43 protein-coding genes, 2 tRNA genes and 3 pseudogenes are annotated in these 47,143 nt (G+C 70.3%); 27 read left to right on the top strand and 21 right to left on the bottom strand.

Annotated features, from left to right (window positions below):
* The 3 genes from DI005_RS21790 to DI005_RS21780 form a co-directional block, all read left to right on the top strand.
* On the top strand, positions 1–433 hold a 433-nt coding region (locus DI005_RS21790; protein ID WP_113643346.1), incomplete at its 5' end, for a DUF3631 domain-containing protein.
* A 92-nt stretch (positions 434–525) separates the two neighbouring features.
* Complete coding sequence (locus DI005_RS21785; protein ID WP_112276453.1) at positions 526–717, top strand: AlpA family transcriptional regulator; 192 nt, start codon at positions 526–528, stop codon at positions 715–717.
* Positions 714–2,123 (top strand): tyrosine-type recombinase/integrase, encoded by a 1,410-nt coding sequence (locus tag DI005_RS21780; protein ID WP_113643345.1) that lies wholly within the window; start codon positions 714–716, stop codon positions 2,121–2,123. Before DI005_RS21785 ends, DI005_RS21780 begins: the two co-directional genes overlap by 4 nt.
* A 138-nt stretch (positions 2,124–2,261) precedes the next feature.
* Here the strand turns inward: DI005_RS21780 and DI005_RS21775 are convergent.
* A tRNA-Arg gene (locus DI005_RS21775) sits at positions 2,262–2,334 on the bottom strand.
* A 138-nt stretch (positions 2,335–2,472) separates the two neighbouring features.
* On the opposite strand from DI005_RS21775, the gene DI005_RS21770 reads away from it, so the two are divergent.
* The 6 genes from DI005_RS21770 to DI005_RS21745 all read left to right on the top strand — a co-directional run bounded on the left by DI005_RS21770 (position 2,473) and on the right by DI005_RS21745 (position 8,637).
* Positions 2,473–3,123, top strand: a complete 651-nt coding sequence (locus DI005_RS21770) for a response regulator transcription factor (RefSeq protein ID WP_110343351.1) — start codon at positions 2,473–2,475, stop codon at positions 3,121–3,123.
* Between the two features lie 45 nt (positions 3,124–3,168).
* Complete coding sequence (locus tag DI005_RS21765; RefSeq protein WP_112276457.1) at positions 3,169–3,861, top strand: response regulator transcription factor; 693 nt, start codon at positions 3,169–3,171, stop codon at positions 3,859–3,861.
* A 14-nt stretch (positions 3,862–3,875) separates the two neighbouring features.
* Entirely contained in the window at positions 3,876–5,291 is a 1,416-nt protein-coding gene (locus DI005_RS21760; RefSeq protein WP_113643344.1) for a HAMP domain-containing sensor histidine kinase, read from the top strand.
* A 72-nt stretch (positions 5,292–5,363) separates the two neighbouring features.
* Positions 5,364–6,161, top strand: coding sequence for a DeoR/GlpR family DNA-binding transcription regulator (locus DI005_RS21755; protein WP_113643343.1), 798 nt, complete (start codon positions 5,364–5,366; stop codon positions 6,159–6,161).
* Positions 6,158–7,243, top strand: coding sequence for a galactose-1-phosphate uridylyltransferase (gene galT / locus DI005_RS21750; protein ID WP_113643342.1), 1,086 nt, complete (start codon positions 6,158–6,160; stop codon positions 7,241–7,243). Before DI005_RS21755 ends, galT begins: the two co-directional genes overlap by 4 nt.
* Before the next feature lie 68 nt (positions 7,244–7,311).
* Positions 7,312–8,637: a S1C family serine protease gene (locus DI005_RS21745; protein WP_113643341.1), complete on the top strand. Its 1,326-nt coding sequence runs from the start codon at positions 7,312–7,314 to the stop codon at positions 8,635–8,637.
* A 110-nt stretch (positions 8,638–8,747) separates the two neighbouring features.
* Here DI005_RS21745 and DI005_RS21740 read toward each other — a convergent pair whose 3' ends face one another.
* From DI005_RS21740 to DI005_RS21730, 3 genes are read right to left on the bottom strand one after another with little or no spacing between them, the layout of a single operon-like run.
* A complete protein-coding gene (locus DI005_RS21740) occupies positions 8,748–9,365 on the bottom strand; it encodes a methyltransferase domain-containing protein (RefSeq protein WP_113643340.1) in 618 nt (205 codons plus the stop codon).
* A complete protein-coding gene (locus DI005_RS21735) occupies positions 9,362–10,030 on the bottom strand; it encodes a DUF2064 domain-containing protein (protein WP_113643339.1) in 669 nt (222 codons plus the stop codon). The genes DI005_RS21740 and DI005_RS21735 overlap by 4 nt, the downstream gene beginning before the upstream one ends.
* Positions 10,027–10,689: a glycosyltransferase family 2 protein gene (locus DI005_RS21730; protein ID WP_113643348.1), complete on the bottom strand. Its 663-nt coding sequence runs from the start codon at positions 10,687–10,689 to the stop codon at positions 10,027–10,029. The genes DI005_RS21735 and DI005_RS21730 overlap by 4 nt, the downstream gene beginning before the upstream one ends.
* A 142-nt stretch (positions 10,690–10,831) precedes the next feature.
* Between DI005_RS21730 and DI005_RS21725 the strand changes: the two genes are divergently transcribed.
* From DI005_RS21725 to DI005_RS21715, 3 genes are read left to right on the top strand one after another with little or no spacing between them, the layout of a single operon-like run.
* Positions 10,832–12,181, top strand: coding sequence for a hypothetical protein (locus tag DI005_RS21725; RefSeq protein ID WP_233520251.1), 1,350 nt, complete (start codon positions 10,832–10,834; stop codon positions 12,179–12,181).
* A 6-nt stretch (positions 12,182–12,187) separates the two neighbouring features.
* A complete protein-coding gene (locus tag DI005_RS21720) occupies positions 12,188–12,892 on the top strand; it encodes a response regulator transcription factor (RefSeq protein ID WP_113643338.1) in 705 nt (234 codons plus the stop codon).
* Positions 12,889–13,938, top strand: a complete 1,050-nt coding sequence (locus tag DI005_RS21715) for a sensor histidine kinase KdpD (protein ID WP_113643337.1) — start codon at positions 12,889–12,891, stop codon at positions 13,936–13,938. The genes DI005_RS21720 and DI005_RS21715 overlap by 4 nt, the downstream gene beginning before the upstream one ends.
* Here DI005_RS21715 and DI005_RS21710 read toward each other — a convergent pair.
* Complete coding sequence (locus tag DI005_RS21710; RefSeq protein ID WP_199543088.1) at positions 13,918–15,114, bottom strand: NAD-dependent epimerase/dehydratase family protein; 1,197 nt, start codon at positions 15,112–15,114, stop codon at positions 13,918–13,920. The genes DI005_RS21715 and DI005_RS21710 overlap by 21 nt on opposite strands.
* 150 nt (positions 15,115–15,264) lie before the next feature.
* Between DI005_RS21710 and DI005_RS21705 the strand changes: the two genes are divergently transcribed.
* On the top strand, positions 15,265–15,765 hold the full coding sequence (locus tag DI005_RS21705; RefSeq protein WP_199543086.1) for a molybdenum cofactor biosynthesis protein B: 501 nt from the start codon (positions 15,265–15,267) through the stop codon (positions 15,763–15,765).
* 12 nt (positions 15,766–15,777) lie between these two features.
* Positions 15,778–15,960 (top strand): hypothetical protein, encoded by a 183-nt coding sequence (locus DI005_RS21700; protein WP_112276475.1) that lies wholly within the window; start codon positions 15,778–15,780, stop codon positions 15,958–15,960.
* A 22-nt stretch (positions 15,961–15,982) separates the two neighbouring features.
* On the opposite strand, the gene mscL is transcribed toward DI005_RS21700, so the two are convergent.
* The 4 genes from mscL to DI005_RS21680 all read right to left on the bottom strand — a co-directional run bounded on the left by mscL (position 15,983) and on the right by DI005_RS21680 (position 18,245).
* Positions 15,983–16,384, bottom strand: a complete 402-nt coding sequence (gene mscL / locus DI005_RS21695; protein WP_112276477.1) for a large-conductance mechanosensitive channel protein MscL — start codon at positions 16,382–16,384, stop codon at positions 15,983–15,985.
* Positions 16,385–16,414: 30 nt separating this feature from the next.
* Positions 16,415–17,068, bottom strand: coding sequence for an SAF domain-containing protein (locus DI005_RS21690; protein ID WP_113643335.1), 654 nt, complete (start codon positions 17,066–17,068; stop codon positions 16,415–16,417).
* Between the two features lie 137 nt (positions 17,069–17,205).
* Positions 17,206–17,553 (bottom strand): FmdB family zinc ribbon protein, encoded by a 348-nt coding sequence (locus DI005_RS21685; protein WP_113643334.1) that lies wholly within the window; start codon positions 17,551–17,553, stop codon positions 17,206–17,208.
* 89 nt (positions 17,554–17,642) lie between these two features.
* On the bottom strand, positions 17,643–18,245 hold the full coding sequence (locus DI005_RS21680) for a 5-formyltetrahydrofolate cyclo-ligase (protein ID WP_199543090.1): 603 nt from the start codon (positions 18,243–18,245) through the stop codon (positions 17,643–17,645).
* A gap of 111 nt (positions 18,246–18,356) precedes the next feature.
* Here DI005_RS21680 and DI005_RS21675 point away from each other — a divergent pair, with 111 nt between their 5' ends.
* The 5 genes from DI005_RS21675 (at position 18,357) to DI005_RS21655 (ending at position 22,353) form a co-directional block, all read left to right on the top strand.
* Complete coding sequence (locus DI005_RS21675; RefSeq protein WP_113643332.1) at positions 18,357–19,262, top strand: UTP--glucose-1-phosphate uridylyltransferase; 906 nt, start codon at positions 18,357–18,359, stop codon at positions 19,260–19,262.
* On the top strand, positions 19,259–20,530 hold the full coding sequence (gene glp, locus DI005_RS21670; RefSeq protein ID WP_112276486.1) for a gephyrin-like molybdotransferase Glp: 1,272 nt from the start codon (positions 19,259–19,261) through the stop codon (positions 20,528–20,530). Before DI005_RS21675 ends, glp begins: the two co-directional genes overlap by 4 nt.
* A gap of 9 nt (positions 20,531–20,539) precedes the next feature.
* Positions 20,540–21,220 (top strand): GNAT family N-acetyltransferase, encoded by a 681-nt coding sequence (locus tag DI005_RS21665; protein ID WP_112276487.1) that lies wholly within the window; start codon positions 20,540–20,542, stop codon positions 21,218–21,220.
* 186 nt (positions 21,221–21,406) lie between these two features.
* Positions 21,407–22,225: a gephyrin-like molybdotransferase receptor GlpR gene (gene glpR / locus DI005_RS21660; RefSeq protein ID WP_113643331.1), complete on the top strand. Its 819-nt coding sequence runs from the start codon at positions 21,407–21,409 to the stop codon at positions 22,223–22,225.
* A 55-nt stretch (positions 22,226–22,280) separates the two neighbouring features.
* A tRNA-Ala gene (locus DI005_RS21655) sits at positions 22,281–22,353 on the top strand.
* 688 nt (positions 22,354–23,041) lie between these two features.
* Here DI005_RS21655 and DI005_RS39140 read toward each other — a convergent pair.
* From DI005_RS39140 to DI005_RS21615, 11 genes and pseudogenes are all read right to left on the bottom strand, one after another.
* Positions 23,042–24,133 (bottom strand): annotated as a pseudogene (locus DI005_RS39140) (recombinase family protein); the annotation flags it as partial.
* Positions 24,130–24,390 (bottom strand): hypothetical protein, encoded by a 261-nt coding sequence (locus DI005_RS37995; protein ID WP_147263895.1) that lies wholly within the window; start codon positions 24,388–24,390, stop codon positions 24,130–24,132. The gene DI005_RS37995 and the pseudogene DI005_RS39140, both read right to left, overlap by 4 nt.
* Positions 24,391–25,039: 649 nt before the next feature.
* Positions 25,040–25,780, bottom strand: a complete 741-nt coding sequence (locus tag DI005_RS21645) for a recombinase family protein (RefSeq protein ID WP_113643330.1) — start codon at positions 25,778–25,780, stop codon at positions 25,040–25,042.
* 25 nt (positions 25,781–25,805) lie between these two features.
* Positions 25,806–26,546: a hypothetical protein gene (locus tag DI005_RS21640; RefSeq protein ID WP_233520250.1), complete on the bottom strand. Its 741-nt coding sequence runs from the start codon at positions 26,544–26,546 to the stop codon at positions 25,806–25,808.
* A 152-nt stretch (positions 26,547–26,698) separates the two neighbouring features.
* Positions 26,699–27,247 (bottom strand): VUT family protein, encoded by a 549-nt coding sequence (locus tag DI005_RS21635; protein ID WP_113643328.1) that lies wholly within the window; start codon positions 27,245–27,247, stop codon positions 26,699–26,701.
* Entirely contained in the window at positions 27,244–28,164 is a 921-nt protein-coding gene (locus DI005_RS21630; protein WP_113643327.1) for a hypothetical protein, read from the bottom strand. The genes DI005_RS21635 and DI005_RS21630 overlap by 4 nt, the downstream gene beginning before the upstream one ends.
* Complete coding sequence (locus tag DI005_RS39135; protein ID WP_233520253.1) at positions 28,161–28,493, bottom strand: hypothetical protein; 333 nt, start codon at positions 28,491–28,493, stop codon at positions 28,161–28,163. Before DI005_RS39135 ends, DI005_RS21630 begins: the two co-directional genes overlap by 4 nt.
* 35 nt (positions 28,494–28,528) lie before the next feature.
* The gene (locus tag DI005_RS39130; RefSeq protein WP_210971102.1) at positions 28,529–28,894 is read right to left on the bottom strand and encodes a hypothetical protein; all 366 of its coding nucleotides are present in this window, start codon (positions 28,892–28,894) and stop codon (positions 28,529–28,531) included.
* 166 nt (positions 28,895–29,060) lie between these two features.
* Positions 29,061–29,627, bottom strand: a pseudogene (locus tag DI005_RS39125) (DNA cytosine methyltransferase); the annotation flags it as partial.
* Positions 29,624–30,820: a TRM11 family methyltransferase gene (locus DI005_RS21620; RefSeq protein ID WP_113643325.1), complete on the bottom strand. Its 1,197-nt coding sequence runs from the start codon at positions 30,818–30,820 to the stop codon at positions 29,624–29,626. The gene DI005_RS21620 and the pseudogene DI005_RS39125, both read right to left, overlap by 4 nt.
* Positions 30,817–31,893 carry a hypothetical protein gene (locus DI005_RS21615; RefSeq protein WP_113643324.1) on the bottom strand — a complete coding sequence of 359 codons (1,077 nt, stop codon included), beginning with the start codon at positions 31,891–31,893 and terminating at the stop codon, positions 30,817–30,819. Before DI005_RS21615 ends, DI005_RS21620 begins: the two co-directional genes overlap by 4 nt.
* Before the next feature lie 550 nt (positions 31,894–32,443).
* Here DI005_RS21615 and DI005_RS21610 point away from each other — a divergent pair.
* The 6 genes and pseudogenes from DI005_RS21610 (at position 32,444) to DI005_RS21585 (ending at position 42,219) form a co-directional block, all read left to right on the top strand.
* A complete protein-coding gene (locus tag DI005_RS21610; protein WP_113643323.1) occupies positions 32,444–33,499 on the top strand; it encodes a hypothetical protein in 1,056 nt (351 codons plus the stop codon).
* Between the two features lie 155 nt (positions 33,500–33,654).
* Positions 33,655–34,020: a pilin gene (locus DI005_RS21605; RefSeq protein WP_113643322.1), complete on the top strand. Its 366-nt coding sequence runs from the start codon at positions 33,655–33,657 to the stop codon at positions 34,018–34,020.
* Between the two features lie 3 nt (positions 34,021–34,023).
* Complete coding sequence (locus DI005_RS21600; RefSeq protein ID WP_233520249.1) at positions 34,024–36,279, top strand: hypothetical protein; 2,256 nt, start codon at positions 34,024–34,026, stop codon at positions 36,277–36,279.
* A 32-nt stretch (positions 36,280–36,311) separates the two neighbouring features.
* Positions 36,312–37,547, top strand: coding sequence for a PrgI family protein (locus DI005_RS21595; protein WP_369973606.1), 1,236 nt, complete (start codon positions 36,312–36,314; stop codon positions 37,545–37,547).
* Positions 37,547–39,514: a VirB4 family type IV secretion system protein gene (locus DI005_RS21590; protein WP_113643319.1), complete on the top strand. Its 1,968-nt coding sequence runs from the start codon at positions 37,547–37,549 to the stop codon at positions 39,512–39,514. The genes DI005_RS21595 and DI005_RS21590 overlap by 1 nt, the downstream gene beginning before the upstream one ends.
* 55 nt (positions 39,515–39,569) lie before the next feature.
* Positions 39,570–42,219 (top strand): annotated as a pseudogene (locus tag DI005_RS21585) (helicase HerA domain-containing protein).
* A 118-nt stretch (positions 42,220–42,337) separates the two neighbouring features.
* Here DI005_RS21585 and DI005_RS21580 read toward each other — a convergent pair.
* Positions 42,338–44,587, bottom strand: a complete 2,250-nt coding sequence (locus DI005_RS21580; protein WP_113643318.1) for an XRE family transcriptional regulator — start codon at positions 44,585–44,587, stop codon at positions 42,338–42,340.
* A 93-nt stretch (positions 44,588–44,680) separates the two neighbouring features.
* Here DI005_RS21580 and istA point away from each other — a divergent pair, with 93 nt between their 5' ends.
* Together istA and istB are read left to right on the top strand one after the other, a co-directional pair.
* On the top strand, positions 44,681–46,243 hold the full coding sequence (istA, locus tag DI005_RS21575) for an IS21 family transposase (RefSeq protein ID WP_113642933.1): 1,563 nt from the start codon (positions 44,681–44,683) through the stop codon (positions 46,241–46,243).
* Complete coding sequence (gene istB / locus DI005_RS21570; RefSeq protein ID WP_113642932.1) at positions 46,240–47,031, top strand: IS21-like element helper ATPase IstB; 792 nt, start codon at positions 46,240–46,242, stop codon at positions 47,029–47,031. Before istA ends, istB begins: the two co-directional genes overlap by 4 nt.
* Positions 47,032–47,143: the final 112 nt, after the last annotated feature.

Raw genomic sequence — 47,143 nt, 5'->3', positions numbered from 1 at the left:
CCGCACCGCCTTCGGCACTGACCTTGCCCTGCCCACCGCCGAACTGCTGCACCGGCTACGCGGCATCCCGGAATCACCCTGGGGCGAGTACGGCGCCAACGGCCTCACCGCCATGAAGATGAGCGCGCTGCTGCGCGAGTACGGCATCCGCTCCGGCAACATCCGCTTCCCCGACGGCCAACGCAAAGGCTACGAACGGGCCGACTTCACCGACTCCTGGGCGCGCTACTGCCCCGAACTCGGCCCCCTTCCGGAGGGGGAGCCGTCCCAGCCGTCCCAGCCTCATCACCCCAGGTCAGCCCGGGACGGCTCAAAACCCTGGGACGGCTCAAGCCGTCCCACCAGAAAAGCCGTCCCAGGCCTGACCAGCGACGGGACGCCTGGGACGGCTGGGACGCCCCACCCCCTCCGACTCGTCCACAACGACGCCTGAACGCCCCGCACCGACCCCGAACTAAGCGAGGAGAGCGCCATGCACAGGACCACCACAGCCATCCACACGATCAACAGCAAGGGACACACCGCATGGCCACGCCACGCCAACACCTCACCATCGCCGATGTCTGCAGCGACCTCGGCATCTCACGACGAACCTTCCACGAATGGCGAGCAAAGGGGCGAGCCCCACGCTGCCTGAAATTGCCCAACGGCGACATTCGAATCCGGCGCGCCGAGTACGACCGGTGGCTTGAAGGCTGCGAGGAGGCTGCGGCTTGAGTTACGGCGAAACCACTTTCGACGTTCGAATCTGGAGCATTGACGTCTACAAGGGGAAGCGCAAGACGACGTACTGGGTCCGCTGGAAGGTCGCAAAACTTCCGCCGTTCAAAGAGCCGTTCTCGCATCGAGGGCTTGCGGAGAGCTTCCGCTCGGATCTGCAATCGGCTGCCGGTCGAGGCGAGGCATTCCGGCTTGCGGACGGCCTTCCGGTTTCAATGGTGCGGCAGTCCAAGTCGGTGTCGTGGTACGAGGCGGTCTGCCAGTACGTCGACATGAAGTGGCCGAAGGCGGCCGCCACTTATCGGCAGACGATCGCGGAATCACTAACCCCTGCCACCTTGGTGATGCTCAACGACGAATCCGGAAGCCCCGGGGAAAAGCTGATCAGGTCGGCCCTCAACAACTGGGTCTTCAACAGCAGACGACGTGAGTCGGGCGGGAAGCCAGTCGGCATTGACGATGCCATTCGGTGGATCAAGAGAAACTCTGCGCCCCTTTCTCGCGTGCTAGACCCGGAGGTTTCTCGCAGGCTGCATGATTCAGTCGTGTCAAGAATCGACGGCAAGCCGCTCGCGCGCAGTGTGGCTCGGCAGCGTCGGATGATACTGAACAACTTTCTCAACTATTGCGTCGAGAGAGGGTGGCTCCTGGCTAACCCAGTAAAGGAGATCAAATGGTCCGCGCCTAAGCCGTCTCGCGCGATCGATCGCCGACGTGTGGCGAATCCGATCCAGGTAAGGACGTTGCTTCGTGAGGTGCGGGCGACGAAACGAAGTGGTGCCCGCCTGTACGCATGTTATGCGGCGATGTATTTCGCGGGGTTGCGTCCAGAGGAGGCGGTGAACTTGAACGTGGAGAACCTGACGTTGCCAGAGCCCAAGTGGGACAGCCGAAAGGAAGAGTGGGTGTATGACTGGGGCGAGATCTACGTAGAGGAAGCGACACCGCATGCCGGGAGTGCCTGGACCGACAGCGGGAAGCCACGGGACAGGCGCGGTCTCAAGCATCGCGAACGCGGTGAGGGACGCCCGGTGCCGTGTCCGCCAGAGCTGACGGCGATCCTGCGCGAACACCTAGACCAGTTCGGGACAGGCCCGCGTGGAGAGCTGTTTGTCGGTGACGGTGGGGGAGAGGTCCCGGCGGTCACCTGGCATCGCGTGTGGCGCGCTGCGCGCCAAGCGACGTTCACGGAGTCGGTCGCGTCGGGTCCGCTCGTTGCTCGTCCTTACGACTTGAGGCACGCGGCAGTCTCGACGTGGCTCAACGCTGGCATCGACCCGACGGAGGTCGCGGAATGGGCCGGGCACTCGGTGGACGTGCTGTTGCAGGTCTACGCGAAGTGTCTGGACGGGCAGGACCGCGTTTCCAAGGCGAAGGTCCAACGTGCGCTCGGGCACCGGTAGAACCGGGGAACTTCGGCACGTCCTCGGCACAACGGGCCGCTAACCACCGCTCCGAGGCGCACTCAACCGCACACTGCAAAACCGCCCCTTGGCCGCGAAAGCGCTGGTCAAGGGGCGGTTTTCAGAGGTCTTTGGGTGCGCCCCCGGCAGGATTCGAACCTGCGACACCCGCTTTAGGAGAGCGGTGCTCTATCCCCTGAGCTACGGAGGCTGGTCGTGCCCGGGCCTTAGCTTAGCCGTACCGGCCGCGCGTGGGTGAGGCGGACCTTGACTACGCGCGAGTTGCTCACTGTAATACCCAGACTACCAGTGGGTAACCAGCCCCTTGGATGCGGCGCGGAGGCATCGGTTGATCAAGGTCATGTTCGCCGACGACGAGGAACTGGTCCGGTCGGGGTTGCGGGCGATGATGTCCGTCGCGCCGGACATCGAGGTCGTCGGGGAGGCCGTTGACGGCAGATCGGCCGTGGAGACCGCCCGGCGCTACCAGCCCGACGTCGCCCTCCTCGACATCAAGATGCGCGCCCCCGACGACGGTATCCGGGCGTTGCGGGCGATCCAGGCGTTGCCGGCGCCGCCGCGGGTGGCGATGCTCACCACCTTCGACGTCGACTCCTACGTCAGCCTCGCCCTGAGCTTCGGCGCCAACGGGTTCCTGCTGAAGGACATCGAGCCCGCCGTGCTGGTGCGGGCCGTGCGCGACCTGGCCCGCGGCGGGGCCGTGCTCGACCCCAGCGTCGCCGCCCGCATGGTCAACGCCCACCGCGACGAGCAGCGTGCCGCCGCTCCCGCTCGCAAGCTGCTGGCCTCGCTCTCCGAGCGCGAGCGCGAGGTGGTTGGGCTCATCGGCCAGGGACTGTCCAACGCCGAGATCGGCGGGTCGCTGCACCTCTCCGAGGCCACCGTGAAGGGCTACGTCTCGGCCGTGCTCTCCAAGATCGGCGCGGCCAACCGCGTCCAGGCCGCCCTGCTGGCCTACCGGGGTGGCCTGGTCGAGTGACGCCGCGTTAAGGACAGTCTCAGCTCAAGCGGTAAGACTGTTCCCATGCGCATTCTCGTTGTCGACGACGATCGGGCCGTTCGCGAGTCCCTGCGGCGGTCCCTGGAGTTCAACGGCTACCAGGTCGACGTCGCCAGCGACGGAGCGCAGGCGCTGGAGAAGGTGACCGGTGACCGGCCGGACGCCATGGTGCTCGACGTCATGATGCCCCGGCTCGACGGCCTCGAGGTCGCCCGCAGGCTGCGCAGCACCGGCGACGACCTGCCGATTCTGGTGCTCACGGCGCGGGACACCGTTTCCGATCGCGTCTCCGGGCTCGACGCGGGTGCCGACGACTACCTGCCCAAGCCCTTCGCGCTGGAGGAACTGCTCGCCAGGCTGCGCGCACTCCTGCGTCGCGCCAGTGCGGAGTCGCAGAACTCGCAGCATTCCGAGGTGCTGTCGTTCTCCGACCTCACCCTGGACCCCGGCACCCGCGAGGTGCGCAGGGGCGAGCGGCCGATCAGCCTGACCCGCACCGAGTTCGCCCTGCTCGAGTTGTTCATGTCCTATCCGAAGCACGTGCTCACGCGCAGCCGCATCCTGGAGGAGGTGTGGGGCTACGACTTCCCCACCTCGGGCAACGCCCTGGAGGTCTACGTCGGCTATCTGCGGCGCAAGACCGAGGCCGAGGGTGAGCCCCGGCTGATCCACACGGTGCGTGGCGTCGGCTACGTGCTGCGAGAGACCCCACCGTGACACAGGCACCACCCATGTCCGCCGTTCCCGGTGTCGAACCACCTCAGTCGCACCCGCCGAAGAAAGCCGAAAGTCCGCGCCGATTCTCGCTGCGTACGCGGGTCATGCTGCTCGCGGCCAGCTGCGTCGGCGGCGCGGTCGCCCTCGTCTCGCTCGTCGCCTACCTCACCGTGCGCGGCAACCTCTACCAGCAGTTCGACGACAGCCTCATCGAGCGGGCCAACGCCGCGGTGACCAGCGTCCCCGTCCAGGCCCAGTTCCGGGAGGTGCCCGCCGCGCTGCTGGTGAGCAGCGACATCGACATCGGCCTGCTCCAGGCCGGCGCTGGCCTCACCTGGCCTGAGCGTGGCGAGCCGCCGCCCGTCGGTGACGCCGAGCGCGCCGTGGCGGTCGGCACCGCAGAGTCGTCGCTGCGCACCGACACCGCGACCGACATGCGCGTGGTCGCCCTGCCCTCGGGGCCAGGGCAGGCGCTCGTCCTCGCGCAATCGCTTGCGCCCACGAAGCGAACGCTTGCGGAGCTGTCGCTCGTGCTCTTCCTGTTCGGCGGGGCGGGAATCGTCGTCGCCGCCGCGGCCGGTACCGCGGTCGCCCGCGCCGGCCTGCGTCCGGTCGAGCGGCTCACCTCCGCGACCGAGCGCGTCGCCCGCACGATGGACCTCCGGCCGATCCCGGTGACCGGCGACGACGAGCTGTCGCGGCTGACCCACAGCTTCAACACCATGCTCGCGGCCGTCGCCGACTCGCAGGAGCGGCAACGCCAGCTCGTCGCCGACGCCGGGCATGAGCTACGGACGCCGTTGACGTCGTTGCGCACCAACCTGGAGCTGCTCCTCGCCACGAGCCGGGAAGGCGCACGGCCGCTGGCCGAGCGCGACAGAGTGGAGATGGAGGCCGACATCCGTGGCCAGCTCGACGAGCTGACGCAGCTGATCGGTGACCTCGTGGAGCTGGCCCGCGAGAGCGAGCCGAGGATCGAGAACGAGCGCGTCGACCTCGCCGAGGTGGTCGAGCGTGCCCTCGACCGTGCGCGGCGCCGGGCGGGCGAGACCGAGTTCGACGTGATGCTCGAACCGTGGGTGCTCGCGGGTGACCCGGCCGTGCTGGAACGGGCGGTGCTGAACCTGCTCGACAACGCGGTCAAGTTCTCGCCCGAGGGCTCCACGGTGCAGGTCCGGCTCCGCGCGCTCGGCGACGGCACCGCCGTGATCGAGGTCTCCGACGCGGGCCCCGGCATCGCGGACGAGGACCTGCCGAAGGTGTTCGAACGCTTCTACCGCTCCTCCGAGGCCCGCACGCTGCCCGGCTCCGGGCTCGGGCTGGCGATCGTCAAACAGGCGACCGAACGGCACGGCGGTGCCGTCTATGCCGGCCGCAGCGAGGCAGGTGGAGCGCTGATGACGATCCGCCTGCCGGGCGTCCCGGGCTGACTTCTGTTTGATCGTGTAGAATTTTGTGAGAAATTCTGTGTAGTTCGGCTGCGGTTGCGGGATGGAGTCAACGTGCTGGCGCGGCAGCGGCAAGCGATCATCCTGGAGGAGGCGCGCCGGACCGGTGCGGTCCGGGTGAGCGATCTCGTCGAGCGGCTCGGCGTCTCCGACATGACCGTACGCCGCGACCTCGACGTCCTCGCCAGCCGAGGGCTGGTGGAGAAGGTCTACGGCGGCGCCACGTCCGTGGCGAGTCACAGCACCGACGAGCCCGGTTTCGAGGCGAAGTCGGTCCGCCAGCTCGAGCACAAGCAGGCCATCGCCGCCATCGCCGCCAGGCTCGTCCGCCCCGGCACCGCGATCGGTATCTCGGCGGGCACCACCACGTGGACCTTCGCCCGCGCGCTCGACACCATCCCAGGCCTCACGATCGTCACCAACTCCATCCGCGTCGCCGACGTCCTGCGCGACTCGAGCCAGCCCGACCGGACCGTGGTGCTCACCGGGGGCGTCCGCACGCCCTCCGACGCGCTCGTCGGCCCGATCGCCGCGCAGAGCCTGCGCAGCCTGCACCTCGACCTGGTCTTCCTTGGGGTGCATGGCATGGCCGACGGGCCCGGGTTCACCACCCCGAACCTCACCGAGAGCGAGACCGACCGCGCGCTCGTGGAGGCCGGGCGCAGGCTGGTGGTGCTCGCCGACCACACCAAGTGGGGCACGGTCGGCATCTCGACCATCGCCGAGCTGGCAGAGGCCAGCGTTGTGGTGAGCGACGACGAGCTGCCCGACGATGCGCGGCGAATCCTGTCCGAACACGTGGGAGAGCTCATGATCGCCCCGGCGACACGCCACTCCGGAGCAGGCGAGTGAACAAGACCGTTCGTCACCTCGCCGACGGCCGCGAGATCATCTACTTCGACGAGCACGAGCTCGCACAGCCCCGCGAGGCCGTGGACACCCGCGACCTGCCCGCCGTCTCGGCCGCGTCGGAGATCCGCTGCGACCCGCTGACCGGCGAGTGGGTCGCGATGGCTGCCCACAGGCAGACCCGTACCTACAAGCCGCCTGCCGACCTGTGCCCGCTGTGCCCGACGCGCCCCGGCAAGCCGAGCGAGGTGCCCGAGGCCGACTACGACGTCGTGGTGTTCGAGAACCGGTTCCCTTCGTTCGCCAAGAACGTGTCGGGCGAGGCCACCACGGTGGACGGCGCAGGGCTGGTCCCGCTCGCGCCCGGCCGGGGGCGCTGCGAGGTCGTCTGCTTCACCAGCGACCACGAGCGGTCGTTCGGCGAGCTGAGCGCCGAGCGGGTCCGCACGGTCGTCGACGTGTGGGCCGACCGCACGGCTGCACTGTCCGAACTGGACGGTGTTGAGCAGGTCTTTCCCTTCGAGAACAGGGGCGAGGAGATCGGCGTCACCCTGCACCATCCGCACGGCCAGATCTACGCCTACCCGTTCGTCACCCCGAGGACCGAGCGGATGCTCGCCACCGCCGCCGCCTACCGCGCCGAGCACGGCAGGCACGTCATGGGCGACGTGCTCGCCAATGAGCACAAGGCGGGCACGCGCGTCGTCGCCGAGGGCCGGTTCTGGACCGCCTTCGTGCCGCCCGCGGCGCGTTGGCCGGTGCAGGTGCAGGTGGTGCCACACCGCCAGGTCGCCGACCTCACCGAGCTCGACGCCGCCGAGCGCGACGACTTCGCGCGGGTGTACCTACAGGTGCTGCGCCGGTGCGACGGCCTTTACGACCGACCGCTGCCCTACGTCGCGGGCTGGTACCAGTCGCCCCGCCACCGCGACCGCGAGCTTTCCTGGCTGCACCTCGAGCTGTTCTCGGTGCTGCGGTCCAGGGACAAGCTGAAGTACCTCGCCGGCTCGGAGTCGGGCATGGCCGTGTGGGTGAACGACTCCACCCCGGAGCAGATCGCGGAGCGGCTGCGCGCCGCGGGCTGAGCCGCTTCCACGTGCTCCCCACAGGTTCAGTTCAGCAAGCTCTCAGGAGCTTGGCCCATCATGGGTGCATGACCGAGAACGACCCCACAGCTGCGGACAAGTCCGGCGCATCGGCACCAGGAGGCCCGGAGCACGGTGGTTGGCCGGGACCGGACGAGCCGAACCCGTGGTCGGCGCAGGGCCAGGTGCCCCAGGGGCAGCCCACCCAGCCCGGTCATCAGTACCCGGCCGCTCAGCACACTGTGCCCGGCCCGTCCTACCCGGCGGCCACGTTCGCGGCGCACACCCAGCCCACGAGCGGACCGGGGCAGCAGCGTAAGGGCACGGCGAGACTCGTTGCCGGAGTCGCGGTGCTCGCGCTGCTGGTCGGAGGTGGCGCGGGTGTCGCGGGCGGGTATCTCGCCGCGGACAACAGCCCGGCAGCCGGCAGCTCGGTCAACGCGCTCGACCAGACCCCACCCGCCCAGCAGACGGGCAACGCCCCGGCGGGCACCGTCGAGGCGGCAGCGCAGAAACTCATGCCGAGCGTCGTGCAGCTCCAGGTGGAAGGTCAGCGGGCCGCCAACGAGGGTTCCGGTTTCATCATCAGCGACGACGGCTACATCCTCACCAACAACCATGTGGTCGAGGGCGCCGCGAACGGTGGCACCGTCACGGTGGTCTTCCAGAACGGCGACCGCGCCGAGGCGTCGATCGTCGGGCGCGACCCGACAACCGACATCGCGGTGGTGCGCGCCGAGGGCGTCAGCAACCTCCCGGTCGTGGAGCTCGGCCGCTCCGACGACCTCCGGGTCGGTCAGCAGGTGGTGGCCATCGGCTCGCCGTTCGAGCTCGCCGGAACGGTCACGGCGGGCATCGTCAGCTCGCTGCACCGACCCGTCTCCGCCGGTGGCTCGGGCGACCAGGCGACCGTGATGGACGCGATCCAGACCGACGCCGCGATCAACCCCGGCAACTCTGGCGGCCCGCTGGCCAACATGTCCGGGCAGGTCGTGGGCATCAACTCGGTGATCTACAGCCCGCAGTCCACATCCGGCGGCGAGGGCGGCAACGTCGGCATCGGCTTCGCGATCCCGATCGACCAGGCGCGGCGCACGGCCGACGACATCATCGAGAACGGCCACGCCACCCAGACCTACATCGGCGCGACCGTCGGCGACGCCCCCAACGGCGGCGCGGCCATCGGCGAGGTGATGCCCGGCAGCCCCGCCGAGAAGGCAGGCCTCAAGGCAGGCGACGTGGTCACCAAGTTCGACGACCGAGTGATCGAGGACGCCAACGCACTCGTCGCCGCCGTCCGGACCAGGGCACCGGGGGAGCAGGTCACCCTCACGCTCCAGGACAACAAGACGCTCGAGGTGACCCTCGGCGGCCAGCCGGTCGAAGGCAACTGAACCACCGACGCTCGGCCGCGGTGGCGGCCGAGACCAGCTCCGGCCTCGGTCGCCGGAATCCATAGCCCACGCGCAACCGGGACCCCCTTGCCCGGTTGCGCGTGGTTGCGTCAGGGGGCCGTCAGCTCGGTGAACCAGCGGCGCTCGTGCTTCCCGCTCCAGCGCAGCCGCAGGCCCGCCTCCGCCGCGGACGTGCCGATGGCGTCCATCCCCAGCCAGGCCCAGCCGAACCAGCCGCCCGCCTCGGCGGGGCCGCCCACACGAACTCGTTCCCTGCACAGGCCGTGACCGGGTGGCTCCACCTCGACGACCGCGCTGCCGCCCGGGCCCAGCAGCCGGGCGACTCGCCGCAGCAGGCGCACCGGGTCGCCGCCGATGCCGATGTTGCCGTCGGCCAGCAGCACGTGCCGCCACCGGCCTTCGCCGGGCACCCTGGCGAACACGTCCCTGCGCAGCGCGATCGCTCCCCGGCGCAGGGCGAGCCGCACAGCGACCGGCGAGCTGTCTATTCCCAGCGTGGCGACGCCCCGCGCACCGAGCGCGGCGGCGAGCCTGCCGGGGCCGCATCCCACGTCGAGGGTGGGACCCGCGCAGCGCGAGAGCAGCAGGCCGTCCCCGGTCTCCGGAGGGCGCCGCCAGCGTTCGACGGGCAGCGCGATCCGTTCGCCGCTCGCCAGCTCCAGCCAGCAGCTGCCGCCGAGCAGGCCGCGGTCGAACTCGCCGCTCATCGCGAGTGGACGGTGCGTAGCACCGCCGCGAATCGCCCCTCCGGGGCCATCGCGGCCACCAGGCCAGCGTCGGACATCCTGTCCACATCGGACAGGCGGGTGGCGGTTCCCGTGCGCAGCCCGGCGGACTCGAGTGCCCTCCGCGTGAGCGCGCCGGTGTCCGGACGCGACATCGGCACGGCTCCGAGCGCCCGCGCCCGTTCGGGATCGCGCAGCGCCAGCGCCCACCAGCCGCCGTCCTCGGCGGGACCCAGCACGGCCTCGTCGCGGCGCAGAAGGTCCGCGGTCGAGCGCAACAGCCCTGGCGTCACCTGCGGGGTGTCCATCCCGACCTGCAGCACGGGGAGGCGGTCCGTCGCGACGGCTGTGTCGGTGTGCGCGTGCACGAGGCGCTCCGCGAAGTCCTCGCCGCGCTGGGGGATCACCGTGCAGCGCCGCAACGCCACCCGCAACTCGGTGCTCCGCGCGGCGGCTGGCAGGTCGCCGGTCAGTGCGACGACCGGGACGGTGCCCGGCGTTGCCAGCACGGCGTCGAGTGTGTCGAGCAGTGCCGCGGCGGCCAGCTCGGCGGCCTGCGCCGGGGTCGCGGGCGGGCACAGCCGCGTTTTCGCCAGCCCAGGAACGGGCGCCTTCGCGACCACGAGCACGGCGCAGTCCACGTTCATGTTCGCCACACCTTCGCCATGTCCCGCGCCGCTCGCAGGGTGCCCCGCAGCGAACCCGAGACCTTGGACACCGTGCCACCGGCCCTCGGGCCGTACGGCACGTCGAACTCCCGGACCCGCCAGCCCGCGCGGGCGGCCCTGACCAGCAGTTCCAGCGGGTAGCCGAAGCCGCGGTCCTCGACACGGAGCGCCAGCAGCGCGCGCCGGCGCGCCACCCGCATCGGGGCGATGTCGTGCACGCCGAGGCCCTTGGCGCGCAGCGCCGCGGCCAGCAGCACGTTGCCCGCGCGGGCGTGCCACGGCCACACGCCAGGGGACTCGGGCCTGCGCCGGCCGGCCGCGAGTTCCGCCTCGTCGGCGAGGACCGGCTCCACGAGCTGTGGCAGCAGGCGCGCGTCGAGCGAGCCGTCCGCGTCGAGGAAGCACACGATGTCCGTCCTCGCCGCCAGCAGGCCGGTGTGGACGGCGGCGCCGTAGCCGGGGCGCGGCTCGGCGACCACCGTTGCGCCGAGGCCGGCGGCGACCTCGGCTGAGCGGTCGGTGGAGCCGTTGTCGACCACGATCGCGTGGTAGCCGGGCGGAAGGCCGGCGAGCACGCCGGGCAGGGCGGGTGCCTCGTTCAGGCACGGGAGTACGACGTCGACGCTGTCAGACCTCACGCCGGCCACGGTAGGTCCACCTTGGACAGTAGGGAACCGCTGTGGTGCTTACGAAATCCTGACGTCAATGAAGTTCTTACCGAGTTCTGACGATCACCTTCGATGCGGTGCCGAGGGCCGGGCCTGGGTCTATCGTGCGGCTGTGGTCGAGTCCCCCACGGTGAGCTCGCCTGCCCGCAGGACCCTCGGCATCCGAGGTGACCTGCTCGCCGCCGGGCTCGCCGCACTGCTCGTGGGCGCCGCGGTGGCCGTCGGCGCGTACCTCAACCGGCCCGGCTCCGGCGTGGTCATCTGGGCGGAGGCCGCGCCGCTCTACGGGAGCTGGCTGCCCCACTACGGCAAGGGCACGGTGCTCGCCGTTCTGGTCGCGGTGTGCGTGCTCGCGTGGGGCCCCGCGCTGGCCGGTCGGCTGCCCTGGCGACGCCTCCTCCCGCTCGGTTATGTGGCCTCGCTCGCCTGGATCGTCGCGCTCGCGCTGGTGGACGGGTGGACGCGGGGCTTCGCCCGGCGGCTCGCGACACCGCACGAGTACCTCCACGAGGTTGCCGGGATCACCGACATCCCGGCGATGCTCGCCGGGTTCTCCGACCGGATACTGGCCGGGCAGCCGGACAACTGGACGACGCACGTGGCGGGCCACCCGCCCGGCGCGACGCTGATGTTCGTGTGGCTCGACCGGCTCGGTCTCTCCGGCCCGGTGTGGGCAGCGATCGTTTGCGTGCTCGTCGGCGCGCTGGTGGCGGTGGCGGTGCCCGTCACCATCGCCGCGCTCGGCAGGCCGGAAGCCGCGCGGGCATCGCTGCCGTTCGTGGTGCTCTTCCCCGGCGCCGTCTGGCTCGGCGTGTCCGCCGACGGCCTCTTCGCCGGGGTCACCGCCACCGGCATCGCGCTGCTGGCGCTGGCAACGCGCTGGTTCCGCGAGCGCCGGACCTCCGCGCCCTGGGCGGCGCTCGGCGCGGGGATGCTCCTGGGTTTCGGCATCTTCCTGTCCTACGGACTGCTGCTGCTCGGCCTGGTCGCGCTCGCAGTGGTGCTGTGCGGGCGCAGCGGCAAGGCCCTACTGGCCGTGGCGGCAGGTGCGGCGGGCGTCGCGGCGGTGTTCGCGGTCGCCGGGTTCTGGTGGCTCGACGGCTACCACCTCGTGGTGGAGCGCTACTACCAGGGCATTGCCTCGCGCAGGCCGTACGAGTACTGGGTGTGGGCCAACATCGCGTGTCTGGTGCTGGCGACCGGCCCGGCAGTGGTCGCGGGCGTGCGGAGGCTCCGGGGCTGGGAGCCTGTGGTGGTACTGACCGGGGCGGCGCTGCTCGCGGTGACCGCCGCGGACCTGTCGGGTCTTTCCAAGGCCGAGGTGGAGCGGATCTGGTTACCGTTCGCCGTATGGTTGCTGCCTGCGACGGCGCTGCTGCCGCAGGAGACGCGCCGGTGGTGGCTCGCCGGACAGGCCGCGCTGGCGCTCGCGGTGAACCACCTGGTGCTGACGGTCTGGTGAGGCGTGATGGGTGAGCAGGACGGGCTGGTGCTCGTGGTCGACGACGACGAGAACGTCCGCGACGTCGTGCGCCGCTATCTGGAGATCGCGGGGTTCCGCGTGGAGCTGGCCGGTGACGGCGAGCGGGCGCTGGAGCTGTTCGCCTGGCATCGGCCGGATCTGGTCGTGCTCGACGTGATGATGCCAGGGACCAGCGGGCTGGAGGTGTGCAGGCGCCTGCGGGAGAGCAGCGAGGTGCCGGTGGTGATGCTCACCGCCCTCGGCGAGGAGGAGAACCGGATCGCCGGTCTCCAGCTCGGCGCCGACGACTACGTCACCAAGCCGTTCAGCCCCAGGGAGCTGGCGTTGCGGGTTGCGTCAGTGCTGCGCAGAGCGCGGATGACGGCGCCGAGCTCGCCCGCGCCGGATCTCGTCGACGGGGATCTGCGGCTGGTGCCCGCGGCCCGGCAGGCGACGCTTGACGGCCTGGAGCTGTCGCTGACGGCCCGCGAGTTCGACCTCCTGGCGTTCTTCCTGCACCACCCCGGCGAGGCGTTCTCTCGCACCGACCTGCTGGAGAAGGTGTGGGGCTGGGACTTCGGGGACCAGTCCACGGTGACCGTCCACGTGCGGCGGCTGCGGGAGAAGATCGAGCGTGACCCGGCGAACCCGAGCCGCGTGGTGACGGTCTGGGGCGTCGGCTACCGGTACCAGGCGGAGCGAGCATCATGATCGATTCCGGCGAATCCTTCGCCGACATGCTCCTGCACGCCTGGCACATCCTGCCGGTGGCGCTGTTGTTCGCCCTGCCGGTCGCCGCGCTGGGCGGGCTGGTGCTCTACTGGCTCCGGCGGGGGTCGCTGGCGAGCACGATGACCGTGCTCGTGCTCGTTCCCCTCGCGGCGACGCTGACCGGCGTGCTCGGGGTCAGCGGGTTCATGTTCAGCACCGCGCTGACCACGATGCTGCTCGTGTGCGTGCTGGTGGCGGTGGTGACAGTGCCGGCGGCCATCGTGCTGGGCCGGGTGATCGCGCGGCGCAGCGTGTGGGAGCGGGAGGCCCGCGAGCGGGAACGCACGGCCGAGGCGTCGCGGCGGGAGCTGGTGGCGTGGATCAGTCACGACCTGCGCAGCCCGCTAGCCGGGATCAGGGCCATGGCGGAGGCGCTCGCCGACGGCGTCGTGGCCGAGCCGGGCGAGGTCGCCGGATACGCCCAGCGCATCAACAGCGAGACGGCTCGCCTCTCGGCGATGGTCGACGACCTGTTCGAGCTGTCCAGGATCACGGCGGGCGCGCTGCGGCTGGAGCTCACCGCCGTCCCCCTGCGCGAGGTGGTGAGCGACGCGCTCGCCGCGCAGACCCCCGTGGCCGATCGCAAGCGCGTGCGGGTGCTCGCGAGCGCGCAGACGTGGCCGGTGGTGATCGGCAGCGACCCCGAGCTGGCTCGGATCGTGCGCAACCTCGTGGCCAACGCGATCCGGCACACCCCGCCCGACGGCACGGTGGCCGTGCGCGTAGGCGTCGACGGGCAGGAGGCACTGCTCGCCGTCGACGACGCGTGCGGCGGCATCCCCGAGGAGGAGCTCGCCCGCGTGTTCGACGTCGCCTTCCGCGGCACGCGGGCGCGCACGCCCGAGCCCGCGGGGCCCACGGCGGGCGGCGGCCTCGGCCTGGCCATCGTGAAGGGCCTCGTCGAGGCGCACCGCGGGCGGATCGGCGTGCACAACCGCGACGGCGGCTGCCGCTTCGAGGTGCGCCTACCGCTGGCTGCGCCGTGACACTGGCCTCGCCTTGAGGCCTGGCGAGGTGCCCGACGTTGGCCTCGCCGTGGTGCCTGGCTGCGTGGTGACGCCTGGCTGGGCCCCCGACACCGGCCTCGCCGTGATGCCTGGCCACGTCCTGACCGGCTCGCGCAGCGCCGCGGTGGCGAACTCGGCGATCCCCTCGGCGAATGAGGTTCGCGCCGTGAAGCCCAGCAGCGCCCGTGCCCGCGCTGGGTCCGCGACGACGTGCCGCACATCGGCGGGCCGCGCTCCGCCGACCGTCCTCGGAGTGGGCCCTCCGCACGCCGCCGCCAGCTCGGCCGCGAGCTCGCCGACGGTGTGCGGCTCGCCCGAGCAGACGTTGACGGCCGTCAGCTCGCCGGGGACACCGTCCGCGCGCAGCGCGAGCACGTTGGCGCGTGCCACGTCACGGACGTGCACGAAGTCGCGGCGCTGCCGCCCGTCCTCCAGCACCGTCGGGGCCTCCCCGCGCCGCAGCGCCGAGCGGAACAGTGACGCCACGCCCGCGTACGGCGTGTTCTGGGGCATCCTCGGGCCGTACACGTTGTGGTAGCGCAGCGCCCACACCGTCGCGCCCGTCTGTCTCGCCCACGCCGCCGCGAACAGCTCCTGGGCGAGCTTGGTGGCCGCATAGGTGCTGCGCGGTGCGAGCGGTGCGCCTTCCGGCACGAGCAACGACGCCAGCTCGTCACCACAAACCGGGCACCGGGGCTCGAACCGGCCCGCGTCCACATCGGACCGCCTGCGTCCGGGTGGCACGACCACGCCGTGCTCGGCGCACGCGTACCTGCCCTCCCCGTAGACGACCATCGACGACGCGAGCACGAGCTTGCGCAGTCCGGCCCGGTACATCGCGGCGAGCAGCACCGCCGTGCCGTAGTCGTTGTGCAGGGCATAGGACGGCGTGTCCGAGGGGTCGACCCCGTGCCCCACCACCGCCGCCTGGTGGCACACCGCGTCGACACCGTCCAGCAGATCGTCGAGCAGTGCGCCGTCCGCGACGTCGCCGCGCACGAACCGGTGAGCGCCGGTGTAGTCCGGCGGCTCCTCGCCGCCGTGCGCGGTGGGCAGCAGCCGGTCGAGGACCACGGGCTCGGCGCCCGATTCGGACAGCAGGTCGGCTACGTGGGAGCCGATGAAGCCGGCTCCGCCGGTGACGAGAACACGCACGCAGGCGACGCTAGGTGCGCCCCGGCGGGGTCGCAGCATCCGTGGCGAGGACGTAAGCCTTCGGTCACATGTCGGTCCACCTTCCTGAGCGTTGGGATCGTGGGCGAGTGCGTCAGCGCGTGGGGTTCGCGCTCTACTACGGTGGTGCACATGGAACGCAGTGCACAGCGGCTCGGCCGCGCTCTCGTGGTGATCGTGGACGACCGCGCTGCCCAGGGTGAGAACGAGGAGACCGCCGGGCCACTGGTCACCGAGTTGCTCGAGGAGGCCGGGTTCATCGTCGACGGCACCGTCGTCGTGCGTGCGGACCCCGTGGAGATCCGCAACGCGCTCAACACCGCGGTGATCGGAGGCGTCGACCTCGTGATCACGGTCGGCGCGACAGGTGTGTCCCCGCGCGACGTCACCCCCGACGCGACCGCCGGTGTGCTCGACCGGCCCATCCCGGGCATCGGGGAGGCGCTGCGCTCCTCGGGGCTCGCCGCCGGCGCCATCGACGCCGGGATCTCCCGTGGCCTGGTCGGGGTCTCGGGCAGCACCCTCGTGGTGAACCTCGCCGGTTCCCGCGCGGCCGTGCGCGACGGCATGGCGACCCTGTCCGCACTCGTGCCCTACGTGATCGACGAGCTGTCCGGCCTCGACGAGAACTGACCCGGACCCGCCGTGACCGGTGACGAGGCCAGGCAGCCTCCCGAGACACCTCGTCGATCCCGCCGTCGCAGGATCGACGAGGTGTTCGGCGAAGTCCTTCCCGAGACCACCTCGGACGAGCGGGAGCCGAAGCCCGATCGCTCGGCTCCCGACGACTGGTACCTCGAGAACCGGCCACCTCACCACGACCGGTAGCCCGGCCGTGGTGCGGCTGTCGTCAGTCGCGGACCCGCTGCTCCCGCAGCAGGTCCCTGATCTCGCTGAGCAACTCGACATCGGTCGGTTCGGCCGGACCCGGCTCCTGCCCGCGCTTGCGCCGCTGCTGGATCTTCTGCATCGGCAGCACCAGGATGAAGTAGACCACCGCCGCGATGATCAGGAAGTTGATCGCCGCGTTGATGACCGATCCGAAGTCGAGGAACGTCGAGTCGTTGCCGCTCAGCACGTTGAAGCCGAGCCCCTGGGCCGCGTCGCTGCCCCCGATCGCGTTGATCAGCGGCTTGATCAGGCCCGTGGTGAACGCCGTGACGATCGCCGTGAACGCGGTGCCGATGACCACCGCCACGGCGAGCTCCACGACGTTGCCGCGCATCAGGAAATCCTTGAAGCCCTTCAGCACGCGTGCACTCCCTTCCACTTAGGACACCAGCTAGCGGAGGGTAACCGTCACGGGTTGTCCAAGTGAAACCGCCGCCAGGTGTGCGGCGACGGCCGTGGGAGCCGCCAGGAGCACCAGCGGAGCCTCGTCCTCGCCGAGCGGGCCGTCTCTCGGCCGGCTCGCCTCGGTGAGCACGGTCAGCACCGTCGCGCCGCTGGCCAGGACCTTCTCGTGCTGCTCGGCGGCGCCAAGCGTGACCACGTCGACCCGGGTGCCCGGCCGGAGCAGCTGCGCGACGCCCGCGTCGGCGAGCCGGACGGGCACGGTCGCCGTGCCGGGCGGGGTGCTGTGCGCGCCGACGAGCCGAGCGTCCGTCAGAGGTTCACCCGCCCGGGCGACACCCATGAGTCGTTTCCCGGCGATCCGGGCAGCGTCGGCGAGCGCCCCGGCGGGGCGCAGGGAGTCGGGCATCTGGACCACCCGCACATCGGCGGGACGCAGGGTGGTGCCCAGCGGCAGATCGCGGGCGGCGACGAGAACGGGGCCGCCCGCGTCGCCATCCGCGGTGGCTGGTCGAGCCGCCAGTGCGGCCGCAAGCAGAAACAGCACGGCGGCGAGCGCGCGCCGGATGAGCGTGGCCGGATGGCCACGGGCGAACGCCGGAAGCCGGTGGTGCCACCGGCGTGCCGCGGGCGAATCGTTCATCGCCGTCCCCCATCGTCAGGGCGGAGGGCGGCCGTTCCGCCCTCGACCCGTTCGACGCTAGGAGTGCCCGCCGAGCGCGGGGAAGCGGCGATTCACCAGCCTGTGGACAACAGGGGTGATGTGGACAACCAGGCCCGTCAGGAGGCCGCGGAGCTCGCCGTCGTCGTGGCCGAGGAGGAGGATGCCGAGCTCGTGCTCGAGTCCGAGCTCGACGAGCTGGACGTGCTCGACTCGGACTTGCCAGAGCCGTCCGAGCTCGTGGCCGAGCCGTTCGACGTGCTGCCGGCGGAGCTCGACGAGCGGGACTCGGAGCGCGAGTCGTTGCGGTAGAAGCCGCTGCCCTTGAAGATCACGCCGACCGAACCGAACAGCTTGCGCAGCGCTCCGTCGCACTTCGGGCACTCGCTGAGGCTGGCGTCGGAGAACGACTGGACCACCTCGAACTGGTGGCCGCACTCCTTGCAGGCGTACTGGTAGGTCGGCACTGGGGCTCCTTCGGCGTTGGCACTCGACTCCTAAGAGTGCTAACCCAATTTTGCTTGATGACATTCCGCCAGCGCAATCGAGGCCCAGATCACACTCGATCACTCGCGGGCAGCTCGACCAGCCCAAGGCCAGGGGTGAGCACGGCAGTCATCCGCACGTCGTGCGGTTCGGCAGGAAGGCGCTCGACCAGCTCCGTGTCGCGAATCACTGCCACCAGGTCCGCGCCGGGCGCGGCGAAGCCCAGAGAGCGGTCGTAGTAGCCGGCGCCCCGGCCGAGGCGCACGCCCCGGCGATCGACCGCGAGCGCGGGCAGCAGCACGAGGTCGGCCTCGCCGACGCCGCTCGGGCCCAACCGGGGTCCGTCGGGCTCCAGCACCCCACGAAAACGCCCGGCGACCAGCGAGGACGTGCCGGTGTACTCGGCCCAGTCGAGTGGCCCCGGTGCGGGCGGGACGACGGGCAGGAGCACGCGGGTGCCGGCCTTGCGCAGCACGTCCAGCAGCGCGATCGAGCCGGGTTCGGAGCCGAACGGGACATAGCAGCACGCGGTGGTCGCGGACAGCCCGGCGACCGCGTCGGCCAGCGCGGTGGCCTCGGCGACCCGTTGCTGGGTGGAGACCGCGGCCCTGCCCTTCGCCAGCAAGGCCCGCCACTCGCTCTTGGAAGCCTCCGGCAGCACGCGGTCGGGCACGTCCACGCTGGCTCCTTCCCGGTGGGTCCGAGACTCACCAGGTCAGCGAGTCGTCGTCGCCGGACTGTCATTCTCAGTCAGACACAGCAGATCAGGCTAGGCTTTGCGGCCATGACGGGCGCCACGAGTCACACCACGTTCCGAACCGCCATCGTGCCGGCCGCAGGACTGGGCACGAGATTCCTGCCGACCACGAAGGCCGTGCCCAAGGAACTGCTGCCCGTCGTCGATACCCCCGGCATCGAGCTCGTCGCGAACGAGGCGGCGCAGGCCGGTGCGAAACGTATGGTGATCGTCACATCGCCGGGCAAGGAGTCGGTCGTCAACTACTTCCAGCGCCAGCCGGAACTGGAGGACACGCTCGAGCGCAAGGGCAAGACCGAGCTGCTCGGGAAGGTCCGCAGGGGGCCGGGGCTGCTGGACGTCGAGGTGGCGATCCAGGAGCAGGCACTCGGTCTCGGGCACGCGGTTGCGCAGGCCGAGCCGAACCTGACCGACGAGGACTCCGCGGTGGCCGTGCTGCTGCCCGACGACCTGGTGCTGCCTATCGGGGTGCTCGACAAGATGGCCGAGGTGCGGGCCGTGCACGGCGGCAGTGTGCTGTGTGCCTTCGACATCCCCAAGGAGCGCATCTCGCCCTACGGCGTGTTCGACGTCTCCGACACGGGCGACGCCGACGTCAAGCGCGTGCACGGCATGGTGGAGAAGCCGAAGCCGGAGGACGCGCCCTCGACGTACGCGGCGGCCGGCCGATACCTGCTGGACCGGGCCATCTTCGACGCGCTCAAGCGCATCGAGCCCGGCAGCGGTGGTGAGCTTCAGCTCACCGACGCGGTGGCGTTGCTCATTGCCGAAGACCATCCCGTGCATATCGTTGTGCATCGCGGCGGCAGGCACGACCTCGGCAATCCGGGTGGCTTCCTGCGTGCCGCGGTGGATTTCGCGCTGGAGGACCCCGAGTACGGGCCCTCGCTGCGTGCCTGGCTGAAAGAACGAATCGAGAACGCCGAGTCATGACCGAACCCGAGCCGATCACCGCTGACGAGCCGGAGGCCGCGGGCTTCCGGTCGGTCGACGAGCAGCTCACGCTCACCCTGGGCGCCGCCGTGCGGCCGCGCCCTGTGCGCGTGGCGATCTCCGAGGCGCAGGGCCTGCTCTGCGCGGAGGAGGTCGTCGCCGAGCACGCGCTGCCCGGCTTCGACCAGGCCGCGGTGGACGGCTACGCGGTCCGCAGCGTCGACGTGCGCACTGCCGGTCAGGAGCCGGTGCAGCTGCCGGTCGTCGGCGAGATCCCGGCCGGGTCCCGGCAGCCGCGCAGGCTTCAGCCGGGCCAGGCGGTGCGGGTGGCGACGGGAGCTCCGTTGCCGACGCTCGCCGATGCGGTGGTGCCCACGGCGTTCACCGACGGCCACCAGGCGAAGGTCACCGTGCAGCGTGCGGTGCCCTCGGCCGGATACGTGCGGCGGACCGGTGAGGACGTGCAGATCGGCGACGTCGCCGTGCGCAGCGGCGACACCATCGGCTCCGCGCAGGTCGGCCTGCTGGCAGCCGTCGGCAGGTCGAAGGTGCTGGTCTACCCGCGGCCGAGGGTCTCGATCATCTCGGTCGGCGACGAGCTCGTGGACGTGGATCGCACCCCGTCGGTGGGCCAGGTCTACGACGTCAACTCCTACGCGCTGGCCGCAGCCGCGCGCGACGCGGGCGCCGAGGTGAGCCGCGTCGGCATCGTCCCGCTCGACCCGAAGCGCCTCCGCGAGACCGTCGAGGGCAGGCTGCTGATGTCCGAGGTCGTCGTGGTCGCGGGCGGAGCGGGTGGCAGCACCGGGGAGGAGGTGCACGCCGCGCTGTCCGACCTCGGCGACATCGACCTGCACCGGGTGGCCATGCACCCCGGTTCCGCGCAGGGCTTCGGCAGGCTCGGCCCCGACTCCGTGCCCACGTTCCTCATTCCCGCGAACCCGATGAGCGCGCTCGTGGTGTTCGAGGTGATGATCCGGCCCCTCATCCGCGTGGCTCGTGGCACGCGCAACCCGCACCGCAGGATCGTCGACGCCCGCCTGCTCTCGCCCGTCACCTCGACGAAGGGCCGCAAGGGCTTCCTGCGCGGGCAGCTGCTGCGCGACGAGAGCAACGGCGAGTACCTGGTGCAGCCGCTCGGCACGTCGGGTGCGCACCTGCTCGCGTCGCTCGCGGAGGCGAACTGCCTCATCAACATCGACGAGGACCTCACCGAGGTCGCGGCAGGGGAGCAGGTCAAGGTCACGTTCCTCGCCCAGCGGGCCTGATCACGGGCGATGACGTCGCAGGTGTACGCAGGTCCCTACGGCACCGAGCCCCGCCACCCCGGCTGGCCTGCCAAGCTCGGTCCACTGGTGGTGCGTGCCGGCAGCGTCGCGCTGCGGCCGGTGCACCTGCGGGACGGGCGGGAGTGGAGCCGCATCCGCCTGCGCGACCGCGAGTACCTGGAGAAATGGGAGCCCACCTCGCCGGGATCGTGGACGGACCGCAACGGTTTCGGGGCCTGGCCTCCGCAGTGGCTCTCGTTGCGGGCGCTCGCCAGACGCGGCCAGTGCCTGCCCTTCGCGATCACCGTGGACGGCGCTTTCGCCGGGCAGATCACGCTCGGCAACGTGATCAGGGCCTCGCTGCGGTCGGCGTGGGTGGGCTACTGGGTGTCGTCCGAGCTGGCAGGCGGCGGGGTGGCCACGGCGGCGGTCGCGCTGGCGACCGACCACGCGTTCCGGGCGGCCGGGCTGCACCGGCTCGAGGCGACCGTGCGCCCGGAGAACGTGGCCAGCCTGCGGGTACTTGGTAAGGCGGGTTACCGGCAGGAAGGGCTATTCCTGCGCTATCTCGATGTGGCCGGTGATTGGCGGGACCACATCTCTTTCGCCGTCACCGCCGAGGAGATGGGCGCGGGTTTCGTCGCGCGACTCATTGCCGACGGCAAGGCACAGCCGCCTGAACCGCGTTAACACTTTGTGAGATTTTCACCCGGTTTAGCTATACCTTTGCGTGATACGACCGGCGAGTCGCCGGGTTTTCTGTTACTCCTGTGACTAGCGTGACGAAGGTCAGCGTGGTGACGGGAGTGGGGCGACCACCCGACTGGTCGCGCGATCCACGACGACAGCGGTAACGGTCGGGGGAGGTGACGGGAGATGCCAAGCTCGTTGATCATTGTCGCGCTCGCGGCGGCGTGGCTTGTCGTTCTCGTTCCCATGGTCGCGCGCAAGCGCCAGGAGATCACGCAGACCAACGATTCCGCGTTGGCTGCGCGGGTCGTGCGGAGCGGGAGTGCACACAACCAATGGCGGAGGAGGTTCGCCATGTCCGGAGAAGCCAAGCGGGCCGACGACGAGGACCTAGTCGACTCCGAGTACGACGACCTCGACCAGGATCTCGACGAAGACCTGGACGAGGACTTCGACGAGCCGGAGCCCGAACCCCAACCGGTCCGCAGACCCGTCGCTGAGGACGAGTCGGGCCGCCGTTACCGGCCGGGCCGGGGCGGCTTCGATCCCGAGGCCGCGGAGATCGCTGCCCGCGCCAAGTACGCGTTCCGCCAGCGGGTCGTGCTCGGCCTCATCTTCGTGGTCGTGGTGACCGCGGTGGTCGCGGGCTTCGTGCTGCCGGTCGTGTGGTGGTTCAACGGCCTCGCCGACGTGGTGCTCGTCGGCTACCTCGTCTACCTGCGCAGGCAGGTGCGGATCGAGGACGAGATCCGTCAGCGCAGGCTCGCGCGGTACAACAACGCCGCGAGGCGTGTCCCGAGGCGGCCGGAGCCGCTGGAGGAGTCCGCTCACGTGGAGGTCGTCGACCCCCCGCGCCGCGAACTGGTGGGCCTCGAGCGCAAGCCGGTGCCGACGTCGCGGATCCGCAGGCAGGCCGTGGTCGTGGACCTGGAGGACGAGGATCCCGCCTTCCACGAGCTCGACGACCCCGGTCAGCTGCCGTATCGGAGGGCCGCCGGAGAATAGGACCCCCTCGCTCGATGGGCATAGCGCCACTGTTATGCTCATCGAGCTTCCTCAAGGGGCTGTAGCGCAGTTGGTAGCGCGTCTCGTTCGCATCGAGAAGGTCAGGGGTTCGATTCCCCTCAGCTCCACCCTAGGGGTCTTACTAGAACACGGCACCGAAACAACGCCACGTAGTAGGACCTGAAGACCCTTGGTAGCCACGGGGCCGCCTCCCTTTTGGGAGGCGGCCCTTTTGGCATTTCGGGGTCGGGTGTCGGTTCGTGGCTCCGGCACGGTCACGTCGGTGGTCTGCCAGTCGCTCTGGACGGCGTGCAGATGTGCGAAGGGCTCTCGGAGGCTGTGGTCGGCGATCTGGTCGTCATCGACGTAGATGCTGTGGAAGATCGCTTGGTTGAGCATGCGGCGTTGCTGTTCGTCGCAGCGGCGGTAGAGCTCTTGGGGGTTCTCCAGCAAGGTGAGCGCGGCTTCGATGAGCCGGGCGCTGTCGGAGAGGTTCTCGGTCGTGGTGGTGAGGCGTTCGCCGAGGCGTCGTCGCTGGCGGGCGATCTCGCGGAGCTTGGTCTTGATCTTGTCCTGCCCGATGGTGGAGTCGGCCGCCAGTTCGATGAGGTTCTCTTCGCGGGTGTCCAGCGCCTGCAACTCGGTGGTGAGTTGTTTGTGGAGCAGTCGCTCGGACGCTTCTTGCTCGTCGATGGTGCGGGCGACTTCGGCGCGGACGGTGGCGACGAACTTGGCGCTGAAGCGGATCGTGGCGTAGTGGTTTTCCACGGCGTCTTCGATAAGGGCGACGTTGATGTGCGGTGCTTCACAGCTGCCGTTCTGCTTGTTGCGGCAGAAGAAGTAGGTGTATTCGCTGCCTCGGGAGTTGACGGTGTGCTGGACGATCAGCCGCTGGGTGATGCCCGCTCGTTTGCAGCGTCCGCAGAACAACGAGCCCTTGAGGTAGTGGGGGTGCTCGCGGCGGCGTTCTCCTGCCGTGGAGCGGGATTCGAGGAGATCCTGGACGCGATCGAACAGGTCCTCGTCGATGAGTGGCTCGTGCCGGCCTTGGACCTCCTCGCCATCGACCTCTACGTATCCGAGGTAGTAGCGGTCTCGCAGCATCATGGAGAGCTTGTTGATCGAGACTTGCTTGGCGGGATGGCGACCGGTGGGCCGGGTGCGCAGGCCGCGATCGTAGAGCTCGTCGGACAGGTCTTCCAACGAGTAGTCACCGGTGACGTAGAGCTCGAAAGCAAGCTGGACAAAGGGCGCGCGTTCGGGGTCGACGGCGATGGTGCGGATTTCGCGGCCGTCGAACCGGTCTCGGACGTTGAGGTAGCCCAGCGGCGCGCGGCCGATCGTGCCGCCATTCTTGGCTTTCTGCTTCATCTTGTACGCGATGTCCGCGCCGGACTCCCGCGACTGATACTCGTTGAAGGTGGCCAGGATGCCGTGCATGAGCTGACCGACCGGCGAGTCGTCGATGGACTCGGTGGCCGACACGAGGGTGACCCCGCGCTTACGGAGATCGGCCATGACGATGGCGTCGTCGAGCCGGTTCCGCGCCATCCGGGACAGCTTGTAGACGATGATGTAGTCGACGTCGCCCGCGTTGCGAACTCGCGTGAGCATCCGCTGGAACTCGACTCGCTTCGACATCTCGGTCGCTGTGCGACCAGGCTCGACGTATTCATCAATGATCGTCAAGCCGAGTTGCTCGGCTTTGCGCTGGCATTTGACGCGCTGGGCGGGTATCGAGATACCTTCGGGGTCGTAGTCGTTCTTGACCTGGCCAGCCGATGACACCCGCAGATAGATCACTGCCCGGCTTCCCGGCTCCACCGCTTCGGCGACCGTCGATAGGACGGCAGGGAGAGCGTCATCCCCGAGCAGTTCGTCGACGAGATCGTCGTATGCACTGGTCATCGCGCGCTCGTCTCGGTCGCCGAGTGCTCGGGCTCGATGAACACGTCAACGAGGTGCAGGCCGAGCTCTTCGATAAGGCGTTGGCACGCCGCGCGCTGCGCGTCCAGGGAGGCAGCCGTGGCCGGGGCGTCTGATGCCATACGCCGGTAGGTGACGACCCGAAGCTTCGGCTCCGCTGCGGTCGAGGCCGCCGATAGCGTTGCGGAGAAAACACCTTTGCACCAGTTTCCGGAAGGTTCTGCGTTCGCGCCCGTCATCCCACGCTCTTCTCGTCTATTTCGGAATGGAGATCGCCACAAAATGGCTGCCGCTCGAAAGTCGGCGTCTCCTTTTTCAATTCAAATATTACCTCGATGTGCCGTGATTCTTTACGCCGCTTCCGAATGGTCGATTTGCTGCTCTTCCGATGCAACGTTTGATTCTTGCGTACCGAACGAGTCGTTTTCGGGCGCGTCTTCGTCTTGCCTTGCTGTTGTTGCGAGACTCACGATGACTTTTGCGAGCTTGCGAATGTCAGGCGGATCGTGACGAATGCCTCGGATCGCAACGCCCCCAGAATTGGCGGGATGGCGTTTTCTCTGCCTTCTCTTTCTCTGCGGAGTCATAGGTCACCCGACCCGGAACGGGAGGCCACGTCGTCGGCCGGGCGCACTCGTTGTCCGCTGGACCGCTGGGGGCTCCGGACGGGGCCATCTCCGGTCGGCAGCGACCGCGTAGGCGAGCCCTCGGCTCGTGGTGACGAGTGGTCAGCCCGGAGCCTGTGGGCCGGGGCTGGCCGGACCGCCACGAACGCCTGCTGGACTGGCGGAACGGGGTAGCCCTCCCGCCGGAGTTCATCGTCGACTTCCCGCTGCAGTGCGGTGATGGCTTCGATCGTCAACCCGTCCGGGTAGTGGTTCGTGGCCATCACGCGGCCCGCCGTTGGTCGGGCGGCAGCGCATTCGCGGAGAAGTCGTTGGCCCCGGCCGAGGCGGGGACACCCCACCAGCGCCGGTCGGCGGCGGCGAACTCCTCGGCGGTCACCAGCGGCGGGTGCACCCACACCTCCGACCAGACCCAGTCAGCTTGCGGAGTCGGCTTTCCGTGGTGGGTGCGCCCCCAGACCTGGCGGCCGAGGTACTTCGGGTTACGCAGGATCGCCCGCACAATCGCCACCGTCCACACGCCTGGCTCGCCTGTCTCGGGGTCCAACGGCGCGGGGTAGCGGGACGCGGCGAGTCGGCGACGGATCTCCGTGGTGGACAAGCGATCCTCGCCCCTCCACACGAAAATCATCCGCACCGTGGACGCTTCGACCGGTTCGATCTGCAGCCGAGTGCGCCAGCGCGCTCGTCGGCCCGCCGGAGTGACCCGGACCCGCCGAGCGCGATAGCCATAAGGCACGTCTCCGGTGTTGAAACCGGCGCGAACCAATTCCTCGGACACGGTGCGGGCCGCAACAAGGTTCGCGGCGTGGTAGTCGCGCAGGACGTGCTGCCGCACGCGCCACGACGGCGTGACCTCACCGGTGTCCGGCTCCGTCGCCGACCCGAACAGCCGGGCGCCCATCGCTGTGAGGCGCTGCCCGAAAGTCTGGCGGCCGGCGGTCGCAGCCCAACGCGGAATGCGGTCGCCGGACTCATCCTGCGCGGTGGTGTTCGAAGGCATGGCGGTTCTCCAATTCCGTGAAGGGCTATGAGGCGCGCGAGTTCTGCGTGCGAGCGGCCGTCCGGCCTCCGGCCTGGCGCGGACGCGGCGAGCCAGGGCGGGTGCGTCCGGTTCTCTGGCCGCCTGCTCGCGGTCCCTTGCCGCGCGCGGAAGTCGGCCCGCGGTCGGACTGATGGCCGGGTTCTTCGGCGCGCAAGGAGGTCAGAAGCCTGGTGTGCCAAGCCAGCGCGAAGCGCAGGCAGTTGGATTCGCTGCGGTGGCTGGGCGTGCAGCCGGGCACATACCTGCCCCGGAAACTCCAGGCCGCCGAGTCACTGCTGGAGATCGCGTCGGCATAGCGCCCCAGCCCGAGCACCTTCGCTCCGAAAGCGTGCAAGCGGTACCCGCGAGCCGACAGCGACCGCATGATCTGCTCGACTTCAGCGGTGTGCTGGCGTCGGCACACACTGCCCACCCCGACCAGCGGCAGTGCGGCGAGATCGACGCCGTGTCGTTCGTAGAAGTCCGCGCACCGGTTGTAGTCCGCAATGGACTGGCCTTGCAGTACGGGGATGATCGGCAACTCGGGGGCGAGATCACGCAGCCGCAGGTAGTTCGCGACCGTGCGGTGCTGATGGACGCGCACCGTCGCACCGGTGCGTGCCAAGACATGAGCCTCCGTCATGTGGTCCATTGGCGCGGCCCACGCGAGGTTGCTGATCTCGGTGGCGTAGCGGCGAAGCGCCGCGACGTAGCCGCGTTCGTCGATGCGCCACCTGCCGTGCATCGACAACTCCGTGAAGCCTCCGGAGTCGCACGCCCACGGCGCGCTCGCGCGCGGAAGGCTGCGCCGATCGGCCAGCCTGCGGTGGGAGACCAACAGTGGGACACCGAGATCGCGGGCGAGCCAGGACGGCTGATGGGTCCCAAGGAAGAACCTCATCGTGACACCGCCCGCCGAGCGGTATTCGCGAGCAGCAACACCGCAACGGTGAGCGCGGTCGCGACCGCCTTGCCGAGGATCTGACCGGGCACTGCGGCGAAGGACCCGAACGCCAGCGGCACGAACAGCACGCTGTCGCTCACCAGCCCGACGACGTTCGAGCCGACGACCGCGCCCAGCCGCGACCGGCCCCGAATCCGGCCGTAGATGACCGAGTCGACGCACTCGGACACGGCGAACGCGACAACGCTCGCGACGGCGATCTGCGGTGAGGCCAACGACCAGGACAGCCACGCCCCCACCACGATCGCGGCGAGAACGCCCGACGTGCCCAGGGTCTCGTGCAGCAGGTCTCGCAGCGTCAGCGTCACCCCGGCCCACAGCGTGCCGGCGGGCACGATCAGCGAGATGACGAGCAGAGCCGACCAGTGCGTGGAGGCCCAGTTCGCCATCACCACCGAGCCGACGTAGGCGGCCGACACCGCCAGACCCGCCCAGACGAGCCCGTGCCCCGCCGTCGCGGGCGAGCGCGGCAGCCCGGTCATGCCGCACGCTCCACAGTGACCGGTGCGCCGGACCGGCACGACCACGGCGAGCAGCCGTCGGGATCGTCCTCCTCCACCGCCTTGGTGGAGACCAGCCGCAGGTGCCGCTTTCCGAGAGCGGGCGGGTCGAGGTCGACTTCGCCGAGTGGTCGACAAGACCGGTGCAAGAAGTACTGCCCGCGCAATTGCTGACCTTGAGTCGTGGCGTGCGGGTAGCCGTCGCGGATGGCTTTGTCGAACTCGACCGCCTCGGCCCAGCCGTCGGGGTCGTTGTCGCGCAGCCAGCGCCAGCCCGCGTTGCCGTGGAATGGGCACCCGACGCAGGCGCTTTTCACCGTCTCGCCGAACCCGCGCTCGGCGAGATAGTCGGCGCACCGCGTGCGGTCCCAGCCGAGGTCGATCAGCGGGAAGACGTTGCGCAGGTAGCGCACGCCCGAGTCCTTCGCGCGGGTGAACTCGTCGGTGCTGATGCCGATGGCCTGCTCGACGTACACCCCGCGCGGCACCCGTCGTGGATGCGGGTAGCCGAGCAGTTCGCGTGCCGTCTTCTTCAGCGGCGAAATTTTGTACTCGCTAGTACATTGCCTACGCGCCAAGCCACGGCTGCCGTCGGGGTTGAGGACATGCAGTGGCATCGACACGAACCGGTGGGCCGGGTCGAGCGCGTCGTCGCGGATGTTGCCCGCCGACACCGTGCGCACCGGAATGCCGAACTTCGCCGCGTGCGCACGGAGCCGGGCGAGGTTCGCGTACACCGCGCGTGGTTCCCAGCCGGTGTCAGCAAACAGCGCGACATCGAAGCGCGGGATCACGCCCTCGCAGGCCAGCAGCAGGACGGCGCTGCTCTGGACTCCGGCGCCGAGCGAGAGGCATCGCAAGACCGGACCGGCGTCGTGAACGGAGGCTGGATTGGTCATGCCGCGTTCGCCTCCTCCGCATATCCGGAGGGCTCGGTGGAACCGGCGCCGAGGAGCGCGGCGAGGTCGGCGAGCAGCAACCCGACGGCATACGTGGCCTGCTGCGGAACGACGCCGTTGCCCAACGCACGAAGTTGCGCGGTGCGCGGCAGCGGGAGTCCCGTTACCCAGCCCGGCTCGAGCCCTTGGAGCCATTCGACGAAGGCCGGGGCCAGCACGGGGCGCCCATGGACGCCCGGTTGCGTGGGGAACGGTGCGGGTCGCCCGAGCACCTGTTCCCAGCGCCGCACGGCCGGCGCGTAGTCGCCCCAGTCCACCTCGGGATGCACCGATGCTGGCGAGGCGAGATCCGGGTCGGCGACGGCTACGAGATGCCGCCGTCGGCGTCCGGTGCGAGCAGCCGCATGATCGCCGACGGAAGCATCAGGTCGCCCTTCGACCCCCGCTGCGCCGGGCAGCCCTTCGTCCCGTCGGTCGCCCGAGGCGTCGGCAGGAACGCCTCGGGGTCGACCAGCGGAAGCACCTGCTGCGACAACGGCGGCCGGAAACCCGCACCCGCCCGGCGACCCGCCGTGCCGGTGTCCGACGCCCTCGGCGTCGGCAGCAGCCGCGCCTCGTCGGGCAGCGACGGACCACCACCCTGCGTCCTGTGAGTGCAGTTCTTCGCATCCGAGGCGGTCGGCGTAGGCAGCAGCTTCATCACCGCGTCCACCGCGTCGTGCAGATTCACTTGATGCCCACCAGCTCGACGCCGCACCGGGTCCGCCGGACCTCGGTTGTCGCCGTCGCGGGCCTGCGGGGTCGGCAGCATCCGGGGAGGCAACGGGGCGGGGCCAGGCGAGCAGGAACACCCGTTCTCTGCGGTGTGCCGCGCCGATGTCGGCGGCGCGGACGCTACGCCAGAGCGCGTCATACCCCGCTTCGGCCAAGTCGCCGAGTACACGGTGGAGACCTCCGTTGCGCCAGCGAAGCGCGGCGACGTTCTCCACGACGAGCAGCGCGGGTCGTAGTACGCGAACGCCCGCCACGATGTCTGTCCACAGTCCACTGCGGTGGCCCTTCTCGATACCCACGCGCCGCCCGGCGGCGGAGATGTCCTGACACGGGAACCCGGCCGTGAGCACGTCGACCGGTTCGACGTTTGTCCAGTCGATGGCGCGGACGTCGCCGAGGTTGGGGATGCCCGGCAACCGGGCGGCGAGGATCGCGGAGATGTGCGGGTCGGGGTCGGCGCACCAGGCGAGGCGGCCTCCGCCGAGGGCGGCGAGCACCCCGAGGTCCAGTCCGCCGTAGCCGGTGCAGACCGACCCGACAACCGGTCCCGGAACGTCGGTTTCCCGCCACGTCTGAGAGGTGGCCGCCCGCACCGCCCCCGCCGCCGTCGTGGTGACGGCGACGGGGGCGGGGGCGGGGGCGGAGTCGCGCCCCGACCGAGCTCGGGTGCGGTGTGGCCGGGTGGTCATGCCGCCCAGCTCTCTGACACACCCGACTCGCCCCTCAGGTTCTCGGTGTGTCGTGCTCGGCTGGTGAGGAACTGTCGCGAATCCTGACGGTCCGTCGAGATTCCTGAACCCGCCGAGCGGCGCAGGGCCGTGCGGAAAATCAGCACATCCTCGTGGCTGATGAGGTGCAGCGGCAGCCCGGCTTCGCGCTGTTTGCGGATGAAGTCGCGCTGGAAGAAGCTGCCACGCGCAACGAGGTCGTGCTCGGCGGCCCGCGCCAGCAGCGCAACGCAGCGCTCGACCGGGATCAGACCGGCGTGCAGACCGCACGCCAGGATCTGCGAGGGCAGGTCGATCAGCTCGGCGTGTTCGCGCCAGGGCCGGATGGTGATGGCGATGTGCCCGCCCGGCCGCAGATAGGTGGTGAGTCCGGCGAGGATGCGGGTGAACCCGGCCAGCAACCGGTGGTGCCCGATGTTGGCGAGGTTGCCGCGGTCGAGGGTGTTGCCGTAGAGGTGGTGGTACTTCTGCACCCCCGCGCCCGGCGCGACCGACACCTGCCCGTGCGTGGACGGCCCGTACGGCGGCGAGGTGACCACGAGCGCGGCCTGCCCGACGTACTCCGGCGGTAGCAGCGACGCGATCTGGCGGGCGTCACCGTGGAACACCCGGCCCTCGTGCTGCACCCCAGCGTCGTGGGCGAGCGCGAGGTTGGCGCGGGCGACATCGACCCAGTGCGGCTCGTACTCGATGCCGACCGCGCGGCGCCCAGCGTGCAGTGCCTCGACGAGGGTGGTGCCGATGCCGCACATCGGGTCGAGAACCAGGTCGCCCGGCTCGGTGTAGTGGGCGATCGCGTGCGCGGCCACGGCCGGGAGCATCTTCGCCGGATGCGCGGTCGACTCGGGCGTGTAGCGGCCCTTGCGCTGGGCCGCCGGTGAGGTCTGCGCGGTCGTCCACACCGACACCGCAACGTCTCCCACCGAGTTGGCGGCGACCCGCTCGGACGGCGTACCTGTGGTGCCGTCGAGGCCGTCGATGAGCGCGCGCGGGACGAGCTGAGTCGGCCCGTCCACCGGGCTCTCCGCACGGGCCGGGGCCGGGCTGGGGCCGGTATCGGACAGGGCGCGCGGGAAGCGGTCGTCGGCCACGGTCGTGCCTTCCTGGCGGTGGTCTTCGGGCTGGGCAGGATTCGACATCTGGCCGTGGTTCATCGGATGACTCCGCTCTCGAGCGCCGCGTCCGCCGGGCTCAGACGAGGCGGCTCGTAGTCGTGCGGCTGAGCGAAGACGAGGACGTCGGAGTGGATGCGCCGATGCGGTGCGGGCAGCCCGCGCACGGCCGCGCGGTGTCGAGCGCGCGCCTCGTTCTCGGCCGCCGGGCCGCTGGGCTCGGTGAGGGATTCGGCGGCGAACCGGCCGTGGCGCACCGGGGCGTGCAGGGCGACGATGTGCTGGAGGTAGAGCAGGTCGGCGTTCTGCGCTGAGGCCACGACCGCGCCGGTCGGGTCGATCAGCTCACCAGCGGGCCAGTCACAGTGGGTGAGCACGACGAGGATCCCGCCGACCCGCAGCAGCCGGGCCGCGACCAACGCCACGAGGTCGCTGGACTGGTCGCCGCCGTGCTCGGGGCGCAGGCTCGTGATGATCAGGTCGGTGTCGGCCGGCGCGTCCTCGGCACCGTCGAAGACCCCGTCGCCGAGGTCCGACCGCGCCGGCGAGAAGAACGTCACTGCCGAGCGATCGGAGTCGCCGACAAGGTCGGCCCAAAACGGTCGCGCACCCGGACCGGTGGCGGTCGGGTCCGCCGCGACGCGCTCCACGCGGCCGGTCCGGTTGAGCTCCTCGACGGCGGCGAGCGCGTCGGCCAGCGCGTGGTCGGGCTCGGTTGCCGGGGCGTGGTCGATCACCCCGTCCGCGCCGACCGGTGCGAGCGGCGCACGGCCGTCGGAGGTCGGCCAGGGCAGGAATGCGACCCGTCCGCCGGGCTCGCTGAACGAGCTGACGATCTTGCTGACGATCGGTTCCGGCCAGGCCGTGTCGAGGTCGATCGGCGCCGGGCCAGCCGTCCAGACCGTCGCCGGGGTGGGCGTCGCCGTGGACCCCCGCGACCGGGAGCGGGTGCTCGCGGAACCGGGCTTGGCGGGACTGACCCTGGTGGTGGTCGACGCGGTCGGATAGGGGCGGCGATCCCCGCCGCGGCGGGGATCGGAGCGGGTGCTCGCCGGGCGGGCGCTGTCACCGCGCCGCTTCGGTCCGCGGCTCGCGGAGTGGTCGGACTGGGTCATGGAATCCTCGCAGAACCTTTGGGGTTGCGCGCCGCGATACGTGGCGCCCTGTGACACCCCCCCAACTCCGAAAAACGACCCGCTTTTCCAGGGCTGTTACCGAATCTTTATCGGCAATGTTTTGCTGCCATTCGGGGTCAAAGAATGTGCATGAGGCTCGCGCGCGTGTGCCCGCGTAGGGCTTGTGTCGAGCTATCCGCCGAGCGGGACCACAATTTTCCGGCGATCTCAAGGCGCGAGAGCAGTCCGGGCCGCACCACGGCCCGATCCTCACCCCGTGGGCTATTACCAAAACGCCACCAAAACGCCACCAAACCAGAGTTACCGCAGTTCGGGGTCTATTACCGGCGATCATCAAATGATCTTGTCCGACCTTCGAGACGAGTGCGTATCCAGGGCTTAGATGATCTTGGTGGCGGCCGAAGGTGGCCAGTCAAGATCATCGGTGGCGCTTTGGAGGCCATTTGGTGGCGGTTTCGTGGCGTTTTGGTGGACCTGATTTGGCTTCCTTGCCTGGTCACTGTTTCTCGGACCACGCAAAGGAGCCGACATGGCCCCGAATCGCATATTCCGCCGTACGTCTTTTGAGCGTGACTCGCTTCCGCTGGATTCCGCGCGGACGGCGTTCGAGTGGTTGGTCACCGGGCCGAGCCCGGTCTCGATCGAGGGCTGGCTTTTCCCCGGCCTGCCCCGTCGGCGGGTGCCCCTGGACGAGCTGCGGGACCTGCTGCTCGACGCCAATCTTCCGATGTCCACCGTGGACCCGATCTGGGTCCACCTGGTCACCCGTTCTCGCGACGAGGGCGGCACCTGGACCGTGGCGTGCGTCGGGGTCGCGCTGCCCGCGCTGTTCTCTATTGCCGCCGAGTTGTCCGCGCCGTACGCCGACGACCACCGCGACATCCACGCCGCGATCCTGACCGGCTTCCTGTCCGAGCTGGCGAGCATCGATCTCGCCAAGCCGTGGGTCATGTGGCGGCTGCGCTGCGCCGGATTGCGCGCGGGACACCTGTTCATCCGCGACGCGCTCGACCGCCCGATGCCCACCGATGAGGACTTCCACTCCAGCGAGCCGACCCCGCCGTGGGGGCACCCGGACTTCGTCCTCGCTCGCGCCGTCGCCGATGGGGCGATCACCGGCGACGAGGCCGAACTGATCGGCTCCACCCGCCTCGAGGACTACACGCTCACCGCCGCCGCGGCCGACCGCGGCGTCAAGGTCACCGCCCTGCACTGGGTCCGCAGCCAGGCCGAAGCACGCCTGCTCGCCTGGCTCACCGACCAGGCCCCGCACGACGACCCCGCCGACCGCCGCGAGCGCGACGTGGAGATCCGCGCGGTGAACGCGACGGCCATCACCGCCGCCGCGAGTGACGCCAGCCGTGCCTCGCGCCGACCGACCCGAAAGTCACGCACGGTGACCAGGATCGGCGGAAAGTCGTTGGTCACGGTTCGGTCACACGCCTGGAAAAAGGCCCCCGAATCCGGAGTCGAGGGCTGCGGGAGGACCCCAGCCGCTCCCGCGCACACCACCTCGCTCGACCGCTCGACCGGAACGCCCCGGCAGCTGTCGAGCACGACTCCGGAGGTGCCGCGATGCGCCTGACCCATTCGCCCGTCCACCGCCGGCCAGACCGTCGTAGCAGCGACCGTCGGCCTCGCCGTGGACCCGTCATTCTCTCGCTCGGAGCGGCTCGCCGAGCCCGCCGGGCTACCTGCTGCACCTCACGGCCGACCACTCCCACGTCCACCACACCTCGGATGTCTTCCCTGTCGGCCGGCTGCCGTCGGACCACGCTTCGGCGGAACCTCGCGCTGCTCACCGGCGTGGCCGTCGTCGCGCTGTTCGTGCCTGTCTCGACCGCGCACGCGGACACCGTGGTGGTCGCCCTGGCCGGATCTGTTGATCAGGTTCTGACCAACATCCGCAACTGGGTGATGGGCATTTTGGCGGGGCTCGCGACCGTCTTTTTGTCCATCGGCGGGGTCCGCCGTGTGATGGGCGGCGGCGATCCCGGCGAGCAGGAGAAGGCCAAGGAGTGCTTCAAAGCCGCCGCGATCGGCTACGGCCTGGCCGCGCTCGCACCCCTGGTCGTCACCGTGCTCCAGGGCATCGTGGGGGCCTGAGCCATGTCCACGACCAGGCCCGCCCGTCGTCGGACATCGGCCGCTCCGACCGTCCACAGCCTGCGCTCCGACGAGCCCGCACCGGCTCGCGCGGAGGCCACCGGCGCCAGCCGGGAACTGCTCGCGCCCCCGCCCGCGAGCACCACCTGGCGCACCAGTGGCCGGCGCACTGGTCGATGGGTGCGGCGGCTGCGCATGACGCGAAGCCGAGCGCTCGTAATGCTGGCGCTGAGCCTGGTCGTTCTGCTCGGCGGCACACTCGCCGTCAGCGCCGCCGCAACGCCCGGCGGTCCGGCCGCGGCACAGCCCGCGCCGCCTCCACCACTGCCGTTGCCGACCGTTGATCCGTGCACACCGGACTCGCCGTTGCCGGTCTGCCACCTACCCGCGCCCACGACCACGCCACCGCCGACGGGCATTCCGCTGCCGATCCCGACCGGACCGCCCACCTCGGTGACGTGCTTCCCCGGTTCGCTGCAGTACGAGTGCACGCACCCGTCCACCACTCCGGCTCCTCCACCCTGCACGGGGGAGGGCTGCATCCCGCAACCGCCGACCTCGGCGCCACCCACCAACCCCGGCACCGGCCAGCCCGGCAACGGCGATGACGGCGAGGCCGACTGCGGGATCACCGACATCGGCGGCTGCATCACCAACGCGATCAACGCGTTCTTCCGGGGCATCGTCACCGCCGCGCTCAACCCGCTCTTGGACTTGTTGTCCAAGACACTGCTGACCACTCCGACGCCCGACTCGCTGCCGCGGATCGGAGAGCTGTGGACCAACTCCTGGCAGATCCTGCTCGCCTGCTACGGGATGTTGATCCTCATCGCCGGGATCCTGGCAATGAGCTACCAGACACTGCAGACCCGGCACTCCATCAAGGAGATCGCGCCCCGGATCGTGGTCGGGTTCCTCGCCGGAGCCCTGTCGCTGTGGGTGGCGACCAAGGGCATCCAGATTGCCAACGGACTGGCCCAAGCGGTCATGGGTGGCGGCCTGGACGCCAGCTCGGCCGGCGAGACGTTGAAGAACCTCGTCCTCGGGTCGCTCAACGGCGGGATCTTCATCATCTTCATCGGCATCTTCCTCGCCGGGATGCTGATCGTCCTGCTGGTCACCTACGTCGTCCGGGTCGCGTTGACGGTGATCCTGATCGCCGGGGCGCCGATCGCGCTGATGTTCCACGCGCTCCCGCAGACCGAGGGCATCGCGCGCTGGTGGTGGAAGGCGTTCGGTGGCTGCCTGGCCATCCAGGTCGTGCAGTCACTGACGTTGATCACCGCCATGAAGGTGTTCCTCGCGCCCGGCGGATTCACCCTGTTTGGCCCGACCGTCAGCGGGTTGGTCAACCTGCTCGTCGCGCTCGCGTTGATGTACATCCTGTTCAAGATCCCGTTCTGGGTGCTGTCCTCGGTCAAAGGCAGCGGCGGTCGTTCGATCCTCGGCTCGATCGTGCGCGGCTTCATCGCCTACAAGACCTTCGGCCTGCTCGGTGGCCGAGGCGGCGGTGGCCGCAAGCCTCGCCCGTCCGGCGGCGGTGGTGGTGGTCGCGGAGGCAACGGGGGCGGCGGCGGTCGCGCACCGACGGACCCCTACGCCCACGCCCGCACCACCGCTGACGGCCAGTACGTGCTGCCGCTGGCCGGTGTTCGCCGCAGCCGACCGGCCGCCAAACCCAAGCCCGCTCCCGCGCCGAAACCGAAAGCCGGGCAGGGCCGCCAGCTGGCTCTGCCACTCGGGGACGACTGGCCGGAGAACAAGCCAGTCCTCGGGCGCGACGGCCAGTACCGGTTGCCGCTGGACGCCGAGCGCGTCAAGCCGACGCCGCCTCCGGCACCACCCAACCAGCCGGGCGGTCGGCGTCGGGGCGGGCAGCAGATGGAGCTGCCGTTCGACCCGTACAAGGGCAACCGGCCGACGCGCTCCGGGCAGTACCCGCTGCCACTGGACGGCGTGCGCCGCACACCGCGCCCGCCGAGCCCGCCGCCCCCGGCCGCACCCCCGGCTCGATCGCGCGGCACTCAGATGGAGCTGCCCTTCGACCCGTACAAGGGCAACCGGGCAACCCGCTCCGGGCAGTACCCGCTCCCGCTGGACGGCGTGCGCCGCACACCGCGCCCGCCGACCCCGCCACCGGCAACGCCACCCGCACGACCGGCCTCGCCCGCCGGGCAGCAGCTCCGGCTCCCGCTGGACCTGCCTAAACCACCGCGGCGCCCCTCGCCGCCACCACCCAAGCCCGGAGGTAAGTCGTGACTTCGCCTGTTCGCATACCCGCCGACGTCGACATGGCCGACAAAGTGATCGGCCCGTTGACCGCCCGCCAACTGGCGATCCTCGCGGTGACCGGCCTGGTGCTCTACGCCGGTTGGACCACCACTCGCGCGGTCGTGCCGCTCCCGGTGTTCCTCGCGCTGGCCATCCCGATCGGGGTGAGCGCGGCCGTCATCGCGCTCGGCCAGCGCGACGGGATCTCGATGGACCGACTGCTGGTCGCCGCGATCCGGCAACGCATGGGACCGCGCCACCGCGTCGCCGCACCCGAAGGCGTTCGCCCCGCGCCGGAATGGCTCACCAGCCAGACCGCCGCCACGAGCGCGAGCCGGACCGCGGGCGCCGGCAAGGGCAAGTCGGCCAAGGCCAAGAGCAAGGCGGCGGTGCCCGAGCAGATCTCGCCGTCGGCGTTGCGGCTGCCCGCCGAGGCGGTCACCGACACCGGCGTGGTCGACCTGGGCACCGACGGCCTGGCCGTCGTCGCGGTCGCTTCCACGGTGAACTTCGCGCTGCGGACACCGTCCGAGCAGGAGTCCCTGGTCGCCAGCTTCGGCCGCTACCTGCACAGCCTGACCGCGCCCGTGCAGGTGCTGGTACGCACCGAACGGCTCGACCTGTCCGGCCAGATCGCCGAGCTGCGGGCGCGTGCGGGCGGGTTGCCACACCCGGCGTTGGAGGCCGCCGCCATCGAGCACGCCGACTACCTGGTGCAGCTCGGCGAGCAGACCGACCTGCTGCGCCGTCAGGTGTTGCTGATCCTGCGCGAGCCAATGGGCGCCGCCGGGCCGACCGACGGGCTCGGCGGACCCGGCCCGCTGGCGGTGCTGTCCTCGCTGACCCGCGGTAAACGCCGCGCGAATGCCGAGACCACACAGGCGAGCGCTGGCGCGCGACGGGCGGCGGAGTCACGGCTGGTGCGCCGCCTCAGCGAGGCGATCGAACTGCTCTCGCCCGCCGGGATCGTGGTCACCCCGCTGGACGCCGGGCAGGCCACCGCCGTGCTCGCCTCTGCGTGCAACCCCGACACCCTGCTGCCGCCCTCGGCGGCCCTGGCCGGTGCCGACGAGGTCATCACCACCGCCGGCGGCACCGACCTGGACGACGGCGACCTCGCCGAGGACCGCACGTTCTGGCAAGGCGACGACCGTGCCGCGGTCGACCAGGACGAGTACGGCCCGGACGACGACGAGGTCGACGACTGGGACTACGAGGACGAAGACGACGACTACCCGGAGAGGGGGCGGTTGTGATGACCACCCGAACGCGGCGCGGCCAGCGCCGTCCCAACACCCAGCCCGCCGCCGCGCACCACCGGGCAGCCGCGTTCACGCCGGACGCCCTGTCCGTCGGCGCCCGGCATCTCGAGGTCGGCAACGAATGGGTGTCCAGCTTCGCCGTGACCGGGTTCCCGCGTGAGGTACACCCCGGCTGGCTCGCGCCCTTGCTGACCTACCCCGGCCGCCTCGACGTCGCGCTGCATGTCGAGCCGATCGACCCGGCCACCGCCGCCGCGCGGCTGAAGAAACAGCTCGCCAAACTCGAGAGCGGCCGGCGGCACACCGCCGAGCACGGCCGCCTCTACGACCCGCAGGTCGAAGCCGCCACCGAAGACGCCTACGACCTGTCCTCCCGTGTCGCGCGCGGCGAAGGCAAGCTGTTCCGCGTCGGGCTGTACCTCACGATCCACGCCCCGTCCGAGCGAGCGCTGGCCGACGAGGTAGCGGCGCTGCGCTCCATATCCGCGAGCCTGTTGCTGGATGCCAAGCACACCACCTACCGGTCACTGCAGGGCTGGGTGTCGACCCTGCCGATGGGCCTCGATCTGATCGGAATGAGGCGCACCTTCGACACGAGTGCGCTCTCGGCCGCGTTCCCGTTCACCTCGCCCGACCTGCCCGCAGCCGACCCCACCAGCGTGGCGGCGCCGTCCGGCGTGCTCTACGGCTACAACGTCGGATCGCAGGGGCTGGTGCACTGGGATCGTTTCGGCGACGGGATGCACAACCACAACTCGGTCATCCTCGGGCGCAGCGGCGCGGGCAAGTCCTACCTGGTCAAGCTCGAACTCCTGCGCAGCCTGTACCGGGGCATCGAGATCGCGGTCGTCGACCCCGAGGACGAGTACGCCCGCCTGGCCGCCGCCGTGGGCGGCACCTACGTCCATCTCGGTGCCCGCGACGTCCGGCTCAACCCGTTCGACCTGCCCATCCACACCCGCGCCGACGGCCGCCGGACCGCACCGAAAGACGCCCTCGTGCGGCGGTCGCTGTTCCTGCACACCGTCATCTCGGTGCTCACCGCCGACGGCACAGGCACCGAGTTGGAAGCCGCCGAGCGGGCCGCGCTGGACCGGGGCATCGCCGCGACGTACCAGTCGGTGGGGATCACCGCCGACGCCCGCACGTGGACTCGCCCCTCACCGACCCTCAGGTCCTTGCGCGACCAGCTGGCCACCGCGGGCCAGGCCGGCGACGGGGCTGCCGCCGAGCTCGCGGCGAGGTTGCACCCGTTCGTCGAGGGCGCGTTCAAGCAGCTGTTCGACGGCCCGACCACCACCAATCCGGAAGGCCATTTGGTGGTGTTCAGTCTGCGGGATCTGCCCGACGAGCTGAAAGCCATCGGCACGCTGCTCACCCTGGACGCGGTGTGGCGGCGGGTGTCCAATCCCGCGATTCGCCGCCCGCGCCTGGTGGTCGTGGACGAGGCGTGGCTGCTGATGAAAGAGAAGTCGGGCGCGGAGTTCCTGTTCCGCATGGCCAAAGCCTCCCGGAAACACTGGGCAGGTTTGACGGTTGCGACCCAAGACACCGCCGATGTTCTCGGTAACGATCTCGGCAAAGCCGTGGTAGCCAACGCGGCGACCCAAGTGCTGCTGCGGCAGGCGTCGCAGGCCATCGACGAGATCACCCAGACCTTCGATTTGTCGGCCGGGGAACGGCAATTCCTGCTGTCGGCGGACCGAGGTCAGGGATTGCTGTCGGCGGGCACCCAGCGCGTCGCGTTCCAAAGTATTGCCTCGCCCACAGAGCACTACCTGGTCACGAGTAACCCGGCCGAACTCGCCGGATACGCCGCGGACGTCGACCCCGGCGAGACCGACGCCGAGGAGCAGTCCTTCGTGGACCTGGGCTTCGCCACCGAGCAGGCGTATGCGGCTGAGGGCGATGAGTTCGGTTCGTTCGGTGCTGATGACGACATCGAACTCGACGCCGCCTGACACCGGCCGTCTCTTTTCCGCTTGAGCACTTCTTACCTTCTTGGAAGGACCCGTAATGCTTTCCTGGATACCGGCTGTCCTCAGCCACCCCGAGCCGTCCAATGCGCTGGCTGCTCACGGAATAGTGCGGGCGGGCCTGACGAACGGGTGGCTCGGGGACTACCTGCGCGACCCCGGCGGTGCGCTGCTCACGCTGCTGGGTCACCTGCGGGACTGGGCGATCACCTGGGGGCCGATCGTCGCCCCCGTGCTGGCAGTCGGCATCGCGGGCTTCGTGATCGGCCGGCGGCGGTGGACGCGGCGCTGTCACGCGAGGCTGGTCGCCGACGCACGCCAGGTCACCGTGCTCGCCCCGCCCACCGTGGATCCCGCGGGCGGCGCGGCCTTGTGGTCCAACCTCGTCGGGCTGCTGCGCCCGGCCTGGCGCCGGTGGTTCACCGGGCAGCCCCATGTGGCCTGCGAGTACACGTTCTCCGAGGCAGGGGTCGGCATCCGACTGTGGGTGCCCGGCGTGATCCCCCCCCGGCCTCGTCGAACGCGCCATCGAGGCCGCCTGGCCCGGCTCACACACCCGCGTCGGCACCGCCGACCCACCCCTGCCACCTCCAGGTGAGGCACAGCGGCGGCTGGTCGTCGGCGGCGAACTCCGCCTCGCCCGCTCCGAGGCGCTACCGATCCGCACCGACTTCGACGCCGATCCCCTGCGCGCCCTGATCGGCGCCCCGGTCGGCCTCGGCCGCGACGAGTACGCCTGCGTCCAGATCCTCGCCCGCCCGGTCACCGGCCGCCGCGTCGGCAAAGCCCGGCGCTCCGCGCGGCGGGTGCACACCGGCGGTTCCACCCGAGTAGTCGGTCGCCTGCTCGACCTGGTCACGCCCGGCGTCAAGTCTGGAGCCGCCCGGCGCACGGCGAAGTCCGGGGCACTGGCCAGCGATCCGCAGACCTCGCTCGAGTACGCGGCACAGAACCGCGCCATCGTCGCCAAACAGCGCGGCTCGCAATACGAGACGGTCATCCGCTACGCCGTCGCCACCCTCCTGCCCGCCGACGCCGCCGAGACCGAGGTCCGCCAGGCGCGGGACGTCGCCCGCGGCCGGGCACACGCGCTGGCCGCGAGCTTCGCCTCCTACACCGAGCACAACCACTACACCCGCCACCGCGTCCGCCACCCCGGCCCTGTCCTGGCCGACCGGCGCCTCGGCAAGGGCGACCTGTTGTCCGTGGCCGAACTGGCGGCGCTGGCGCACTTGCCGACCGACGAGGCGATCCCCGGCGTGCAGCGTGCCGGCGCCCGCGCGATCTCCCCGCCACCGGGCATCGCCACGCCCGGCCCGGAGGCCAAGCCGATCGGCGTCACCGACACCGGACACGAACGACCCGTGGCGCTGCGTGTCCCGGACGCGCGGCACCACCTGCACGTCATCGGCGCGACCGGCTCCGGCAAATCCACCTTGCTGGGCAACATGATCCTGGCTGACGCCGAGGCCGGACGCGGGATCGTGTTGATCGACCCCAAGGGCGACCTCGTCACCGACATGCTCTCCCGTCTGCCTCGCTCGGTGGCGGATCGTGTCGTGATCTTCGACGCCGACTCGAAGTCCCGGCCACCGTGCCTGAACCCGTTGGACGGTGGGGAAACCGATCTGACCGTCGACAACCTTGTCTCGGTGTTCCGGCGGGTTTACTCCGCGTTCTGGGGTCCGCGTACCGACGACGTGATGCGCGCTGCCTGTCTGACCCTGCGCACCCAGGAAGGCGTCGCCACCCTCGCCGATCTGCCCAAGCTGCTGGCCGATCCCGCCTTCCGATCACGGGTCACCGCCGGGATCACCGACCCCGTGCTGCGCGGGTTCTGGTCCTGGTACGAGGAACTCACCGACTCCAGCCGCAGCCAGGTGATCAGCCCGCTGATGAACAAGCTGCGCGCCTTCCTGCTGCGGCCGTTCGTACGCGACGCCATAGCAGGCGGACATTCCACAGTGGACATGGCAGAGGTGCTCGACGGCGGCATCTGCCTAGTGCGCATCCCCAAAGGCTCGCTCGGCGAGGAAACCACCCGGCTGGTCGGGTCGCTGGTGGTCGCACGTACCTGGCAGGCAACCACCGCCCGCGCCCGCACGCCGCAACGCCAGCGACGAGACGCGTCGATGGTGATCGACGAGTGCCACAACTTCTTGAACTTGCCCTACCCGATCGAGGACATGCTGGCCGAGGCACGGGGCTTCCGTGTCGCGATGACGTTGGCGCATCAGCATCTTGGCCAGCTTCCCCGTGAGTTGCGGGAAGGCATGTCCACCAACGCTCGCAGCAAAATCTTCTTCAACGCCTCCCCGGAGGACTCTCGCGAGCTGTCCCGCCACACCGCGCCCCGACTGTCCGATCACGACCTGGCGCACCTGGGCGTCTACCACGCCGCCGCACGGCTCGTGCTCAACGGGGAAGAGGCACAGCCGTTCACCATGCGCACCCAGCCGCTTCCTCGCGCGATTCCCGGCCGCGCACGGGAAATCCGCGGCATCGCCCGCCGTGCCTTGCGCAGCCGAGTTCCAGGTGCCACCGCCTCCGCGTCCGGTTCGCAGGCACCAACCCGGCCTCCGCAGCGGCCCGCCGGGACCTCGCGGCAGGCGCGGCCGACCAACGGCGATCGCCGAGGCCAGTCCGGCGTCCGGGAGCGGAGCGCCGACCCACGCCGCCAGCAGTCCTGACCCGACTCGGCCGCACCCGCAAAGACAGGTGGAAGTCCTTTCCACTCAACAAACTGGTGAGAGGTAGGTATTGAAGGTGTGCGCTATTCGGGCACTCCCAAGATCGTCGAGCTGGTGTTCATCTCTTGCTGGTGGTGTTCGGCTCGGTAGCCGCGTCGGCGGCGAGGTAGTCGGTCCAGCTGGCTTGGGCGAACTTGGCCCAGGAGTGTGCCGTTCCGGGATGGATGCCGAACAGGTCGGCTATTACGATCGGCGGCAGCTCGCCGACAGCCTCAATCATCGCCGTGTTGCGGGCGGCAAGCGTAGGCAATCCATGCTGCCGCAAGAGTTTCTGCGTTGCTCGGGCGCCTCGCGCCTTGCCTGGCCGACTCGCGGGCAGCAGGTATCGGGGTGGGTCACCGGCCGGCGGGCGCACCATCGACCGGTAGCGCGGGTGGGCGAGGTGTTCCTCGATCAGTGCTGCCAGTTTGGGTGGCAGCAGCACCGGATGTTTGCCGATGGTGAGGAACGCGTCGCCGTCGGCGCGGTGGAACCGATCGGCGGTCAGTTCGACGATGCGGCTGATGGGCAAGCCGAAGAGCCTGACCAGGCTGCCGATGATCCGCACCTCGCGCGGGAGGGTGCCGTCGTTGAGGCAGCGGCGCAGCTGTCGTCGGTACTGGTCCTCAGTTTGAAAGAGGACCGGCATGCTCTTCTTGCTAGACAAGAACTCCAGCGTGGTCGTGAGTCTGCGCTGGCGCGCCCAGCGCAGGAACGAGGCAAGACCCCTGCGTCGGGTCGGGTTGGTGTCCAGCCAGTGGTCGAGCTGATCTTGGGTGAGTGCGTCGAGGGTGGTTGCGCTGGCGTCGAGCCAGTCCAGAAACCCGATGGCGGTGCGGATGTCGGTGCGGTCGGTGGCTGCGGCTCCCTCGGTGTATCGGTTGCGGGCGGCGCGCCGGCGGGCATCGCGGATCACCTGCCACTCCGCGAATGGGCGGATGATTCGCTGCTGGCGTTTGGGCAGGCGGTCGATCGTGCGGTCTGCCCAGGCTTCCAGCCGGTTGAGGTGTTCAGCCCGTGGCGGCAGAGCGCCGGTGGCGATGAGTGCGTCGCGGACGTAGCGGGTGCTGCGAGTGGGTGCCAGGCCGTCCAGCAGGGCGTGGGTGATCTGGGCGGGCTGGGCGGCAAGGTCGGCCAGCAACGTGGTGGCAGGGTGGTAATAGAGCCAGTTCAGTACCGAGTATTCGTTCGGTGCGGCGGTCAGTGCGTGCGCCAGCGGCTGAAGTTGGTGTGCCACAACGCTGGAGTGGTCGCTGAGCAGGTCGTGCACGCGGTGAGTTACCACGCAGCGGGCGCAGCAGCCGTCGGCGTGCAGCCGCCCCGGACGGCCGCAGGTGCGGCAGGTGAAGTCCACTGTGGATCCCGAGCACGGTCCGCAGATGTCCTCGCCGGTTTCGGCGCGGCCGACCAGGACTCGCACGATCGCGCATTGCGGGCACTGGGCTGGGTTGCGCAGGTGGTGGAAGTAGCAGCGGAAGCAGACCGAGCCACGGGGCCAGTCTCCATACAACTGGGCGGTCTGGCCGCAGTCGTCACAGTGCCCGGATCGACGGGGCCGGCAAGCGGAGCAGTGAAATGCGCCGCCGCGGCCGCCGAGCCCGCTGCCCGGCCGGACCCGTCCGCAGACCACGCACTGACCGGTCTGCCGGTAGCACTGGGCACACCGGTCCGGCTGGTCGCCGACCGCGCGGATGCGGATCGGGCGGATGTGGCCGCAGACCCCGCAACGCCGCGGCGGACGCTGGTAGCAGTTGTAGCAAACCGGACCGTCCTCCGTGATCGCCGCCGCCGGGCGGTGATCACGGCACCGAATGCATTGGTGAGTAGGTTTGGGAGCGCAGGACTCGCACCAGGCGGCACCGTCGGCTCGTCGTTTGGTCGGCCGGCGACGACGCCCGCATTCGACACATTCCTCGAACAGGTCCTCGTCGGCCGCATAGCACCGCCGGCAGATCGGTCCTTCCGGTCGGCGGGTGACGACGACCGCTTCCTGCCCGCACCGAGCGCAGGGCCGCACTGTTGTCTTGTGCTTGCACCAGTTGCAGCACCGGCCGTCCGGGGTGCGGCACTCCAGCAGGCGATCGGAACGGCCGCAGATCGAGCACGCGGGTGCGGTAACCGGGTGGCCTGCGGCGGCCAGCAGGTACAGGAGTCGCGCCAGCACCAACGGACAATCCGGCGGCGGCACGCGCAGCGCCTCGGGATGCTGATCAAGGTAGCGATGCAATGCCAGAGCACCCCAGGCAGTCCACGCCTGCGCCTGTTCCAGAAATGCCTGAGCCGCTTGTGCGGTGACAGCGGCCAGTCCAAACTCCCCGTAGGCGGCCATTTACCGCCCCGGTGACGGCCAGCGTTCTCCCCGCTGGCGGCCAGATATCTCCCCGGTGATCAAGCATCCGATGCCGGCGGCGAGGGTCTGCCGGTGAAGCGAGACGAGGAGATCATGGAGATCCTGGAGGCGTTCGACCTCACGGGGAGTTACCGCGCCGCCGGCGAGTTGGCGGGCTGTGATCACCACACCGTCGCCCGCTATGTGGCGCTGCGCGAGGCGGGTCAGCCGCCGGTCGCCCGGGAGCACCGGGTGCGGCCGATCGACGAGTACCAGGACAAGATCGAGGAGCTGGTGGTGCGCTCGGACGGCCGGGTCCGCGCCGACGTGGTCCACGAGCGGCTGGTCGCGATGGGCTTCACCGGCGGGGAGCGCACCACCCGGCGCACGGTCGCGGAGGTCAAGGCCCGATTGCGGGCCGGGCAGCGCCGGGTGTTCCGGCCGTGGGTAGTCGAGCCCGGGCTGTGGCTGCAGTGGGACTGGGCCGAGGGCCCTCGGGTGAACGGGCGCCGCACGTCGTTGTGGTGCGCGTGGCTGGCGTGGTCACGGTTCCGGATCGTGCTCGCGGTCTGGGACCGGACCCTGCCGACGATCGTGGCCTGCATGGACACCACCCTGCGCCGCATGGGCGGGGTCCCGACCTACGCGCTGACCGACAACGAGCGCACCGTCTCGGTCGACCATGTCGCCGGGATCGCGGTGCGGCACCCGGAGATCGTCGCGGTCGGACGGCATTACGGGATGACGATCCGCACCTGCGTGCCAGCGGACCCGCAGTCCAAGGGCGGCTCGGAGGCCACGGTGCGGATCGCGAAGGCCGACATCGTCCCGACCTCGGCGAACCTGCTGGAGGAGTACCGCACGTTCTCCCAGCTGGAGAGCGCGTGTCGGGAGTTCTGCGAGCAGGTCAACGCCCGGGCGCACCGGGAGACCCGCCGGCCGCCGGTTGATGCCCTGGCCGAGGAACGCACGAGGCTGCATCCGCTGCCGACAGTCGCGTTCACGGTTGCGTTCGGGACGACGCGGCGGGTGAACTGGGACGCCACCGTCTCGGTCGAAGGGGTGCGCTACTCGGTGCCCCACCAGCTGGTCGACACCCGGGTCTGGGTCCGGTTCCACGGCGACGACCTGGTCATCACCGCCGTCGGCGAGCACGGCCCGGGCGAGGTTGCCCGCCACGCCCGCTCGACACCCGGGACGCCATCGATCCAGCCCGAGCACTACCCGCCGCCCACCGCGGCGGCGAACGCCGCCGGGGAACGGGTGCCGCGGGCGGGCAGCGCCGCGGAGACCGAGTTCCTCGCCCTCGGCCCGGGCGCGACGTCCTGGCTGGTCGAGGCCGCCGGGTCTGGCGCGCGAGGGGTCCGACGCAAGATGGCCGAGGCCGTCGCGCTGGCCAAGCTGCACCCGCCCGGCGAGGTCGACCGCGCCCTCGGCACGGCCGCGGTCGCAGGACGGTTCGCCGAGAACGACGTACTGCGCATCCTCGCCCACCAGGCCGGGCGCGACATCAACAAGCCCACGGTCCGCGCGAGTGAGACGCACAGCCTGCAACCCGGCACCTCGGCCTGGTCCGGCTTCGGCATCGCCGCGCCACCTGATCCCGACCCCCATCCCGACCCGGCAGAGCTCGACCCGGCAGGAGAGCCGTCATGAGCGCGGTCACCGGATCGGTGCCGGCTTCGGCCGGGGATCCGCTCGCGGAGGCCGTCGCGCTGACCCGGCGGCTCAAGCTGCCCCACATCCGCCGCCACCTCGTCGAGCTCGTGCCGACCGCGCGGGCGCAGCGCTGGGACCACGCCGAGCTCGTCCGGGTCCTGCTCGCCGAGGAAGCCGCCGGCCGCGACGCCACGAACCTGCGCACCCGGCGCCAACGGGCCGGGTTCCCCGCCGGGAAGACCCTGGGCGACTGGGACGCGGGCGCGTCCTGCATCCCTCGGCCCACCCAGGACGCCCTGACCACCCTGGAATGGGTGGGTCGGCGGGAGAACGTGTGCATCTGCGGGCCGTCCGGGACCGGGAAATCCCACTTCTGCGAAGCGCTCGGCCAGGCCGCGGTCGAGGCCGGGATGACGGTGGCCTGGTTCACCATCGAAGACCTCGGCGCCCTGGTCCGCCGCCACCGCGCCGACGACTCGATCACCCGGGCACTGGCCCGGTTGATCCGCACCGACCTGATCATCGTCGACGACATCGGGCTGCTGCCGGTCTCCCCGGACGCCGCGGAGGGGTTCTATCGGCTGGTCGACGCCGCCTACGAACGTCGCTCGCTCGCGGTGTCGAGCAACCTCCACCCGTCCGGGTTCGACGAGATCATGCCCAAGACCCTGGCCACCGCAACGGTCGACCGGCTCCTGCACCACGCCCACATCGTCGTCACCGACGGTGACAGCTACCGGCTCGCGCAGGCCACCTCCGGCAAGGGAGTCACCGCCTTGAACTGAGCACGCACGACCGAGGGCGGGGACTTATCTGGCCGCCGTCGGGGAGATCTATCTGGCCACCAGTGGGGAGAACTCCTGGCCGCCAGCGGGGAGAACGAACTGGCCCTTGACA

The sequence above is a fragment of the Prauserella sp. PE36 genome (assembly GCF_003311655.1).
GTDB lineage: Bacteria > Actinomycetota > Actinomycetes > Mycobacteriales > Pseudonocardiaceae > Prauserella_A > Prauserella_A endophytica.
The sequence above is the reverse complement of the archived record's forward strand: the minus strand, read 5'-3'. Positions and strand labels throughout refer to the sequence as shown.

Coding starts and splice junctions, on each gene's coding strand:
- DI005_RS21785 (WP_112276453.1), top strand. CDS start 526: ATGGCCACGCCACGCCAACACCTCACCATCGCCGATGTCTGCAGCGAC.
- DI005_RS21765 (WP_112276457.1), top strand. CDS start 3,169: ATGCGCATTCTCGTTGTCGACGACGATCGGGCCGTTCGCGAGTCCCTG.
- DI005_RS21760 (WP_113643344.1), top strand. CDS start 3,876: ATGTCCGCCGTTCCCGGTGTCGAACCACCTCAGTCGCACCCGCCGAAG.
- DI005_RS21745 (WP_113643341.1), top strand. CDS start 7,312: ATGACCGAGAACGACCCCACAGCTGCGGACAAGTCCGGCGCATCGGCA.
- DI005_RS21740 (WP_113643340.1), bottom strand. CDS start 9,365: ATGAGCGGCGAGTTCGACCGCGGCCTGCTCGGCGGCAGCTGCTGGCTG.
- DI005_RS21735 (WP_113643339.1), bottom strand. CDS start 10,030: ATGAACGTGGACTGCGCCGTGCTCGTGGTCGCGAAGGCGCCCGTTCCT.
- DI005_RS21720 (WP_113643338.1), top strand. CDS start 12,188: ATGGGTGAGCAGGACGGGCTGGTGCTCGTGGTCGACGACGACGAGAAC.
- DI005_RS21715 (WP_113643337.1), top strand. CDS start 12,889: ATGATCGATTCCGGCGAATCCTTCGCCGACATGCTCCTGCACGCCTGG.
- DI005_RS21705 (WP_199543086.1), top strand. CDS start 15,265: ATGGAACGCAGTGCACAGCGGCTCGGCCGCGCTCTCGTGGTGATCGTG.
- DI005_RS21690 (WP_113643335.1), bottom strand. CDS start 17,068: ATGAACGATTCGCCCGCGGCACGCCGGTGGCACCACCGGCTTCCGGCG.
- DI005_RS21675 (WP_113643332.1), top strand. CDS start 18,357: ATGACGGGCGCCACGAGTCACACCACGTTCCGAACCGCCATCGTGCCG.
- glp (WP_112276486.1), top strand. CDS start 19,259: ATGACCGAACCCGAGCCGATCACCGCTGACGAGCCGGAGGCCGCGGGC.
- DI005_RS21665 (WP_112276487.1), top strand. CDS start 20,540: ATGACGTCGCAGGTGTACGCAGGTCCCTACGGCACCGAGCCCCGCCAC.
- glpR (WP_113643331.1), top strand. CDS start 21,407: ATGCCAAGCTCGTTGATCATTGTCGCGCTCGCGGCGGCGTGGCTTGTC.
- DI005_RS37995 (WP_147263895.1), bottom strand. CDS start 24,390: ATGACGGGCGCGAACGCAGAACCTTCCGGAAACTGGTGCAAAGGTGTT.
- DI005_RS21645 (WP_113643330.1), bottom strand. CDS start 25,780: ATGCCTTCGAACACCACCGCGCAGGATGAGTCCGGCGACCGCATTCCG.
- DI005_RS21640 (WP_233520250.1), bottom strand. CDS start 26,546: ATGCACGGCAGGTGGCGCATCGACGAACGCGGCTACGTCGCGGCGCTT.
- DI005_RS21635 (WP_113643328.1), bottom strand. CDS start 27,247: ATGACCGGGCTGCCGCGCTCGCCCGCGACGGCGGGGCACGGGCTCGTC.
- DI005_RS21630 (WP_113643327.1), bottom strand. CDS start 28,164: ATGACCAATCCAGCCTCCGTTCACGACGCCGGTCCGGTCTTGCGATGC.
- DI005_RS21620 (WP_113643325.1), bottom strand. CDS start 30,820: ATGAACCACGGCCAGATGTCGAATCCTGCCCAGCCCGAAGACCACCGC.
- DI005_RS21615 (WP_113643324.1), bottom strand. CDS start 31,893: ATGACCCAGTCCGACCACTCCGCGAGCCGCGGACCGAAGCGGCGCGGT.
- DI005_RS21610 (WP_113643323.1), top strand. CDS start 32,444: ATGGCCCCGAATCGCATATTCCGCCGTACGTCTTTTGAGCGTGACTCG.
- DI005_RS21605 (WP_113643322.1), top strand. CDS start 33,655: ATGTCTTCCCTGTCGGCCGGCTGCCGTCGGACCACGCTTCGGCGGAAC.
- DI005_RS21600 (WP_233520249.1), top strand. CDS start 34,024: ATGTCCACGACCAGGCCCGCCCGTCGTCGGACATCGGCCGCTCCGACC.
- DI005_RS21595 (WP_369973606.1), top strand. CDS start 36,312: ATGGCCGACAAAGTGATCGGCCCGTTGACCGCCCGCCAACTGGCGATC.
- DI005_RS21590 (WP_113643319.1), top strand. CDS start 37,547: ATGACCACCCGAACGCGGCGCGGCCAGCGCCGTCCCAACACCCAGCCC.
- DI005_RS21580 (WP_113643318.1), bottom strand. CDS start 44,587: ATGGCCGCCTACGGGGAGTTTGGACTGGCCGCTGTCACCGCACAAGCG.
- istB (WP_113642932.1), top strand. CDS start 46,240: ATGAGCGCGGTCACCGGATCGGTGCCGGCTTCGGCCGGGGATCCGCTC.